This window comes from Streptomyces sp. (genome assembly GCF_035645055.1).
Lineage (GTDB): Bacteria > Actinomycetota > Actinomycetes > Streptomycetales > Streptomycetaceae > Streptomyces.
On sequence record NZ_DASQNH010000100.1, the window covers coordinates 1 to 54,295 of the forward strand.

The 54,295-nt window shown below is 72.4% G+C and carries 37 protein-coding genes, 9 tRNA genes, 2 pseudogenes and 1 riboswitch; of the genes and pseudogenes, 25 read left to right on the top strand and 23 right to left on the bottom strand.

The features are described from left to right. The 5 genes and pseudogenes from VE614_RS32210 to VE614_RS32230 all read left to right on the top strand — a co-directional run. Positions 1–891, top strand: a pseudogene (locus VE614_RS32210) (DNA polymerase III subunit gamma and tau); the annotation flags it as partial. A 109-nt stretch (positions 892–1,000) separates the two neighbouring features. Beyond that, positions 1,001–2,254: a phosphoribosylamine--glycine ligase gene (gene purD / locus VE614_RS32215; protein WP_324945432.1), complete on the top strand. Its 1,254-nt coding sequence runs from the start codon at positions 1,001–1,003 to the stop codon at positions 2,252–2,254. A gap of 303 nt (positions 2,255–2,557) precedes the next feature. Next, a complete protein-coding gene (locus tag VE614_RS32220; protein ID WP_324945435.1) occupies positions 2,558–4,942 on the top strand; it encodes a hypothetical protein in 2,385 nt (794 codons plus the stop codon). Between the two features lie 238 nt (positions 4,943–5,180). Further along, positions 5,181–6,695, top strand: coding sequence for a N,N-dimethylformamidase beta subunit family domain-containing protein (locus tag VE614_RS32225; RefSeq protein ID WP_324945438.1), 1,515 nt, complete (start codon positions 5,181–5,183; stop codon positions 6,693–6,695). Positions 6,696–6,763: 68 nt separating this feature from the next. Continuing rightward, complete coding sequence (locus VE614_RS32230) at positions 6,764–7,663, top strand: phosphoribosylaminoimidazolesuccinocarboxamide synthase (protein WP_324945441.1); 900 nt, start codon at positions 6,764–6,766, stop codon at positions 7,661–7,663. Positions 7,664–7,703: 40 nt separating this feature from the next. Here VE614_RS32230 and VE614_RS32235 read toward each other — a convergent pair. The 8 genes from VE614_RS32235 to VE614_RS32270 all read right to left on the bottom strand — a co-directional run bounded on the left by VE614_RS32235 (position 7,704) and on the right by VE614_RS32270 (position 12,277). Further along, a tRNA-Gly gene (locus tag VE614_RS32235) sits at positions 7,704–7,779 on the bottom strand. A gap of 23 nt (positions 7,780–7,802) precedes the next feature. After that, on the bottom strand, positions 7,803–8,411 hold the full coding sequence (locus VE614_RS32240; protein WP_086170015.1) for a response regulator transcription factor: 609 nt from the start codon (positions 8,409–8,411) through the stop codon (positions 7,803–7,805). Continuing rightward, complete coding sequence (locus VE614_RS32245; RefSeq protein ID WP_324945444.1) at positions 8,408–9,706, bottom strand: histidine kinase; 1,299 nt, start codon at positions 9,704–9,706, stop codon at positions 8,408–8,410. Before VE614_RS32245 ends, VE614_RS32240 begins: the two co-directional genes overlap by 4 nt. 20 nt (positions 9,707–9,726) lie before the next feature. Next, the gene (locus VE614_RS32250) at positions 9,727–10,497 is read right to left on the bottom strand and encodes an ABC transporter permease (protein WP_324945447.1); all 771 of its coding nucleotides are present in this window, start codon (positions 10,495–10,497) and stop codon (positions 9,727–9,729) included. Continuing rightward, positions 10,494–11,456: an ABC transporter ATP-binding protein gene (locus VE614_RS32255; protein ID WP_324945450.1), complete on the bottom strand. Its 963-nt coding sequence runs from the start codon at positions 11,454–11,456 to the stop codon at positions 10,494–10,496. The genes VE614_RS32250 and VE614_RS32255 overlap by 4 nt, the downstream gene beginning before the upstream one ends. A gap of 134 nt (positions 11,457–11,590) precedes the next feature. Beyond that, positions 11,591–11,663: transfer RNA gene (locus VE614_RS32260), tRNA-Gly, on the bottom strand. An 83-nt stretch (positions 11,664–11,746) separates the two neighbouring features. After that, positions 11,747–11,818, bottom strand: a tRNA-Gly gene (locus tag VE614_RS32265). Between the two features lie 141 nt (positions 11,819–11,959). Continuing rightward, positions 11,960–12,277, bottom strand: a complete 318-nt coding sequence (locus tag VE614_RS32270) for an Lsr2 family protein (RefSeq protein ID WP_324945536.1) — start codon at positions 12,275–12,277, stop codon at positions 11,960–11,962. A gap of 311 nt (positions 12,278–12,588) precedes the next feature. Between VE614_RS32270 and purS the strand changes: the two genes are divergently transcribed. The 7 genes from purS (at position 12,589) to purM (ending at position 20,235) form a co-directional block, all read left to right on the top strand. Continuing rightward, positions 12,589–12,852, top strand: coding sequence for a phosphoribosylformylglycinamidine synthase subunit PurS (purS, locus tag VE614_RS32275; RefSeq protein ID WP_030251612.1), 264 nt, complete (start codon positions 12,589–12,591; stop codon positions 12,850–12,852). Beyond that, positions 12,849–13,529, top strand: coding sequence for a phosphoribosylformylglycinamidine synthase subunit PurQ (purQ, locus tag VE614_RS32280; RefSeq protein WP_324945455.1), 681 nt, complete (start codon positions 12,849–12,851; stop codon positions 13,527–13,529). The genes purS and purQ overlap by 4 nt, the downstream gene beginning before the upstream one ends. Then, complete coding sequence (purL, locus tag VE614_RS32285; protein WP_324945458.1) at positions 13,526–15,784, top strand: phosphoribosylformylglycinamidine synthase subunit PurL; 2,259 nt, start codon at positions 13,526–13,528, stop codon at positions 15,782–15,784. The genes purQ and purL overlap by 4 nt, the downstream gene beginning before the upstream one ends. An 81-nt stretch (positions 15,785–15,865) precedes the next feature. Further along, the gene (locus VE614_RS32290) at positions 15,866–16,660 is read left to right on the top strand and encodes a maleylpyruvate isomerase family mycothiol-dependent enzyme (protein ID WP_324945461.1); all 795 of its coding nucleotides are present in this window, start codon (positions 15,866–15,868) and stop codon (positions 16,658–16,660) included. 65 nt (positions 16,661–16,725) lie between these two features. Next, positions 16,726–17,526 (top strand): META domain-containing protein, encoded by an 801-nt coding sequence (locus VE614_RS32295; RefSeq protein ID WP_324945464.1) that lies wholly within the window; start codon positions 16,726–16,728, stop codon positions 17,524–17,526. A 71-nt stretch (positions 17,527–17,597) separates the two neighbouring features. Continuing rightward, positions 17,598–19,124: an amidophosphoribosyltransferase gene (gene purF / locus VE614_RS32300; protein WP_324945468.1), complete on the top strand. Its 1,527-nt coding sequence runs from the start codon at positions 17,598–17,600 to the stop codon at positions 19,122–19,124. 43 nt (positions 19,125–19,167) lie between these two features. Next, positions 19,168–20,235 (top strand): phosphoribosylformylglycinamidine cyclo-ligase, encoded by a 1,068-nt coding sequence (gene purM / locus VE614_RS32305; RefSeq protein WP_324945471.1) that lies wholly within the window; start codon positions 19,168–19,170, stop codon positions 20,233–20,235. Between the two features lie 68 nt (positions 20,236–20,303). Here the strand turns inward: purM and VE614_RS32310 are convergent, their stop codons facing one another. Both VE614_RS32310 and VE614_RS32315 read right to left on the bottom strand, forming a co-directional pair. Continuing rightward, positions 20,304–20,549, bottom strand: a complete 246-nt coding sequence (locus tag VE614_RS32310; RefSeq protein ID WP_166000202.1) for a DUF3073 domain-containing protein — start codon at positions 20,547–20,549, stop codon at positions 20,304–20,306. 315 nt (positions 20,550–20,864) lie between these two features. Then, a complete protein-coding gene (locus tag VE614_RS32315; protein WP_324945477.1) occupies positions 20,865–21,959 on the bottom strand; it encodes a Glu/Leu/Phe/Val dehydrogenase in 1,095 nt (364 codons plus the stop codon). Between the two features lie 223 nt (positions 21,960–22,182). On the opposite strand from VE614_RS32315, the gene VE614_RS32320 reads away from it, so the two are divergent. Both VE614_RS32320 and bldC read left to right on the top strand, forming a co-directional pair. After that, on the top strand, positions 22,183–23,037 hold the full coding sequence (locus VE614_RS32320) for a hypothetical protein (RefSeq protein ID WP_324945480.1): 855 nt from the start codon (positions 22,183–22,185) through the stop codon (positions 23,035–23,037). Positions 23,038–23,569: 532 nt separating this feature from the next. Then, positions 23,570–23,776, top strand: coding sequence for a developmental transcriptional regulator BldC (bldC, locus tag VE614_RS32325; protein ID WP_003949541.1), 207 nt, complete (start codon positions 23,570–23,572; stop codon positions 23,774–23,776). 448 nt (positions 23,777–24,224) lie between these two features. Here the strand turns inward: bldC and VE614_RS32330 are convergent, their stop codons facing one another. The 3 genes from VE614_RS32330 to hrpA form a co-directional block, all read right to left on the bottom strand. Continuing rightward, positions 24,225–24,413, bottom strand: a complete 189-nt coding sequence (locus VE614_RS32330) for a DUF6274 family protein (protein ID WP_324945483.1) — start codon at positions 24,411–24,413, stop codon at positions 24,225–24,227. A 387-nt stretch (positions 24,414–24,800) separates the two neighbouring features. After that, positions 24,801–24,875 (bottom strand) — tRNA-Asp (locus VE614_RS32335). 93 nt (positions 24,876–24,968) lie between these two features. Beyond that, positions 24,969–28,913, bottom strand: coding sequence for an ATP-dependent RNA helicase HrpA (gene hrpA, locus VE614_RS32340; RefSeq protein WP_324945486.1), 3,945 nt, complete (start codon positions 28,911–28,913; stop codon positions 24,969–24,971). 203 nt (positions 28,914–29,116) lie between these two features. Between hrpA and VE614_RS32345 the strand changes: the two genes are divergently transcribed. Next, positions 29,117–30,541, top strand: a complete 1,425-nt coding sequence (locus tag VE614_RS32345; protein ID WP_324945491.1) for a right-handed parallel beta-helix repeat-containing protein — start codon at positions 29,117–29,119, stop codon at positions 30,539–30,541. 57 nt (positions 30,542–30,598) lie between these two features. On the opposite strand, the gene VE614_RS32350 is transcribed toward VE614_RS32345, so the two are convergent. From VE614_RS32350 to VE614_RS32365, 4 genes are all read right to left on the bottom strand, one after another. Beyond that, positions 30,599–30,672, bottom strand: a tRNA-Phe gene (locus VE614_RS32350). A 30-nt stretch (positions 30,673–30,702) separates the two neighbouring features. Beyond that, a tRNA-Asp gene (locus VE614_RS32355) sits at positions 30,703–30,777 on the bottom strand. 53 nt (positions 30,778–30,830) lie between these two features. Continuing rightward, a tRNA-Glu gene (locus tag VE614_RS32360) sits at positions 30,831–30,903 on the bottom strand. 80 nt (positions 30,904–30,983) lie between these two features. Next, positions 30,984–32,528 (bottom strand): metallophosphoesterase, encoded by a 1,545-nt coding sequence (locus VE614_RS32365; protein WP_324945493.1) that lies wholly within the window; start codon positions 32,526–32,528, stop codon positions 30,984–30,986. Between the two features lie 107 nt (positions 32,529–32,635). On the opposite strand from VE614_RS32365, the gene VE614_RS32370 reads away from it, so the two are divergent. The 5 genes from VE614_RS32370 to VE614_RS32390 all read left to right on the top strand — a co-directional run bounded on the left by VE614_RS32370 (position 32,636) and on the right by VE614_RS32390 (position 37,923). Next, on the top strand, positions 32,636–32,986 hold the full coding sequence (locus VE614_RS32370) for a metallopeptidase family protein (RefSeq protein WP_043502155.1): 351 nt from the start codon (positions 32,636–32,638) through the stop codon (positions 32,984–32,986). Positions 32,987–33,062: 76 nt separating this feature from the next. Then, complete coding sequence (locus VE614_RS32375; protein ID WP_324945498.1) at positions 33,063–33,623, top strand: hypothetical protein; 561 nt, start codon at positions 33,063–33,065, stop codon at positions 33,621–33,623. 241 nt (positions 33,624–33,864) lie between these two features. Next, positions 33,865–36,117, top strand: a complete 2,253-nt coding sequence (locus VE614_RS32380; protein ID WP_324945501.1) for a DEAD/DEAH box helicase — start codon at positions 33,865–33,867, stop codon at positions 36,115–36,117. Positions 36,118–36,227: 110 nt separating this feature from the next. After that, entirely contained in the window at positions 36,228–37,739 is a 1,512-nt protein-coding gene (locus VE614_RS32385; RefSeq protein WP_324945504.1) for an amino acid permease, read from the top strand. A 111-nt stretch (positions 37,740–37,850) separates the two neighbouring features. Then, positions 37,851–37,923: transfer RNA gene (locus VE614_RS32390), tRNA-Lys, on the top strand. A gap of 60 nt (positions 37,924–37,983) precedes the next feature. Here the strand turns inward: VE614_RS32390 and VE614_RS32395 are convergent. After that, positions 37,984–39,120 carry a dihydrofolate reductase family protein gene (locus VE614_RS32395; protein WP_324945507.1) on the bottom strand — a complete coding sequence of 379 codons (1,137 nt, stop codon included), beginning with the start codon at positions 39,118–39,120 and terminating at the stop codon, positions 37,984–37,986. A 168-nt stretch (positions 39,121–39,288) separates the two neighbouring features. Here VE614_RS32395 and VE614_RS32400 point away from each other — a divergent pair. From VE614_RS32400 to VE614_RS32410, 3 genes and pseudogenes are all read left to right on the top strand, one after another. Then, positions 39,289–39,362 (top strand) — tRNA-Met (locus tag VE614_RS32400). Between the two features lie 299 nt (positions 39,363–39,661). Continuing rightward, positions 39,662–39,819, top strand: a riboswitch (cyclic di-AMP (ydaO/yuaA leader). An 11-nt stretch (positions 39,820–39,830) separates the two neighbouring features. Next, on the top strand, positions 39,831–40,880 hold the full coding sequence (locus VE614_RS32405; RefSeq protein WP_324945510.1) for a M23 family metallopeptidase: 1,050 nt from the start codon (positions 39,831–39,833) through the stop codon (positions 40,878–40,880). A 155-nt stretch (positions 40,881–41,035) separates the two neighbouring features. Continuing rightward, positions 41,036–41,979, top strand: a pseudogene (locus VE614_RS32410) (aldo/keto reductase). 62 nt (positions 41,980–42,041) lie between these two features. On the opposite strand, the gene VE614_RS32415 reads toward VE614_RS32410, so the two are convergent. The 4 genes from VE614_RS32415 to VE614_RS32430 form a co-directional block, all read right to left on the bottom strand. Beyond that, positions 42,042–43,421 carry a PrsW family intramembrane metalloprotease gene (locus VE614_RS32415; RefSeq protein ID WP_324945512.1) on the bottom strand — a complete coding sequence of 460 codons (1,380 nt, stop codon included), beginning with the start codon at positions 43,419–43,421 and terminating at the stop codon, positions 42,042–42,044. 40 nt (positions 43,422–43,461) lie between these two features. Beyond that, on the bottom strand, positions 43,462–44,274 hold the full coding sequence (trmB, locus tag VE614_RS32420; protein ID WP_324945515.1) for a tRNA (guanosine(46)-N7)-methyltransferase TrmB: 813 nt from the start codon (positions 44,272–44,274) through the stop codon (positions 43,462–43,464). A gap of 188 nt (positions 44,275–44,462) precedes the next feature. Continuing rightward, a complete protein-coding gene (gene lhgO / locus VE614_RS32425) occupies positions 44,463–45,701 on the bottom strand; it encodes an L-2-hydroxyglutarate oxidase (protein WP_324945518.1) in 1,239 nt (412 codons plus the stop codon). A gap of 42 nt (positions 45,702–45,743) precedes the next feature. Further along, on the bottom strand, positions 45,744–47,168 hold the full coding sequence (locus VE614_RS32430) for an MFS transporter (RefSeq protein WP_324945522.1): 1,425 nt from the start codon (positions 47,166–47,168) through the stop codon (positions 45,744–45,746). Between the two features lie 734 nt (positions 47,169–47,902). Here VE614_RS32430 and VE614_RS32435 point away from each other — a divergent pair. After that, positions 47,903–50,002: an asparagine synthase-related protein gene (locus VE614_RS32435; protein WP_324945525.1), complete on the top strand. Its 2,100-nt coding sequence runs from the start codon at positions 47,903–47,905 to the stop codon at positions 50,000–50,002. 390 nt (positions 50,003–50,392) lie between these two features. After that, on the top strand, positions 50,393–53,650 hold the full coding sequence (locus VE614_RS32440; RefSeq protein ID WP_324945528.1) for a BTAD domain-containing putative transcriptional regulator: 3,258 nt from the start codon (positions 50,393–50,395) through the stop codon (positions 53,648–53,650). On the opposite strand, the gene VE614_RS32445 is transcribed toward VE614_RS32440, so the two are convergent. Continuing rightward, on the bottom strand, positions 53,622–54,295 hold a 674-nt coding region (locus tag VE614_RS32445; protein WP_324945533.1), incomplete at its 5' end, for an NPCBM/NEW2 domain-containing protein. The genes VE614_RS32440 and VE614_RS32445 overlap by 29 nt on opposite strands.

Genomic DNA, 54,295 nt, shown 5'->3' on the forward strand with positions numbered 1-54,295 from the left:
GCGTCTCCCGCCGCCCCGGCCCCCGGCGCCTGGCCCACCGCCGCTCCCACCGGAGCGGGCCGCAGGCCCGGCGGCTGGCCCACGGCCGCGGCCCCGGGCAGCGGCCCCGGCCGCCCGCCGGCGGCTCAGGCGCCGAGCGCCCCGAGCGCGCACAGTGCACCGAGTGCTCCCCCGGCGACGGGTCCGTCCACGCCCGCCGCCGCCTCCGCACCCGCCCCGCCGGCCGGCGGGCTCGACCCCCGTGCCCTCTGGCCGAACATCCTGGAGGCGGTGAAGAACCGCCGCCGCTTCACCTGGATCCTGCTCAGCCAGAACGCCCAGGTGACGGGCTTCGACGGCACCACCCTCCAGCTCGGCTTCGTGAACGTCGGCGCCCGCGACAACTTCGCGAGCAGCGGCAGCGAGGACGTGCTGCGACAGGCCCTGTCCGAGCAGTTCAACGTGCAGTGGAAGATCGACGCGATCGTCGACCCGTCCGGCGGCGGCTCCGCCCCCTCGGGCGGCGGCTTCAACGGCGGGGGCTACGGCGGAGGCGGCGCCGCCGGCCCCGCGGGCGCCCCCGGCGGCCACGGCGGCGGCACGGCGGGCGGCTACGGCGCCGCGCCCGCCGGCTCCTACGGCGGTGCCGCCGCGGCCACCTCGCCGCGTCCCGCCCCGTCCCCGTCCGCGGGCCCGGCCACGCCCTCCGGCTCGACGGCCACGGCCGCCCGTGCCACGGCGCCCGCTCCCGCACCGCCCTCCGCCCCGGAACCGGCCCCCGCCCCGGTCGCCCCGGAGGACGACACCCCGGAGGACGACGATCCCGACCTGGACGAGTCGGCCCTCTCCGGCCAGGAGCTGATCGTGCGCGAGCTGGGCGCGACGGTGGTGGAGGAGTTCACCAACGAGTAGCCCGGCCGGATCGGACGCGGCTGAGTCGGAGGAACCCACAATCGCGCCGCCCCCGCCCCTTCGGCCGCCCGCACAAACCGCCCCGCCGCGCGCCGGTTAGGCTGACCCCGTGAAGGTCCTCGTCATCGGTAGCGGCGCCCGCGAACACGCCCTGTGCCGTTCCCTGTCCCTCGACCCCGCCGTCACCGCGCTGCACTGCGCCCCCGGCAACGCCGGCATCGCCGAGGTGGCCGAGCTGCACCAGGTCGACGCCCTCGACGGCGCGGCGGTGACCGCGCTGGCCACGCGGCTCGGCGCGGAGCTGGTCGTCGTAGGCCCGGAGGCTCCGCTGGTCGCGGGTGTCGCCGACGCGGTGCGCGAGGCGGGCATCGCGGTCTTCGGCCCCTCCGAGGAGGCCGCGCAGCTGGAGGGCTCCAAGGCCTTCGCCAAGGACGTCATGGCGGGGGCGGGCGTGCCCACGGCCCGTTCGTACGTCTGCACGACCCCGGAGGAGATCGAGGAAGCCCTCGACGCCTTCGGCGCGCCGTACGTCGTGAAGGACGACGGTCTCGCCGCCGGCAAGGGCGTCGTCGTCACCGGAGACCTCGACCAGGCCCGCGCGCACGCCCTGGCCTGCGAGCGGGTGGTCATCGAGGAGTACCTGGACGGCCCGGAGGTCTCCCTCTTCGCCGTCACGGACGGCGTGACGGTCGTCCCGCTCCAGCCCGCCCAGGACTTCAAGCGCGCCCTGGACGGCGACGAGGGCCCGAACACCGGCGGCATGGGCGCGTACTCCCCGCTGCCCTGGGCCGACCCCAAGCTGGTGGACGAGGTCATGCGGACCGTGCTCCAGCCCACGGTCGACGAGATGCGCCGCCGCGGCACCCCGTTCTCCGGCCTGCTCTACGCCGGTCTGGCGATCACCAGCCGGGGCGTACGGGTCATCGAGTTCAACGCCCGTTTCGGTGACCCCGAGACCCAGGTGGTGCTGGCCCGGCTGAAGACCCCGCTGGCCGGTCTGCTGATGGCCGCCGCCACCGGCAGCCTCGCCGACCTGGAGCCGCTGCGCTGGAGCGACGAGGCCGCGGTGACCGTGGTCGTCGCCTCGCACAACTACCCCGGCACCCCGCGCACCGGTGACCCGATCACCGGCCTGGACGAGGTGGCCGCCCAGGACACCCCGCACGCGTACGTCCTGCACGCCGGTACCAAGCGGGACGGGGACGCCGTGGTCAGCGCGGGTGGCCGGGTGCTGTCCGTCACCGCGACCGGCAAGGACCTCGCGGAGGCCCGCGAGCGCGCCTACCGGGCGGTCGGCCGCATCCGCCTCGACGGCTCCCAGCACCGCACGGACATCGCGGCCAAGGCGGCCACGGGCGCGTAGCCCGAGCTGCGGCCCCCCGCCACCATCCCGCTGCCCACCAGGCACGATCCAGGCCCCGGACTTCCGACGGAATCCGGGGCCTGACCTTTGCCCTGCGTCATCCACCTTTCCCCAAAGCCATTCCATCGAGTGACCGATGCGCTTTCCGGCTGACGGGGGCCGAACCCCCAACTAGGGTGCGGCGCAAGCGTTCCGGCACTTGGCCCATCGGCATTGCGATGTCAGTGGCGGGTGCCACAGTGGGGGAGTGAGCAACGCCAGGACAGCCAGAGCAGCCAGGACGGGAGGGGGTGAGGTCCGGTCGTGACCGGTATCGGTGTGGAGGCGGGAGCGCAGGCCGCGCGGGCCCGGGCACTGGCCGTGCTGCGGATCCGCAGCCGGGTGCTGGCCGTGGCCCTGCTGCCGGCCGCCGTCGCCGTGGTCCTGCTGGCCGGCGGCTCCACCGGCCGGCTGACGGGGCCGGGCTGGGACACCGCCCGCTGGGCCGTCGGCGTGCTCGCCCTGCTCGTGCTGCTCGCCGCGGGCGGCTTCGCGCTGGTCGTCGCCCGCGCGCGGCCCGCCGTGAGTCCCACGGTCCCGATCGCCGAGGAGGCGGCCCCGGATCTGTACCGGCTGGTGCGCGACCTCGCCGACCGGCTCGACGTCCCGGCTCCCTCGGCCATAGCGCTCACCCCGGACTGCGACAGCTGGCTGGAGGACCGCACCCATCCGGCCCACGGCCCGCCCCCGCCCGAGGACCCCGACCTGCCGCCCGGACCCGGCCGCCGCGCCCACCGCCGCCCGCCGGCCGCGCCCGTCCTCGTCATCGGCTCCCCGTTCCTGTGGTGGATGAGGGTGGGCGAGCTGCGGGCCGTCCTGGCCCCGGTCGTCGCCGGTACGGGCCCGTCGGCCCACCCCGACATAGCGGCCGCCCGGCGCTTCGTGCGCGGCCTGGACGCAGCGGTGGCCGTCGCGTCCGCCTCCGGGCGGGGCCCGCTGACCCGGCTGCCGGGCGCCGGTGCCGCCTGGCTGGCCCGGCTGCTGCTGCGCGGCTGCCGGGAGCACGCCGCCGAGATGGAGCGCGGCGTCGCCGCGGCCGCCGCCGAGCGCGCACAGGCTGTGGATTACGGACTGCGGATCGTCGCCCAGGAACAGGTCGGCCTGGCGTACGCGGGCTGGGACCGGCTGCTGACCCGGGTCGCGCTGCCCGCCTGGCGGATGGGCCGCTGGCCCTCCCGGCTGGACGCGGGCGTCGTCGCCGCCCTCACCGAGCTGTCCCGGCGCGACCGGCTGGCCGAGGGCTTCGCCTCCCGGCTCGGCGAGCGCCCGGCCTGCGATCTGCTGGAGGAGCCCGGCGCGGTGGACGAGGCCGCCTCGCTGCTCGCCGCCCGCCTCTTCCACGGCGGCCCCGCCGAGCCCGGCCCCGACTGGTCCCCGGTGGACTGGCAGGAGTATCCGGAGGAGGTCGTCGACCGCAAATGGCGTACGGACGCGGCCCGCCTCCACCGCGTCCTGGACACCCTCGGCGTCCGCCGCACCGCCCCCGGCGCCCACGGCCCCACCCTGGCCCGCGTCCTCGACCACCTGACGGACGAGACGCCCCACCGCGAGGCCCCTGGACGCACGGAGGAGTCCCCGACAGGTGTGGGGGAGGCCCTTGGACGCGCGGGCGAGTCCCCGGCGGGCGTGGGGGAGGCCCTTGGACGCGCGGGCGAGTCCTCGGCGGGCGTGGGGGAGGCCCTTGGACGCGCGGGCGAGTCCCCGGCGTCTCCCGGACAGGCCCAGGGCCCCGATGAGTCCCTGGCACGCACGGGAGAGCCCCATCGGCCCGCGGACGAGTCCCCGGCACGCACGGGAGACCTCCCCGCATCCGCCGGAGAATCCCCGGCATACGCCGCAGACTCCCCGGCCGTCGCCGCGGAACGCCGGACGTATGCCGCCGAGTCTCCGGCGCCCGCCGCCGAGCCCCCGGCGCCCGTGGCACCGGCCGACGCCGCTCAGGCGCAGGCGGCCGCCACCCCCGCCGCCGAGCCCTTGACGCCCGCCGACCCGCCTCAGGCGCACACCGCCACCCCCCAGCCCCGCGCCCCCCAGGCCCTCACCACCGAGTCGCCCCCGCCGCACACGGACGAGTCCCCCATACCCACCGACGGCCCCTACGGCCCCGCCGACGACCCCACCGACCCCACAGATCCAGGCGCTCCCGAGCCCCTCGGCGATCCCGACACCGCCGAAACCCCGGACCCCGTAGACCCCCTCGGCGCTTTCGGCACTCTCGGCACCTTCGACGACCACCCCGCCCCCAGCCCCCGCTGCACCGCCCTCGCCGCCGGTCTCAGCGAGGAACTGACCCGCGAGGAGGAAACGGCCGCTCCGGCCGCCGCCCCGGCCCCGTCGGTCACCACGCCCGACACCCCCCTCTGGGACGACGGCAGCCTCCCCCTGTTCCCGCTCCAGCCGCCGCGCACCCCGCGCGAGGTGCTCGCCGACCACATCACGGCGATGGTCTGCTGCGCCGCGATGGACACCGCGGGCGCCACCCCCGGCCTGGACTGGCTGGACGGTCCTTCACTCCTGGTCAAGGGCGAGCGCGCGGCCGACCTCGGCCCGAAGGTCCTCAGCCTCATCGAGTACGGCGACCCGGCGCCCCTGCGCGCCTGGCTGACCGAGATCGGCATACGCCCGGAGAAGCCGGTTCGTCTCGTCTGACACCACAGCCCCTTCCGGAGTTCGCTGTTCCGCTTTCGGTCAATTCGAAACGAACGGTGACGGAGTCCGTGCGGAATGTGATGTGCTGGGACCGAACACGCACATGGCAAGGGCGCGCGACATACGACAAGCCCATAACCGCACCACCGCACCGCCAGACCACCGCACCGCCAGACCACCGCACCGCCGCACACGGACAACGACACACACGGGGGCCCAAGGGAGGGGAGCACGGACCATGGGTTCGGATCGCATCCGCCGCTGGGAGTCGGGAGCACTGGCGCACGCCGTGACGGATCCCTTCGGCCAGGGCCCGCTCCCCTGGCTGCGCGGCAGTGAGACCTACTTCGACGACACCGGCCAGGTCGTCCCCTGGTACGTGGACCCGGCCGCCACCCCGGACCACGAGGCCCCCGCCCGCCGGCCGGGCGGCCGTGTGCCGGCCCCTCGCAGCGGCTCCGGCGGCCCCATCCGGTCGGCCGACGACGTGCGTCTCCAGATCAAGGGCTTCGCCTCCACCGGAGCGGTCGCCCCCGGCGAGGCCGTCGACTTCCACATCACCGTCGACCCGCCCCAGGAATTCAGCGTCGACGTCTACCGCATCGGCCACTACGCCGGCGACGGCGCCGCCAAGATCACCACCAGTCCGCGCCTGTCCGGCATCGTCCAGCCCGCGCCGCTCGCCGCCGACCGCACGGTCTCCTGCCACCACTGGTGGCTGTCCTGGCGCCTGCAGATCCCCGCCCACTGGAAGGTCGGCGCCTACGTGGCCGTCCTCACCACCGTCGACGGCTACCGCTCCCACGTGCCCTTCACCGTCCGCGACGACCGTCCGGCCGACCTGCTGCTGGTGCTGCCGGACGTCACCTGGCAGGCGTACAACCTCTACCCGGAGGACGGCCGCACCGGCGCGAGCCTCTACCACGCCTGGGACGAGGACGGCCGGCTGCTCGGCGAGCGCGACGCCGCGACCACCGTCTCCTTCGACCGCCCGTACGCCGGCGCGGGCCTCCCGCTGCACGTCGGCCACGCCTACGACGTCATCCGCTGGGCCGAGCGCTACGGCTACGACCTCGCGTACGCCGACGCCCGCGACCTGCACGCCGGCCGCGTCGACCCCACCCACTACCGCGGCCTGGTCTTCCCCGGCCACGACGAGTACTGGACGCCGCAGATGCGCCGCGCCGCCGAGCAGGCCCGCGACCACGGCACCTCGCTGGTGTTCCTGTCCTCCAACTCGGTGTACTGGCAGGTGGAGCTGGGCCCGTCGCCCTCCGGCAGCCCGGACCGCCTCCTCACCTGCCGCAAGCGCCAGGGCCCCGGCAAGCCCGTGCTGTGGCGGGAGATCGACCGTCCCGAACAGGAGCTGCTCGGCATCCAGTACGCGGGCCACGTCCCCGAACCCCGCCCGCTGATCGTCCGCAACGCCGGTCACTGGCTGTGGGAGGCCACCGGCGCGCACGAGGGCGAACCGATCGAGGGCCTGGTCGCGGGCGAGGCCGACCGCTACTTCCCGCGCGCCCCGCTCCCCGACCACGACGAGCGTGTCCTGCTCGCCCACTCCCCGTATCCGGACGCGGACGGCGTCACCCGCCACCAGGAGACGTCCCTCTACCGCGCCCGCTCCGGCGCCTGGGTCTTCGCGTCCGGAACCTTCGCCTGGTCCCCGGCGCTGGACCGCCCGGGCCACGTCGACCCGCGTATCCAGCGCGCCACCGCCAACCTCCTGGACCGCATCTGCAAACGTGACTGACCCGCTGTCCTGGATCCCGCCGCCGTACGGGAGAATCGAGCCATTGGACAGAACCACGGGGAGGAACCGTGTCCGGATTCGTCGAAAAGCCCGAGCCGATCCAGGTTCCGGGTCTGGTGCATCTGCACACCGGCAAGGTGCGCGATCTGTACCAGAACGAGGCGGGCGACCTCGTGATGGTCGCCAGCGACCGTATGTCGGCCTACGACTGGGTGCTGCCCACCGAGATCCCCGACAAGGGCCGGGTCCTCACCCAGCTCTCCCTGTGGTGGTTCGACCAGCTCGCCGACCTGGCCCCCAACCACGTCCTGAGCACCGAGCTGCCCGCCGGCGCCCCCGCCGACTGGGCTGGCCGCACCCTGGTCTGCAAGTCGCTGCGGATGGTCCCGGTGGAGTGCGTGGCCCGCGGCTACCTCACCGGCTCCGGCCTGGCCGAGTACAACGAGTCCCGCACGGTCTGCGGCCTCGCCCTTCCCGAGGGCCTCACCGACGGCTCCGAGCTGCCCGGCCCGATCTTCACCCCGGCCACCAAGGCCGCCGTCGGCGAGCACGACGAGAACGTGTCCTACGAGGAGGTCGCCCGCCAGGTCGGCGTCGAGACCGCCGCCCAGCTGCGCCAGGCCACCCTCGCCGTGTACACCCGGGCCCGGAACATCGCCCGCGACCGGGGGATCATCCTGGCGGACACCAAGTTCGAGTTCGGCTTCGAGGGGGACACGCTCGTCCTCGCCGACGAAGTGCTGACCCCGGACTCCTCCCGCTTCTGGCCGGCCGACCAGTGGCAGCCGGGCCGCGCCCAGCCGTCGTACGACAAGCAGTTCGTGCGCGACTGGCTGACCTCCGCCGAGTCCGGCTGGGACCGCGCGAGCGAGCAGCCGCCGCCCCCGCTGCCGCAGCACGTGGTGGAGGCGACGCGGGCGAAGTACGTGGAGGCGTACGAGCGCCTGACGGGCGGCACCTGGAGCTGACACGCCGAAGGCCCCGGTCGATGACCGGGGCCTTGGTGACTGGAGCGGACGACGAGGCTCGAACTCGCGACCTCAACCTTGGCAAGGTTGCGCTCTACCAACTGAGCTACGTCCGCGTTGCGCCGTGGCGCGAGAGCAACTATACCCAACCTCGCTCGCGCGCGAGACGCACCGCCGCATGACGGTTCTCCACACCCAGCTTCGACACGGCCGACGACAGATAGTTCCGCACCGTCCCCTGGGACAACGCGGCCCGCTCGGCGATCTCCGCGACCGGCGCCCCGTCGGCCGCCAGCTCCAGCACCTCGGCCTCCCGCGCGGTCAGCGGCGAGTCCCCGGCGGAAATCGCGTCCGCGGCCAACTCGGGATCGACGTAACGGTTTCCGGCGTGCACGGTGCGGATGATCTCGGCGAGCCGCTGGGCGCTCACCGTCTTCGGGACGAACCCCCGCACCCCGGCAGCGAGCGCCCGCTTGAGATGCCCCGGCCGGCCGTGACTGGTCACGATCAGCACCCGGCAGCCCGGCAGCTCCGTCCGCAGTGATGTGGCGACTTTCACACCGTCCGCGCCCGGCATCTGGAGATCGAGCACCGCGACATCGGGCGCGTGGGCCCGCGCCATCGCCAGTGCCTCCGGCCCGCTCGCCGCCTCGGCGACGACGAGGAGATCGTCCTCCAGGGAGAGCAGCGCGGCGAGCGCACCCCGGATCAGGTGCTCGTCGTCCGCGAGCAGCACCCGCACGCTCACGCGGCGGCCTCCCGCTCCGCGGTCACGGGCTCCGCGGCGGCCGGCCCGTCCTCGGCCGGGATGCCCGGAGCCACCGGCTCCCCGGCCACCGGCACCCTCGCCACCACCCGGAACGTCCCCTTGCCGGCCGGACCGGCCTCCAGCGTGCCGTCGACCGCACGCAACCGCTCCCGCAGCCCGGCGAGCCCGCTGCCGCCGCCGCCGGTACTGCCACCGCCGCCTCCGGCGACCGTCTCCGCCCCGTCGTTCTCCACCGTCAGCACCACAGTCCCCTCGGACATCTCCAGTCCCACCGAACACCGCGCGGCGTCCCCGTGCCGCAGCACGTTCGTGGTCGCCTCCCGCACCACCCAGCCGAGCGCCGACTGCACCTCGGCGGGCAGCCCGGCCGCCTCCCCGGTGACCTCGCAGTCGATCCCGGCGGCCTTCAGCACGCCCTGCGCGCCCAGGAGTTCGACGCCGAGATCGGCCTCCCGGTAACCCCGTACGACGTCCCGCACCTCCCGCTGCGACTCCATCGCGATCCGCTGCACCTCCAGCATCTGCTCCACGGCCTCCTCGCGGCCCCTTCGTGCCAGCTGCACTGCCAGCTCGCTCTTCAGGGCGACGACCGCGAGGTTGCGGCCGATGACGTCGTGCAGGTCGCGCCCGAACCGCAGCCGCTCCTCCGCGACGGCGAGCCGGGCCCGGGTCTCGCGGGCCTCGTCGAGTTCGTAGACGGCGTTGAGCAGCCAGACGGAGAACACCGAGGTCATGGCGAAGAAGCCGGTGCCGAACAGGGCCGCCAGCGACGCGACCAGCGCGGCCATGCCGGCCCCCAGCGCCAGGGCGAGCAGGCCCACGCCTGCCGAGAAGCCGAGCACGAGCCCCAGCACCCGGCGCCTGCTGCGGACGCCGAGCGTGATCATGCCGACGCCGAAGAAGAGCAGACCGGCGGTCATCGTGCCCAGCGCGGTCGCGGTGTCCTCACCGCCGAGGTCCCGGTCGGCGAGCCAGAGCACGATGCCCGCGAACAGCGCGCTGGTCGCCCCGAACGCCGACATCAGCGGCAGCGGCTGCGCCCGCCGGCCGCGCGTCCAGTCCAGCGCCCGGCTGGCCACCACCGCGCCGAACGCCGCGTGCACGCACGTCAGCAGGCACAGCCAGACCGCGTACGGCAGCGGTACCTGGCCGAGGACGGGAAGGGCGAACACCGTCACCTCGGCCGCGGCGAAGGAGTGGAACGACCACCGCGTGTACGTCTCGACCTTCGCCGGCGTGCTCTTGCGCCGCCACCACTTCCCCGGCCCGGACACCTGACCGCCACCCCCATCCGTCAGCGCCGCGGCTCCCAGCGGAACCACCGCCGTACAGCAAACACCGCGATCACGGTCCAGGCCAGCGCGGTGGCGACGGCGCCCAGCGCGTGGTAGCCGGACAGGTCCCCGGTCCAGCCGCCCCGCACCAGGGTGATCACCGGGGTCAGCGGCAGCAGTTCGCAGAAGGACGCCAGCCGGTCGGGCAGCATCTCCAGCGGGACGGTGATCCCCGAGCCCAGCATGGAGACGAACATGAACGGCAGCCCGGTCACCTGCGCGCTCTCCGCGGTCCGGGTGAACCCGGCAGTGAAGGCGGCGAGCGCACCGCACAGCACCAGCCCCAACAGCAGGCCCAGCAGGACGAGATGGGGTGCCGAGGGAGCCTCGAGGTCCAGCAGCGCCAGGCACCCGGCGGCGAGCAGCACGCACTGCGCGAGGCCGATGCCGGCGGCCGGCAGCGCGGCCCCGACCAGGATCTCCCGGTCCCGCAGCTCCCCGGTGCGCAGCCGCTTGAGGACCAGTTCCTCGCGGCGGGTGACATAGGCGGTGGTGAGGGCGGCGTAGACGGCGAAGAGGAGGGAGAAGCCGACGGCGGCGGGCAGGAGGAGGGTGCCGACGGACAGGCCGGCCTCCTTCAGGTCCGCCTCGTCGACCGCGGACCGCACGCTGAACGGCAGGAACAGCGGCACGATCACCGCGGCCACGATGGTGGCCCGGCTGCGCCCCAGCAGGGTCAGTTCGGCCCGCGCCAGCGCGCCCATCCGCCCCGCGACAGTCGTCGTGCTCATGCTCCGACCTCCTCCTCGCGTGCCGCGAGGGCCGACGCCCGCCCGGCGATCCCCAGGAACGCCTCCTCCAGCGAGGCCGGCCGCACGTCCAGCCGCCGCAGCTCGACCCCGGCGTCCCGGGCCCACACCAACAGTCCGGTGGCCGCCCGCTGCAACTCGTGCGTGCGCAGCCGTACGGTCCTGCCGTCCACCTCGTGTCCGACGACGCCCAGTTCGCCGAGCGCGGGCAGGTCGCCGAGGAAGTAGCCCTCGGGCAGTTCGAAGGAGATCCGGGACGGCTGGGCGGAGGTCACCTCGTCCGGGGTGCCGCCGGCCGCGATGCGTCCCTCGTGCAGGATCGCCAGCCGGTCGGCCAGTTCCTCGGCCTCCTCCAGGTAGTGCGTGGTCAGCAGCACCGTCGTACCGCCGTCGCGCAGCGCGCGCACCAAGTCCCAGGTCTCGCGCCGCCCTTCGGCGTCCAGGCCGGTCGTCGGCTCGTCCAGGAACAGCACCTCGGGGCCGCCGAGCAGGGCCAGCGCCAGGTCCAGCCGCCGCCGCTCACCGCCGGACAGCTGCTTGACCCGGACCCCGGCCCGCTTGCCGAGCCCGACGGTCTCCAGCGCCTCCCCGACGGGCCGCGCCCCGCTGGTGCATCCGGCCCACATGCGCACGGTCTCGGCGACGGTCAGCTCCGCCGGGAATCCGCCTTCCTGCAGCATCACCCCGGTGCGGGGCCGTACGGCCTCCCGCTCCCCGTAGGGGTCGTGTCCGAGCACCCGTACCCGGCCCTCGCTCGGCGGGGCGAGCCCTTCCAGCAGTTCGACCGTGGACGTCTTGCCGGCGCCGTTGGTGCCCAGCAGTGCGAAGACCTCGCCGCGGGCCACGCTGAACGTGATGCCGCGCACAGCTTCGAACCCGCCCCCGTAGACACGTCTGAGGTCGGTGACCTCGATCACGTGCTCGTGTCCGTTTGTGTTCATGACGTCAGCGTCGCGGTGGCGGACGCCGTCCGGCAGTGCGCCGTGTCATTCGCGAACATGACAAATGTCAGGGCCACCGGAAGGGGGGCACACGCCGAAGGCCCCGGTCGGTGACCGGGGCCTTCGGTTCAGAGAGCGGACGACGAGGCTCGAACTCGCGACCTCAACCTTGGCAAGGTTGCGCTCTACCAACTGAGCTACGTCCGCATTGCTCCCGACCAGCTTTCACTGACCGGTGCGAGCACCAGCCTACCTGATCCACAAGAGTGGTCCGTACGGTGGCGGTGCGGAGCGGGTGACAGGAATTGCACACTGCGCCTTCCCCCTGGAAGGGGGATGTTCTACTACTGAACTACACCCGCGTGTCCGTGAGCCGGGCCTTTCGGCCTCGCCCCTCGGCGTGCTCCAGACTCTAGCTGATCAGCGGGGGTGCTGCGCAAGTCGGTTGCCGCGAGGGGCGGCTGAGCGGGCATCGGCCCGGCCGGCGGGGGCCGCGGGGCGGCTCACTGCGCGGCGGCGAACGCCTCGTAGACCTTCTTCGGGATACGGCCCCGCGCGGGCACCTCCATCCGGTTGGCCTGCGCCCAGGCGCGCACCGCCGCCGGGTCGGGGGCGACCTCGGTCTGCTTGTACGCCTTGCCCGACCTCGACCGCTTGCGGCCGGCCTCCACGTAGGGCGCGAGCGCCTTGCGCAGTTTCCTGGCATTGGCTTCATTCAGGTCGATCTCGTACGACTTGCCGTCGAGTCCGAAGGCGATCGTTTCCGCCGCTTCCGAGCCGTCGATGTCGTCAAAGAGGGTGACCACGACCTTTTGCGCCACGAATATCGGTCCCTTCATGCGGCACCTCAATGCAGCTCATCTGCGATGACGTGCCGAGTATCGGCTATTGCCAATTCCTTTGTACAGTGCCCGGCAAAGCAATGTGAAGCCCGACTAAATCTCTCCGCGTGTCCCCGGCGCAATAGCTGTCCCGGGGCGATCGGGGATCTTTCCCTGAACTTTTCGTGAAGGGGTCGCCCCGATGCCGGATCGTGATGCCGCTTCCGTAGGTTCCTACAACTCTACTCGCGTAGAAATTTTGTGCGGGTAGTCTGAAGGGACCTGCTCAGCACCACACACCGGGAGTGCCAGTGGCACGCGTCGTAGTCGACGTCATGCTCAAGCCGGAGATCCTCGACCCCCAGGGCCAGGCGGTGCAGCGCGCACTGCCGCGGCTGGGTTTCGACGGGATCTCGGACGTCCGCCAGGGAAAGCGATTCGAACTGGAAGTTGACGGGCCGGTCGACGAGGCCGCGCTCGCCCGCATCCACGATCTCGCCGAATCCTTCCTCGCCAACACCGTGATCGAGGACTTCACCGTCCGCGTCGAGGAAGTCGCGGAGGCCGTGAAGTGACCGCTCGTATTGGCGTCGTCACTTTCCCGGGTTCTCTCGACGACCGGGACAGCCGGCGTGCGATCCGCCTCGCGGGCGCGGAACCCGTCGCCCTGTGGCACAAGGACAAGGACCTCAAGCAGGTCGACGCCGTGGTGCTGTGCGGTGGTTTCTCCTACGGCGACTATCTGCGCGCCGGTGCCATCGCCCGCTTCTCGCCGGTGATGGACACGATCATCGACCAGGCGAAGGCCGGGATGCCGGTCCTCGGCATCTGCAACGGCTTCCAGATCCTCACCGAGGCCCACCTGCTGCCCGGCGCGATGCTCGGCAACGACCACCTGCACTTCATCTGCCGCGACCAGAAGCTGCGGGTGGAGAACGCGGACACCGCCTGGACGACCGACTACACGGCCGGCCAGGAGATCCACATCCCGCTGAAGAACATGGACGGGCGGTACGTCGCCGACGACTACACGCTCGACAAGCTGGAGGGCGAGGGGCGGGTCGCCTTCCGCTACGTGGACTTCAACCCCAACGGCTCGCTCCGCGACATCGCCGGCATCACCAACGAGGCGGGCAACGTCGTCGGCCTGATGCCGCACCCGGAGCACGCCGTGGAGCCGCTGATCGGCACCGGCCGCACCGACGGCCTCCCCTTCTTCACCTCGATCCTCAAGAAGCTGGTCAACGCATGAGCCGGACGCCTCTGGACACGGTCGAGCACGCGGCCGCGACCCCCGACGTCGAGCTGCCCTGGGCCGAACTCGGCCTGAAGAAGGACGAGTACGAGCGCGTGGTCGAGATCCTCGGCCGCCGCCCCACCGGCGCCGAGCTGGCCATGTACTCGGTCATGTGGTCCGAGCACTGCTCGTACAAGTCCTCCAAGGTCCACCTCCGCCAGTTCGGCGAGAAGGCCCCCGAGAACGACGCCCTGCTCGTCGGCATCGGCGAGAACGCCGGTGTGGTCGACGTCGGCCAGGGCTACGCGGTCACCTTCAAGGTCGAGTCGCACAACCACCCGTCGTACGTCGAGCCCTACCAGGGCGCGGCCACCGGCGTCGGCGGCATCGTCCGCGACATCATCGCGATGGGCGCCCGCCCGGTCGCCGTCGTGGACCCGCTGCGCTTCGGCGCCGCCGACCACCCCGACACCAAGCGCGTCCTGCCGGGCGTCGTCGCGGGCATCGGCGGCTACGGCAACTGCCTGGGGCTGCCCAACATCGGCGGCGAGGTCGTCTTCGACGCCGTCTACCAGGGCAACCCGCTGGTCAACGCCGGCTGCATCGGTGTGATGCGGCACGAGGACATCCACCTCGCCAAGGCGTCCGGCGCGGGCAACAAGGTCATCCTCTACGGCGCCCGCACCGGCGGCGACGGCATCGGCGGCGCGTCGATCCTGGCCTCCGAGACCTTCGACGACGCCAAGCCCTCCAAGCGGCCGGCCGTCCAGGTCGGCGACCCGTTCCAGGAGAAGCTGCTCATCGAGTGCACCCTGGAGGCGTTCGCCGAGAAGCTCGTCGTCGGCATCCAGGACCTCGGCGCGGCGGGCCTGTCCTGTGCCACGTCCGAGCTGGCGTCCAACGGCTCCGGCGGCATGCGCGTCACCCTGGACGACGTCCCCCTGCGCGACTCCACCCTCTCGCCCGAGGAAATCCTCATGAGCGAGTCCCAGGAGCGCATGTGCGCGGTCGTCGAGCCGGAGAAGGTCGGCCGTTTCCTGGAGATCTGCGAGAAGTGGGACGTCATCGCCACCGTCATCGGTGAGGTGACCGACGGCGACCGGCTGGAGATCTTCTGGCACGGCGAGAAGATCGTCGACGTCGACCCGCGCACGGTCGCCCACGAGGGCCCGACCTACGAGCGCCCGTACGCCCGCCCGGCCTGGCAGGACGAACTCCAGGCGGACGACGCGAACAAGCTGCCGCGCCCGCGGACGTCGGACGAGCTGAAGGACCAGGTCCTGAAGCTGGTCGCGTCCCCCAACCAGGCCTCCAAGAAGTGGATCACGTCCCAGTACGACCACTTCGTGCAGGGCAACACCGTCCTCGCCCAGCCCGAGGACTCCGGCATGATCCGCATCGACGAGGAGACCGGCCTCGGCGTCGCCATCGCCACGGACGGCAACGGCCGCTACGCCAAGCTCGACCCGTACACGGGCGCGCAGCTGGCCCTGGCCGAGGCCTACCGCAACGTGGCCACGACCGGCGCCAGGCCCCTCGCCGTCTCGGACTGCCTGAACTTCGGCTCCCCCGAGGACCCGGCGGTGATGTGGCAGTTCGCGGAGGCCGTGCGCGGTCTGGCCGACGCCTGCCAGCAGCTCGGCACCCCGGTCACGGGCGGCAACGTCTCGCTCTACAACCAGACGGGCGAGGCCGCGATCCACCCGACCCCGGTCGTGGCCGTGCTGGGCGTCATCGACGACGTCGCCCGCCGCACCCCGGTCGCCTTCCGCGAGGAGGGCCAGCTGATCTACCTCCTCGGCGACACCCGTGAGGAGTTCGGCGGCTCGGCCTGGTCCCAGGTGATCCACGACCACCTCGGCGGCCTGCCCCCGCAGGTGGACCTGGAGCGCGAGCGCCTGCTCGCCGAGATCCTGATCTCCGCCTCCCGCGACGGCATGATCGACGCCGCGCACGACCTGTCCGACGGTGGTCTGATCCAGGCGGTCGTCGAGTCGGCACTGCTCGGCGGCAAGGGTGCCCGCCTGGTCGTCCCCGACGGCCTGGACGCCTTCACCTTCCTCTTCTCCGAGTCCGCGGGCCGCGCGATCGTCGCCGTCCCGCGCTCCGAGGAGCTGCGCTTCACCGACATGTGCGGCGCCCGCGGCCTGCCGGCCACCCGCATCGGCGTCGTCGACGGCGACACGGTGGAGGTGCAGGGCGAGTTCGGCCTCTCCCTGGAGGAGCTGCGCACGGCCCACGAGAGCACCATCCCGGCGCTGCTCGCGTAACCAGCGGTCCGCACGGCCCCGCCCCGGCTCCCCTTGCCGGGGCGGGGCCTCACGCGCGTGTCCCGGCATAGGCTCGGCCCCATGCCGGCCAAGAAGCGCACTCGCACCTATGACCCCGCCAAGATCCGTGCCGCGGTGTTCGCCCAGTTCGGGCAGGTACGCCGGGCCGTGAGCACCCTGACGCCCGGACAACTCGCGCTGCCGACGCGGCTGGGCGACTGGACCGTGCGGGAGCTGGCCGCCCACCTCTCCATGACCGTCGCCGCGGTCAGCCGTGCCCTGGAGCGCGCCGAGCCGGAGAAGGCGGACCTCGCGCTGCTGGACTACCCGTCCGCGACCGCCCCGTTCGCCGAGGCCATCGCCGACGGCACCCGGCAGCTGGCCGCCGCCCATCCGGACCTCGACGCGCTGTACGCGCGCACCGAGGAGGAGCTGACCGAGCGCCTCGCCACCGCCCCCGGGTCCCGCCTGCTCGACATGCGGGCCGGCGCCATGACCCTCACCGACTTCCTGGTCACCCGCACCGTCGAACTCGTCGTCCACACCGACGACCTGAACGCCGCCGTGCCCGGCCTGGAGATCCCGTACGACCGCCAGGCCCTCGCCGCGTGTACGCGGCTGCTGGCGGACGCGCTGGCCGCGAAGGCGCCCGGCGGGTCGACGGAGGTGCGGATCCCGCCGTACGCCGTCGTGCAGTGCGTGGAGGGGCCCCGGCACACCCGGGGCACCCCGCCGAACGTGGTCGAGACCGACCCGCTGACCTGGATCCGGCTGGCGGCCGGGCGGCTGGCGTGGACGGAGGCCCTGGAGCGGGCGAAGGTCAGTGCCAGCGGCGAGCGGGCCGATCTGGCAGGGCTGCTGCCGCTCCTGTCGTAGCCCGGACGCAGACAGGTTCGCGGCCGGGGTGGAACCGATCACCGGGGTCGCCCCGTCGAAACGGCATGTACAGGCAGACGCATCGCATCACCCTCACCGCGGCCGCCCTCGCCCTGCTGCCCCTCGCGGCGGCCTGCGGCACCGAGAAGGCCGGCACGCAGCCCGCCGGAGCCGACGTCGGCGGTGTCACCGGCGTGCACTGGGCCGTGGACGGTGTCACCGTCGGCGGGACCGCGCACGACGCCCCGGCCGGCGCGTACGTCACGATCGACGACAGCGGCAAGGCGCAGGGCAACTACGGCTGCAACCACTTCAGCGCCCGGGCCTCCTTCGACGGTGACCGGATCCGGCTCGGCGACACCTCGGTGACCGAGATGGGCTGCGAGGAGAAGCCGATGAAGTTCGAGGAGACCCTGGCCCGCACCCTCGCCGACGGCCCGCTGACGACGCGGGTCAGCGGCGACCGGCTGACCCTGACCACGGACGGAGGTGACAGCGTGCGGCTCAGCAAGGCCCAGGACGCGTCCCTGCTCGGCACCCGCTGGAACGTCACGGCACTCGGCGCGAACGGCGTCGCCCAGTCCCTCCCGGAGGGCGCGGAGGCGCACCTCACCTTCGAGCGGGACGGCAGGGTCACCGGCCGCCTCGGCTGCAACAAGGTGAACTCCACCGCGACGGTACGCGACGGCAATATCACCCTCGGCACGGCGTCCACCACCCGAATGATGTGCGACGCCTCACTCATGGGCATCGAAAAGCGGCTCCTGCGGCTGTTCGACGGGACCGTCGAGTATCGCCTCGATCATCGCACCCTCACGCTGACCAGCGAAAACGGCGAAAGCGTGACCGCGGTCGCGGCCGAGTGATCCATGACGGCCGCGCTGATCAGGCATTCCCCAATTCGGACCAGTGGTCGACCTCGCCTACACTCGGAGGCGTGCCACGTGGTGACGGACGACTCAACCACGACCTGCTCCCCGGTGAGAAAGGCCCCCAGGACGCGTGTGGCGTCTTCGGTGTCTGGGCTCCGGGTGAAGAGGTCGCCAAGCTCACGTACTTCGGGCTCTACGCCCTCCAGCATCGGGGCCAGGAATCCGCGGGAATCGCGGTCAGCAACGGCTCCCAGATCCTCGTCTTCAAGGACATGGGCCTGGTCTCCCAGGTCTTCGACGAGACCTCTCTCGGTTCGCTCCAGGGTCACATCGCGGTCGGACACGCCCGCTACTCGACCACCGGCGCCTCCGTCTGGGAGAACGCCCAGCCGACGTTCCGCGCCACCGCGCACGGTTCCATCGCGCTCGGTCACAACGGCAACCTGGTCAACACGGCGCAGCTCGCCGAGATGGTCGCCGAGCTGCCCAAGGACAACGGCCGGTCCACCCGGGTCGCGGCGACCAACGACACCGACCTGCTCACCGCGCTGCTCGCGGCGCAGGTCGACGAGGACGGCAAGCCGCTGACCATCGAGGAAGCCGCCCACACGGTCCTGCCGAAGGTCCGTGGCGCTTTCTCCCTCGTCTTCATGGACGAGCACACCCTGTACGCGGCCCGCGACCCGCAGGGCATCCGCCCGCTGGTCCTCGGCCGCCTGGAGCGCGGCTGGGTGGTCGCCTCCGAGTCCGCCGCCCTCGACATCTGTGGCGCCTCCTACGTCCGCGAGATCGAGCCGGGCGAGTTCGTCGCCATCGACGAGAACGGCCTGCGCACCTCGCGATTCGCGGAAGCGAAGCCCAAGGGCTGTGTCTTCGAGTACGTCTACCTGGCCCGCCCGGACACCGACATCGCCGGCCGGAACGTGTACCTCTCCCGCGTGGAGATGGGCCGCCGCCTGGCGAAGGAGGCCCCGGTCGAGGCCGACCTGGTCATAGCGACCCCGGAGTCCGGCACCCCGGCCGCCATCGGCTACGCGGAGGCCTCCGGCATCCCGTTCGGCGCCGGCCTGGTCAAGAACGCGTACGTCGGACGTACGTTCATCCAGCCCTCGCAGACCATCCGCCAGCTGGGCATCCGCCTGAAGCTGAACCCGCTGAAGGAAGTCATCAAGGGCAAGCGCCTGGTCGTCGTCGACGACTCGATCGTGCGCGGCAACACCCAGCGGGCCCTGGTCCGCATGCTGCGCGAGGCGGGCGCCGCCGAGGTCCACATCCGGATCTCCTCGCCGCCGGTGAAGTGGCCCTGCTTCTTCGGCATCGACTTCGCCACCCGTGCCGAGCTGATCGCCAACGGCATGACGATCGAGGAGATCGGCACCAGCCTGGGCGCCGACTCCCTCGCCTACATCTCCCTCGACGGCATGATCGAGGCGACCACGATCGCCAAGCCGAACCTGTGCCGCGCCTGCTTCGACGGCGAGTACCCGATGGAGCTTCCCGACCCCGAGCTGCTGGGCAAGCAGCTGCTGGAGACCGAGCTCGCCGCCGGTCCCGCCGCCACGGCCGCCGCCGACGCCATCCGTCGCCCGTAGCCGTCCGCGTTACCTGCCGTACGACACGAAGGTTCTCATAGCCATGTCTGAGACAACTGGTGCCAGCTACGCAGCCGCGGGCGTCGACATCGAAGCGGGAGACCGCGCGGTCGAGCTGATGAAGGAGTGGGTGAAGAAGACCCGGCGCCCTGAGGTCCTCGGCGGCCTCGGCGGTTTCGCCGGCCTCTTCGACGCCTCCGCCCTCAAGCGCTACGAGCGCCCGCTGCTCGCCTCCGCCACCGACGGCGTGGGCACGAAGGTCGACATCGCCCGCCGGCTGGGCGTGTACGACACGATCGGCCACGACCTGGTCGCGATGGTCATGGACGACATCGTGGTCTGCGGCGCCGAGCCGCTGTTCATGACCGACTACATCTGCGTCGGCAAGGTCCACCCCGAGCGGGTGGCGGCCATCGTGAAGGGCATCGCGGAGGGCTGTGTACTGGCCGGCTGCGCCCTGGTGGGCGGCGAGACGGCCGAGCACCCGGGTCTGCTGGGCGAGGACGACTTCGACGTCGCCGGCGCCGGTACGGGCGTCGTGGAGGCCGACCGGCTGCTCGGCGCGGATCGTATCCGTACGGGTGACGCGGTGATCGCCATGGCGGCATCCGGTCTTCACTCGAACGGGTACTCCCTGGTCCGCCACGTGCTGCTGAACCAGGCCGGGCTGTCCCTGGACACGCGGATCGACGAGCTGGGCCGCACCCTCGGCGAGGAGCTGCTGGAGCCCACGAAGATCTACTCGCTGGACTGCCTGGCCCTCACCCGCACCACCGAGGTGCACGCCTTCAGCCACATCACCGGCGGCGGCCTGGCCGCCAACCTGGCCCGGGTCATCCCGGACGGGCTGCACGCAGTCGTCGACCGCTCCACCTGGACCCCGGCGCCGATCTTCGACCTGGTCGGCAAGACCGGTCAGGTGGAGCGGCTGGAGCTGGAGAAGACCCTCAACATGGGCGTGGGCATGATCGCCATCGTCCCCGAGGAGTCCACCGACGTGGCCCTGGCGACGCTGGCCGACCGCGGGGTCGACGCCTGGATCGCGGGTGAGATCACCGACCGCGGCGAGCACGAGACGGGCGCCGCCCTCGTAGGCGACTACGCCGGCTGAGCCCCTGCGGGCAGCACAGAACCCGGTCGGTGACCGAGGTCACCGACCGGGTTGAAGCTAGTGCAAGGTCAAGCGCCGCGACGGTGGCGTGAGGAGTCGTCGTCCTCGTCCTCGTCGTCCTCGTAGAGGTCGGCGTACTTTGCGTACAGGTCGTCGTCGTGCTCATCGTCCTCGAAGCGGTCACCGTTCGGTGACTGGTTCGACGTTGATGCGCCCAGCTCCTCGGCCAGGCGTGCGAGGTCAGTCCCACCGCTGTTGTACTTCAGCTGGCGGGCGACCTTCGTCTGCTTGGCCTTGGCCCGGCCGCGCCCCATGGCTCGACCCCCTCAACGACGGGGCTCGACGGCCCCAGAGTCTTGACACGCGTTCATGGTCCGGAACGGACTCTCCATGGAGAGGCCGGTCCGTAGGGCTTCCACGGTACCTGAGCCCGCGCCCATACGGTACGTCGCCCGCATGACGTGCCCGCGCCCAGGACCTTCGAGGCGCCCCGTCCTCGCTGGTCAGTGGCGATTTTAACCACTTATCGGCGGACGACCCGCCGGTGGACGTGAGAGTTCTCTCTAACTGCCCACCGGCAGGTACCGCTCAAACCCGCGCCACGACCCCGCGGGACACCACCCGGAACATCACCATCCGCGTGCCGCGGCGGCCTCGGCCATCCGCTGCTCGGCGATCCGGTCGGCCGCGGCGGCCGGCGGAATCCCGTCCGTCTTCGCACGTGCGAATATGGCGAGAGTGGTGTCGTAGATCTTCGCCGCCTTGGCCTTGCACCGCTCGAAGTCGAAGCCGTGCAGTTCGTCGGCGACTTGGATGACTCCGCCGGCGTTCACCACGTAGTCCGGCGCGTAGAGGATCCCGCGGTCGGCGAGGTCCTTCTCCACGCCTGGGTGGGCGAGCTGGTTGTTGGCCGCGCCGCACACCACCTGGGCGGTCAGCACGGGCACGGTGTCGTCGTTCAGCGCGCCGCCGAGCGCGCAGGGCGCGTAGATGTCCAGACCCTCGACCCGGATCAGCGCCTCGGTGTCGGCGACCGCGGTGACGCCCTGGGGGTGCCGGTCCAGGATCCGCCGCACGGCGTCCTCGCGGACGTCGGTGATCACGACCTCGGCGCCCTCGTCGCGCAGGTGCTCGACCAGGTGGTGGCCGACCTTGCCGACGCCCGCGATGCCGACCTTGCGGCCGCGCAGCGTGGGGTCGCCCCACAGGTGCTGGGCGCTGGCCCGCATGCCCTGGTAGACGCCGAAGGCGGTGAGCACGGAGGAGTCGCCCGCGCCGCCGTTCTCGGGGGACCGCCCGGTCGTCCAGCGGCACTCGCGCGCCACCACGTCCATGTCGGCGACATACGTGCCGACGTCGCAGGCGGTGACGTAACGGCCACCCAGGGAGGCGACGAAACGGCCGTAGGCGAGCAGCAGCCGCTCGGTCTTGATCTTCTCGGGGTCACCGATGATCACGGCCTTGCCGCCGCCGTGGTCCAGCCCGGCCATGGCGTTCTTGTACGACATCCCGCGCGCGAGGTTCAGCGCGTCGGCGACGGCGTCTTCCTCGGTCGCGTACGGGTAGAAGCGGGTACCGCCGAGGGCGGGGCCCAGTGCGGTGGAGTGGATGGCGATGACGGCCTTGAGGCCGCTGGCGCGGTCCTGACAGAGCACTACTTGCTCATGACCCCCCTGGTCCGACTGGAACAGGGTGTGCAGGACGCCGTCGGTTACGTCGGTCACGGTGGTGACTCCTGAGGTGAAGAACGGCGGGTGGGACCAGCATCCCGTAAGGGTGGCGGGCGCTGTGAGCACGAGAGTAGAGCCTGGGAGCGCCGCCGGACGGACAGTGTTCAGGATCACCTCCCCACGGAGTACCGCCGTGCGACGATTTGCATAATTTTCCCGCGGCCTTGCCGTCGGGTTCCCCAGGTTTCCCCGGCATCCGGCGGGGGAGGGAGCAGGCGTGCCCAAGGTGTCCTCGGTGATCGTTCCGTACGCGGCCTACCTGCGTGTGTACGAACCGCTGGCCGCCTTCGCGGAGCCGGAGCGCGGCCACTGGGAGCGGTACGCCCGCCGCCCGGACCGTCCCTCGTACCAGGAGGAACTCCGCCGCTCCCTGGCCGACTTGGTGCCCACCCCGCCCGTCGTGGTCCCGGTGCACGAGAGCGGTGACGCGTTCGTGCTGGAGGCCGACGGGGTGGTGCACGTCTGCCCGTGGCGCACCCGGCTGCGCGGCTGGCAGGCCCTGGGCGATCTCGCCGAGGAGCTGCCCGCGCCGGTCCTGGACGCCGTGCTGCCCCCGGTCGTGCGCCACCAGGCCACCCAGGACTACGAACGCTGGCTGACCGAGAACCCCGACGCCCGCCCCTGGATCCGCACCGCGACCTGGCAGGTCCCGCTGAACTGGTTCGTGCTGGTGGCCGACGAGGAACGGGAGTACGCCAAGGGTTCCGGGGGCGCGTCGGAGGACACCGCGCCGGTGCTGCGCTACCGCACGCCCATGGTGCAGGCCCGCCGCCGGGTCGCCCGGGCCCTGCGCACCCTCCGGGAGGCCATGGACGAGGGACCGCTCATCGACGGCCTGGTGGACGTGGGGCGTTGGCTGGAGGAGTTCCACCCGCGCTCGCTGGTCGAGCTGGACTACGGCGGGCTGGTGCACGCCCTGCCGGCCGGTGACCTGGAGGACGACCACTCGGCGGCCGATGTGGCCGCGGGCATCGAGGCGTTGCGCAACGGTGACGGGGCGGCCGCGGGCGAGGCGTACGGCCGGCTGGTGGAGCGGTGGCGTTCGGTGCGGGACCGTCGGTCGGCGAACTGAAGCACCGCGTCGACACCACCGCACGAGTGACGTGGATCACACCGTTCACCTCACGAGCCGTCAACTCAAAGCACAGGCCCCGATCCGGGCGTATGTGGCGACGGTGTGTCAAGGGTGACGGACCGCACGTAGCGCCACCCTTGCGTCCCTTGCCCCTCCTCGTGCCAAAATAGGACAAGGAGTCCGGGGAGGACTCCGTCCGCCCCGCTGTGCTCCAGTGTGGGTGGAATCTCAGCATTGCACGCTTTGGGGGGTCTGGTGACTCCTGATCGCCCTGTGACTGATCGTCACAGTGGCGTGACTGTCCGCTATGGCATGGTCCATCGGCTTCCGTCGCTGATGAACACCTGGGAGGGCAATTCCATCGGTTTGGCCGACGCGGCTGGACAGATGGTGTAGTTGTAGTGCCGAGGACAAGCCGTTCGTCCTATAACCGACTCGACTCGCGTCCGCCATTTCGGGCAACGCGGGTCAAGGTGCAGAATTTAGAGGAAAGAACCGAGAAGGTTCGGTTCTCCCGAGGAGGCCGCTCATGACCGCTCGCACCCCTGATGCCGAGCCGCTGCTGACCCCGGCTGAGGTCGCCACGATGTTCCGCGTCGACCCGAAGACGGTCACGCGGTGGGCGAAGGCCGGCAAGCTCACGTCGATCCGCACGCTCGGCGGGCACCGCCGCTACCGCGAGGCCGAGGTCCGCGCTCTGCTCGCGGGCATCCCGCAGCAGCGCAGCGAGGCCTGAACAACTGCATAACCGGGCATTCCGGCAGGTCCCCCAACCCGCCGGGCAGCCCGAAACCCTAGCTCCACACGACGCGGGTCCTGCCCCAACAGGCCCCTCGCCCACAGTCTTGAGATGCCACAGGGTGCGTCGTCGATCGCGCTGGACTCCGCCGGGTCCAGCGCGATCTTTTTTGTGCGCGCGCCCCGGAAGCCCGGTGTCGCTGTGAGCGGGCTTGTCGGAGTCTGGGGCCGGGTGTCGGAACGGCTGTGGGGCACCCCTCGACGGCAGTGCAATTGCACATATTAAATTGACCAGTTGTAGGAGCGGGGTAAGTACCGCGGTTTCAAAAACTCATGCGGTGACACCCGTCACATGCCGACGTGCTTGTTGGCGTCGGCGTACGTGCGCTAGTGGAGCCTCGGATTCCAGCGCCCCCTGCCCGTAAGGGTGTTGGGGCCGCCGCCGGTCATGCCGGGGAGGGGCTCTCGTCCTCGACCCGCTCGGCGGGTTCCTCCTGGCCGGCCGGCGACTGCATGGCGAGTCGCAGCAGCTGATGGCAGACCGGACAGTGCCGGGTCAGGTGGCGGTACGACAACGCGGCCGACAGATGCGCGCGGAGCAGCGCCCGCGTTTCGTGCCTCACCGATGCCGCCATACGCCACCTCCGGGGGCCGTGCGGGAAACGCTGCCCTGACTCCTGGGGTACCGACCGAATGTGACGCCGTCAAGGGCGCGAGCGCCGCCAGGAGGGCCGTATACGACCCGGCGGCGGATTTGGGACGCCTGACGGGTTCGGAGGGGCGTGAGGGGGCGTCAGAGAGCTTCCGCCGCGCACCGGGAGGGGGCAACGCGGGAGGGCCCGCCCCCTTCCGGGGCGGGCCCTCTTGTCGCCATGCGGTCGTGACGGGATCTGCTGTACCCGATCGCGGCTGCGCCACGGGCGCGGCCTGCGCCTTGACCGCCTTGACAGGGTGGCGAGAGCTGTTGGGCCGGGCCATGCCGAAGGCCCGCTCCCTTTCGGGGGCGGGCCTTCGTCTTTATGCGGTCCTGACGGGATTTGAACCCGCGGCCTCCACCTTGACAGGGTGGCGAGCACTCCAAACTGCTCCACAGGACCAGGTTTCGCTGCGCTATTGCTGCGTTGCGCTGCGAGAAGAGACTTTACAGGAGCCGGGCGTCCTGGTCGAACTCACCCTGTGTGCAGGCTTGGTCACGGCACGGCCGCGTCGATCGCCTTCACGATCCGCTTGTCGGAGACGGGGTACGCCGTGCCCAGCGCGTGGGCGAAGTAGCTGACCCGCAGCTCCTCGATCATCCAGCGGATGTCCAGGACGGACGCCGGGACCGGCCGGCCCTGGGGCATCTGCTCCAGGAGCCAGGCGTACTCGTCCTGCATCTCGTGGACCTTCTCCATGCGGGTGGTGTCCCGCTGGACGTTCGTCGGCATCTGCTGGAGCCGCCGGTCGGCGGCGACGAGATAGCGCATCAGGTCCGGCAGCCGCCGCAGCCCGGCCTCCGTCACGAAGCCCGGCTTCACGAGCGCGTCCAGCTGCCTCCGTACGTCCTGGAGGTTCGGCAGCAGCGCGGGGCTGCGGACGGCCTTCAGACGGCGCTCGCAGGCCTGCCACGCGGCCAGCACCTGCTGTACCTGGGCGACCGTGCGCACCGTCGTGTCGACGATCTCCGCGCGGACCTTGTCGTACAGCTTCCGGTAGGACTCCTCGTCCCACGCGGGCCCGCCGAAGTCCCCGATCAGCCGGTCCGCCGCCGCCATCGCGCAGTCGTCGAACAGCGCCTGGATGGAGCCGTGCGGATTCGCCGAGAGGGCGAGCTTCTGGGCGTTCGTCAGCTTCTCGGAGGCGAACTTCGCGGGGTTCACCGGGATGTTGCGGAGGATGAGGCGGCGGGTGCCCTGCCACATGGCCTCGGCCTGCTCGGCCTCCGTGTCGAAGAGGCGGACCGAGACCGTGTCGCCGTCGTCCACCAGCGCCGGGTACGCCTTGACCGGCTGGCCTGCCCGGCGGGTCTCGAAGACCCGGGTGAGGGCGCCGATCGTCCAGTCGGTGAGGCCCTTGCGCTCCAGGGACTCACCGCCCTGGCGTACCGCGGTCGCCGCCGCGGCCTGGGAGAGGGCCTTGCGCGCCTTCGGCTTCAGCCGGAGCTTCAGCGCCTCCAGGTCCTTGTCCTCGGCGACCTTGCGGCGCCGCTCGTCGACGATCCGGAAGGTGACGCGCAGATGGTCCGGCACCTTCGCCCAGTCGAAGTCGTCCGCCTCGAACGGCACGCCGACCATCCGCTTCAGCTCGCGGGCCATCGTCACGGTCAGCGGCTCCTGGAGGGGCTCCGCCGTCTCCAGGAACGCCTTGGCGTAGTTCGGCGCGGGCACGTAGTTGCGGCGGATCGGCTTGGGGAGGGAGCGGATCAGCTCCGTCACCAACTCCTCCCTGAGGCCGGGGATCTGCCAGTCGAAGCCCTCGTCGGTGACCTGGTTGAGCACCTGGAGCGGGATGTGCACGGTCACGCCGTCCGCGTCCGCGCCCGGCTCGAACTGGTAGGTGACCCGGAACTTCAGCTGCCCCTGCCGCCAGGTGTCGGGGTAGTCGGCCTTGGTGACCGCCTCCGCCGACTCCCGGATCAGCATCTCCCGTTCGAAATCCAGGAAGTCGGGCTGCTCGTGCCGCTTGTGCTTCCACCAGGAGTCGAAATGCGCGCCGGAGACGACGTGTTCGGGGATCCGCTGGTCGTAGAAGTCGAACAGGGTCTCGTCGTCGACGACGATGTCCCGGCGCCGGGCGCGGTGCTCCAGCTCCTCGACCTCGCTGAGCAGCTTGCGGTTGTCCGCGAAGAACTTGTGGTGGGTCCGCCAGTCGCCCTCGACCAGCGCGTTCCGGATGAACAGCTCGCGGCTGGCCTCCGGGTCGATCCGGCCGTAGTTCACCTTGCGCTGGGCGACGATCGGGACGCCGTACAGCGTGACCTTCTCGTACGCCATCACCGCCGTCTGGTCCTTCTCCCAGTGCGGTTCGGAGTAGGTGCGCTTGATGAGGTGGCCCGCGAGCGGTTCGACCCACTCGGGTTCGATCCTGGCGTTGACGCGGGCCCAGAGACGAGAGGTCTCCACCAGCTCGGCGGACATCACGAAGCGCGGCTGCTTCTTGAACAGCGCCGAGCCGGGGAAGATCGCGAACTTGGCGCTCCGCGCCCCCAGGTACTCGTTCTTGTTGCCGTCCTTCACGTCCTTCATCCCGATGTGGGAGAGCAGGCCGGCGAGGAGGGAGACGTGGATGCGGTCGGCGGGGGCGTCGTCCTCGTTGAGGTGGATGCCCATCTGCTTGGCGACCGTGCGCAGCTGCGTGTAGATGTCCTGCCATTCGCGGATGCGCAGGAAGTTCAGGTACTCCTGCTTGCACATCCGGCGGAAGGAGCTGGATCCGCGCTCCTTCTGCTGCTCGCGGACGTACCGCCACAGGTTGAGATACGCGAGGAAGTCGCTCGTCTCGTCCTTGAAGCGGGCGTGCTGCTGGTCGGCCTGGGTCTGCTTGTCGGCCGGGCGCTCGCGCGGGTCCTGGATGGACAGCGCCGCCGCTATGACCATGACCTCGCGGGCACAGCCGTTCCTGTCCGCCTCCAGGACCATGCGGGCCAGGCGCGGGTCGACGGGCAGCTGGGCCAGCTTGCGGCCCAGCTCGGTGAGCCGCTTGCGCGGGTCCTTCTGCCCCGGGTCCAGCGCGCCCAGCTCCTGCAGGAGCTGCACGCCGTCACGGATGTTGCGGTGGTCCGGCGGGTCGATGAAGGGGAACTTCTCGATGTCGCCGAGGCCGGCCGCGGTCATCTGGAGGATGACGCTCGCCAGGTTCGTCCGCAGAATCTCCGCGTCGGTGAACTCCGGGCGGGCGAGGAAGTCCTCCTCGCTGTACAGCCGGATGCAGATGCCGTCGGACGTCCGGCCGCAGCGGCCCTTGCGCTGGTTGGCGCTGGCCTGCGAGACCGGCTCGATGGGCAGCCGCTGGACCTTGGTGCGGTGGCTGTAGCGGGAGATCCGGGCGAAGCCGGGGTCGACGACGTACTTGATGCCCGGGACGGTCAGGGACGTCTCGGCCACGTTGGTGGCGAGGACGATCCGGCGGCCCGTGTGCGGCTGGAAGACGCGGTGCTGCTCGGCGTGCGACAGCCGGGCGTACAGCGGCAGGATCTCGGTGAACCGGTACTGCTTCTTCGTCAGCGCGTCCGCCGTGTCGCGGATCTCCCGCTCACCGGAGAGGAAGACCAGGATGTCGCCCTGGCCCTCGGCCATCAGCTCCTCGACCGCGTCCGTGATCGCGGTGATCTGGTCGCGGTCGGCGTCCTCGGAGTCCTCCTCCAGAAGCGGGCGGTAGCGCACCTCCACCGGGTACGTCCGGCCGCTGACCTCGATGATCGGCGCGTCGCCGAAGTGCCGGGAGAAACGCTCCGGGTCGATGGTCGCCGATGTGATGACGACCTTCAGGTCCGGCCGCTTCGGCAGCAGCTGGGCCAGATAACCGAGCAGGAAGTCGATGTTGAGGGACCGCTCGTGGGCCTCGTCGATGATGATCGTGTCGTAGGCGCGCAGCTCGCGGTCGGTCTGGATCTCGGCGAGCAGGATGCCGTCCGTCATCAGCTTGATGAAGGTGGCGTCCGGGTTCACCTGGTCGGTGAAGCGGACCTTCCAGCCGACGGCCTCGCCGAGCGGGGTGTCCAGCTCGTCGGCGACCCGCTCGGCGACGGTGCGGGCGGCGATCCGGCGGGGCTGGGTGTGCCCGATCATGCCGCGCACGCCCCGGCCCAGCTCCAGGCAGATCTTCGGGATCTGCGTGGTCTTGCCGGAGCCGGTCTCACCGGCCACGATCACGACCTGGTGATCGCGGATGGCGGCCGCGATGTCGTCCTTCTTCTGACTGACCGGCAGCTGCTCGGGGTACGTGATCGCGGGCACACGGGAGCGGCGACCGGCCATCCGCTCCTCGGCCTTGGCGACCTCCGCCTCGATCTCGGCGAGGACGGCGGCCCGGGCCTCCGGCTTGCGGATCTTGCGTGCGCCTTCGAGCCTGCGCCCGAGCCGGTGCGCGTCGCGCAGGGACAGCTCGGTCAGGCGGGGGGCGAGAGCGCCGAGGGCGGGGGCGGGATGCGTAGACATACGCGATCCAGGATCTCATCCTCGGGAAATTCGTGGCTAACGCTTTTGGCGCGGAGCGGCGCGCGGCGCACTGCCGGACGGGAGCGCGCGGCACCGTACGGTCGCGGTTTCCCGCATTGCGCTGCTCTCGTCACACCCAAGGTGTCAGAATTCACGCACTGTGACGGGAGGGGGATGCCGTGTCGGTGAAGCCTGCGGCGTTCATGAGCTATGTCCGATTCGACGATCAGCATGACGACGGCCAGCTCTCGGAGTTCCGGGAACGGCTCGCCGCGGAGGTCCGGGCGCAGACCGGGGAGGACTTCGCGATCTTCCAGGACCGCAACGACATCGCCTGGGGCCAGAACTGGCAGCAGCGCATCGACGAGACGCTGGACGCGGTGACGCTGCTGCTGGTCGTCATCACCCCGAGTCTGTTCCGCAGCCCGGCGTGCCGGGACGAGGTGACCCGCTTCCTGGAGCGGGAACGGAAGCTGGGCCGGCAGGACCTGATCCTGCCGGTGCACTACATCGACACCCGCGAGATGAACGATCCCGCGCTGCGCGAGGCCGACGAGCTGGCCAAGGTCCTGCACAGCCGCCAGTACGCCGACTGGCGCGAGCTGCGCTTCGAGCCGTTCAGCTCGCCCGTGGTGCGCAAGGCGATCGCCCAGCTGGCGACGCGGATGAGGGACACGTTCTGGCGGATGCCCGCCCCGGTACCGGTGACTCCCGCGGCGACCCCGCCGGCGCGGCGGTCGGAGCCGAGGGACCTGGCGACGCGGCAGACCGGGGACACCGGCGCCGCGGCCGGGACGTCGGCCAAGTCCCCGTCGCCGACCCATGTGGTCGACCCCTACCACCGGGGTGACTTCCCGACGATCAGCGAGGCGATCAAGGCCGCCAGTCCCGGTGACCTGATCCTCGTCCGGCCCGGCCTCTACGAGGAGAGCCTGATCGTGGACAAGCCGCTGGAGATCATCGGTGACGGGCCCCGTGCCGATATCGAGATCCGGGCCCATGACGCCAGTGCCCTGGTGTTCAAGGCCAGCATCGGGCGGGTGTCGAACCTGACCCTGCGGCGGACCGGGGGAACGGGACGATCGCACGGTGTCACGATCTTCCAGGGGCGGCTGGAGCTGGAGAAGTGCGACATCAGCAGCGACAGCCTGGCCTGCGTCGCCATCCGTGACGGTGCCGACCCGCGGCTGCGCGGCAACAAGATCCACGGCGGCAGGCAGAGCGGCGTCTTCATCTTCAACAACGGCCTGGGCACGCTGGAGGACAACGAGATCTTCGGCAACCAGTTCTCCGGTGTGGAGATCAAGACCGGCTCGGACCCCACGCTGCGCCGCAACCAGATCTACGACAACAAGGTCAACGGCGTCTACGCCTACGAGGGGGGCCTCGGCAAGCTGGAGGACAACGCCATCACCGGCAACGGAGGGGTCGGCGTACGGATCGACGAGGGCAGCTCCACCGTCCTGCGCCACAACAGCATCAACCGCAACCGCTACGAGGGGGTGTGGATCGACGGGGGCAGCAGCGGCGTCATCGAGGACAACGACCTGACCGGCAATGTCGGCGGCCCCTGGGACATCGCCCCGGACTGCGAGCCGAACGTCACCCGCGCCCGCAACAAGGAGTGACCGACCGGGGCCAGGGCCCACAAAAATGCCCCCTCCGGAATCCGGAGGGGGCGATTGTGGCTGGGGCCGGGGTCGAACCGGCGACCTTCCGCTTTTCAGGCGGACGCTCGTACCAACTGAGCTACCCAGCCACGAGGTTTCACGTGAAACGAAAACCTCAGCGGTCCTGACGGGATTTGAACCCGCGGCCTCCACCTTGACAGGGTGGCGAGCACTCCAAACTGCTCCACAGGACCAAGCGTGGCTTGCGTGCGAACCAACGTAGGTAAGTGTCGCACACGGTACTGCGTGCCCCCAACGGGATTCGAACCCGTGCTACCGCCTTGAAAGGGCGGCGTCCTAGGCCGCTAGACGATGAGGGCTATCGGCCCGCCTGGGCGCTTCTCAGCGCGTCGGGGACGTGAGAAGCATATGGGATGGCGGGAGGGATCGCCAAAACGGTTTACGGAGAGGGGCTGGGCGAGTCGGCCGGAGAGGGGGACGTGCCCGGCTTGTTCTCCTCCACCAAGTGGCGGCTGACCTCCGCCGTCGTCTGGCCCAGACCCCCCAGCCGGATCGCGTCCCAGGCCTGGAGGCGGCGGGTGTCGCGGTCGAAATAGAGGATCGACGCCTCGATCGGATCGGGGTTCCGCCCCTCGACCGCGCGCAGTCCGCTGCCGCCCGTGGAGCCCTCGATGCGCAGCCGGGTGCCGTACTTCATGACCTCCGTCTTCTGGTGGTGGACATGCCCGGCCAGCACCAGCGGCACCTCGCCGTCCGTCTGACGGGCCGCCGCCGGCTCGTGGGCGATGGCGACGTCCACCGGCGTCCCGGCGGCCCGCTCGTCGCGCAGCGCCGAGGCCAGGCGGGCGCCCGCCAGCTCCTGGGACTGCTCGGCGCCCGGCTTGTCGGTGCGGTCGGGGGTGAACTGGGGATCCCCGATGCCCGCGAAGCGCAGCCCCGCGATCGTCCTGGCGCGGCCGTCGTCCAGGACGGTGACGTTCTTCAGGCCCTCCAGGTAGCGCTGGGTGACCCGGGAGTCGTGGTTGCCCCGGACCCAGACGTACGGGGCACCCAGGTCCTCGATGGGGTCCAGGAAGCCGTTCTCCGCCGCCGTGCCGTGGTCCATGGTGTCGCCGGAGTCGACGATCACGTTCACCTCGTACTGCTCCACCAGCGAGGAGATGATCGTCCAGCTCGCCGGGTTGAGGTGGATGTCGGAGACGTGCAGGACGCGGATGGTGGTGGGGTCGGGGGCGTACGCGGGGAGGGTGGAGGTGGCGTCGTACAGCTTCGTCACGTTCGTCACCAGGCGCGCCAACTCCTTCTGGTAGACGTCGAATTCGGTGACGATGCTGCGCGCGTCGCCGACCACGGAGGGCGCGGAGGAGAGCAGGCCGGAGAAGCGCGGTTCCAGGACCGACTTCGGGTTCCAGGTCGCGTACGCCGTCGCGCCGGAGGCCGCGAGCAGAGCGAGGGCGAGGCCGCCGGCCGTCAGGGCACGGCCCGGGCGGCGGTAGACGGCGAGGCCGAGCGCGGTGGCCCCGGCGACCACGGCGACGCAGGAGCGGACGGCCAGGTCGAGCGTGCCGTGGCCGACGTCGCGGGTCACCTCGTCCTGGAGGCCGGAGAGGCGTTCGGGGTGGTCGACCAGGGCCTGGGAGCGGACCGGGTCGAGCTGGTCGACGTTGACGTCCAGGCGGACCGGGGCGATATGGCTGTCCAGGTGCAGCGCGCCCAGCGGCGAGACATTGATCTTCGTGCCGCCGGTGAAGGACGGGCGCAGGGTCATCGTCGTGTCCATCGGGCCGACCGGGACCCGGACCTGCCCGACGGCCAGCAGCCCCAGCCAGCCGCCGAGCAGGACGACCGCGACCAGGCCGAGGGCGCGGGTCCAGGGGCGGGAGCGTGGGGCCGGTTCGAGCGGGGGCCGGTGGGTGCGGGACGTACTGCGCATGCGGATCGGGTGGGTCAGGGCGTTCAGGACTGCGGTGGTGACGCGGGCCATTGGGGCCTTGTGCCCCGGCGCGCCGGTGGCTATGCCCGGGGTGGTCCGGGCGGGGAACGGCCGTCGTGAGCCTCTCGTACGGCGGCGTCGTACCCGACAATGGGCCTGTGCTGGAGATGACGCGCGAGGAGTTCGAGGAACTGGTCGCCGAGGCGCTGGACCGGATCCCGCCGGAGCTGACGCGGCTGATGGACAACGTCGCGGTGTTCGTCGAGGACGAACCGCCCGCCGACGATCCCGAGCTGCTCGGGCTCTACGAGGGGACTCCGCTGACGGAGCGCGGCGAGTGGTACGCCGGGGTGCTGCCGGACCGGATCACCATCTACCGGGGGCCCACCCTGCGGATGTGCGAGAGCCGGGAGGACGTGGTCGCGGAGACCGAGATCACCGTGGTGCACGAGATCGCCCATCACTTCGGGATCGACGACGCCCGGCTGCACGCGCTCGGGTACGGATGAGCGTGGCGCGTGTCCTCTTGCGGGCGGCGGGAGTTGGGCACGTTGACTCTTCACCGGCCCCCGGAGGTGGCTGCTCGTGCGCCCCTTGTACGTACCCGTCCGCCTGGCCGCCACCGTGGTGGCCGTCGCCGCTGCCGCCGGCTGTATGAGCGTGGGTGACGACGGCGGCCGGGCCAAGCCGTCGCACTCGGCCGGGCCGGAGGGCGGTGAGGCACCCGACGGGTTCCCGGCGGTGACCGGCGGCGGCGGGTACCAGGGCGTGGCGGCCGGGGAGGCCGACCGCGCGGACGGGAAGGGCAAGGGCAAGGGCGACGGGAAGGGCAAGGGGGAGCGGGACGGCGGGGCGGGGGCGTCCTCGGCGCCGTCGGCCTCCGCGCCGGCCGGGGGCGGCGTGACCGCCTCGGCGCCGGGCGGGCCCGGGCGGACCACGAAACCGGGCGGCGGGGGACCCAGGCCCACGCCGGCCCAGCCGACGCCCACCCGGACCACCCAGGCCCCCGAGCCGCCCCCGCCGTCGCCGGAGCCGCCGCCGTCCCCGGAGCCGACGGTCGCGGAACCCTCGTCGTCCGCGCATCCGGACCCGGGCCCTCAGCTGGCAGAACGAGAGCCGGCACCGCAGGCGGGGTTGCCGGCTTAGGCAGCTGCCGCTGAGGGGCGTCAGCAGAGCGGCAGGCCCTCTGAGCTGGCGATTTGCCTTTCGGGGTGGGGGGTGCGTATCTTGGTAGATCGTTTGATCCCATTTGCCCGGCGCCGACGTAGAGCGCGCCGTGTGGCGCGTACTCTCCTTTGCCGTGGCTGACCGCATCGAGGCGGTCGTATTGCGAATCACGGAGTTGACGGGCGCGTGCCGATGAGACTCCGGAAGGTTTCGCATACGTATGTCCATCATCACCCCTGACCATGCCGTCATGCCCGAGAACGAGGCCGTGACCGAGGCTGTGACCGAGGCCGAGAACGAGGCCCTGACCGAGGCCGAGACCGAGGTCACCGCCGAGTCCGTCGAGGACACCACCCCCGAGCTCACCTTCGCGGACCTCGGTCTCCCCGAGGGCGTCGTGCGCAAGCTCGCGCAGAACGGCGTGACCACCCCCTTCCCGATCCAGGCCGCGACCATCCCGGACGCCCTGGCCGGCAAGGACATCCTCGGCCGCGGCCGCACCGGCTCCGGCAAGACCCTCTCCTTCGGTCTGCCGACCCTGGCCCAGCTGGCCGGCGGCCGCACCGAGAAGAAGCGGCCCCGCGCGGTCATCCTCACCCCGACCCGCGAGCTGGCCATGCAGGTCGCCGACGCCCTCCAGCCGTACGGCGACGTCCTCGGCCTGAAGATGAAGGTCGTCTGCGGCGGTACGTCCATGGGCAACCAGATCTACGCCCTGGAGCGCGGCGTCGACGTCCTCGTCGCCACCCCGGGCCGCCTGCGCGACATCATCAACCGCGGCGCCTGCTCCCTGGAGGACGTGCAGATCTCCGTCCTCGACGAGGCCGACCAGATGTCCGACCTGGGCTTCCTGCCCGAGGTCACCGAGCTGCTCGACCAGGTCCCGGCGGGCGGCCAGCGCATGCTCTTCTCCGCCACGATGGAGAACGAGATCAAGACCCTCGTCGACCGCTACCTGAACGAGCCCGTCCTGCACGAGGTGGACGCGGCGCAGGGCGCGGTGACGACCATGTCGCACCACATCCTGATCGTGAAGCCCAAGGACAAGGCGCCGGTCACCGCCGCGATCGCCTCCCGCAAGGGCCGCACCATCATCTTCGTCCGCACCCAGCTGGGCGCCGACCGCGTCGCCGAGCAGCTGCGCGACGCCGGGGCCAAGGCCGAGGCGCTGCACGGCGGTATGACCCAGGGCGCCCGGACCCGCACCCTCGCGGACTTCAAGGACGGGTACGTCAACGTGCTCGTCGCGACCGACGTCGCCGCGCGCGGCATCCACGTCGACGGCATCGACCTGGTGCTGAACGTCGACCCCGCGGGCGACCACAAGGACTACCTGCACCGGGCCGGCCGTACCGCCCGCGCGGGCCGCACCGGCACGGTCGTCTCCCTGTCCCTGCCGCACCAGCGGCGCCAGATCTTCCGCCTGATGGAGGACGCGGGCGTCGACGCCTCGCGCCACATCATCCAGGGCGGCGGCGCCTTCGACCCCGAGGTCGCCGAGATCACCGGCGCCCGGTCGATGACCGAGGTCCAGGCGGAGTCCGCCGGACACGCCGCCCAGCAGGCCGAGCGCGAGGTCGCCCAGCTCACCAAGCAGCTGGAGCGCGCCCAGCGCCGGGCCGCCGAGCTGCGCGAGGAGGCGGACCGCCTGGTCGCCCGCATGGCGCGCGAGCGCGGCGAGGACCCGGAGGCGGCGGTGGCCGAGGCCAACGAGCCGGCCCAGGCCCCCGCGGCCGAGGTGGCCGAGGCCCGGGTGGACGCCGTGGCGGTTCCGGAGCAGCCGGCCGCGCAGGACGTGGACCGCGCGGAGCGCGCCGAGCGCCGTGACGGTGACCGTGGCGGCTTCCGCCGGGACGACCGCCGCGACGACCGCCGTTCCTTCGACCGTGACCGTGACCGCAGCCGTGACGGCCGTGACAGCCGTGGTGGCTTCGAGCGCCGTGACGACCGTGGTGGCCGTTCCTTCGACCGTCGTGACGGTGACCGTGGCGGCTTCCGCCGGGACGACCGTCGCGACGACCGCCGCCCGTTCGACCGCGACCGTGACCGCGACCGTGGTGGCCGTTCGTTCGAGCGCCGTGACGGCGAGCGTGGCGGCTTCCGCCGGGACGACCGCCGCGACGACCGCCGTCCGTTCGACCGCGACCGTGACCGGGACCGTGGCTTCGACCGTGACCGCGACCGCAGCCGTGACAGCCGTGACAGCCGTGACAACCGTGGCGGCTTCGAGCGCCGTGACGACCGTGGCGGCCGTTCGTTCGAGCGCCGTGACGGCGAGCGCGGCGGCTTCCGCCGGGATGACCGCACCGGTCACCGCGGCAGCGACCGCCCGTTCAACCGCGACCGCCAGGGCGACCGCCCGGGCTTCCGCACCGGCGGCCACGAGCGCCCCTACGGCCGCCGTGACGACCACCGCAGCGGCGGCTCCTTCGGCCGCCGTGAGGACAAGCCGCGCTGGAAGCGCAACGGCTGATACCCGGCGCGCCGCAGCTGAGCAACTGAGGGCCCGTACGACTCCGGTCGTACGGGCCTTCGGGTCTTTGTGACGTGTGTCACGGCCCCGGCAGGGGAATTGCTGGGGGCATGACAGATGACGGCAAGGCGGGTGGGCTGTCGGACGAAGAGCGGCTGGCCCAGCTCGGTTACACGCAGGTTCTCGCTCGCCGTATGTCGGCGTTCTCCAACTACGCGGTCTCCTTCACGATCATCTCGGTCCTGTCGGGGTGCCTGACGCTCTACCTGTTCGGGATGAACACCGGCGGGCCCGCGGTGATCACCTGGGGCTGGCTGGCCGTGGGGCTGATGACGCTGTTCGTCGGGCTGGCGATGGCGGAGATCTGTTCCGCGTATCCCACCTCGGCGGGGCTGTACTTCTGGGCGCACCGGCTGGCACCGGAGCGCAGCGCGGCGGCCTGGGCCTGGTTCACGGGGTGGTTCAACGTGCTCGGCCAGGTCGCGGTGACGGCCGGGATCGACTTCGGGGCGGCGTCGTTCCTCGGGGCGTATCTGAACCTGGAGTTCGGCTGGGAGGTCACCCCGGGGCGGACGATCCTGCTGTTCGCGGCGATCCTCCTGCTCCACGGCCTGCTGAACACCTTCGGCGTACGGGTCGTCGCGCTGCTGAACAGCGTGAGCGTGTGGTGGCATGTGCTGGGCGTGGCGGTGATCGTCGGCGCCCTGGCCCTCGTACCGGACCGCCATCAGTCCGCGTCCTTCGTCTTCGGCGAGTTCGTGAACAACACCGGGTGGGGCAGCGGGGTGTACGTGGTGCTGCTGGGGCTGCTGATGGCGCAGTACACCTTCACCGGCTACGACGCCTCGGCCCATATGACCGAGGAGACGCACGACGCGTCGACGGCCGGGCCGAAGGGGATCGTCCGCTCGATCTGGACCTCCTGGATCGCCGGATTCGTGCTCCTGCTCGGTTTCACCTTCGCCATCCAGTCCTACGAGGGCGCCCTCACCTCCCCGACCGGCGCCCCGCCCGCGCAGATCCTGCTCGACGCGCTGGGCGTGACGGCGGGGAAGCTGCTGCTGCTGGTGGTGATCGGGGCGCAGCTGTTCTGCGGGATGGCGTCGGTCACCGCGAACAGCCGCATGATCTACGCCTTCTCCCGCGACGGCGCGCTGCCCTTCTCCCGCGTGTGGCACACGGTCAGCCCGCGCACCCGCACGCCCGTGGCGGCGGTCTGGCTGGCGGCGGGCGGGGCCCTGGCGCTGGGACTGCCGTACCTGATCAATGTCACGGCGTACGCGGCGGTGACCTCGATCGCCGTCATCGGGCTCTACATCGCCTACGTCATCCCCACCCTGCTCCGGCTGCGCAAGGGCGACGCCTTCGAACGCGGGCCCTGGCACCTGGGACGCTGGTCCCGGGCCATCGGTGTGGTGGCGGTCGGCTGGGTCGGTGTGATCACCGTCCTGTTCATGCTGCCGCAGGTGTCGCCGGTCACCCGGGAGACCTTCAACTACGCACCGGTCGCCGTACTGGTGGTGCTGGGCTTCGCCGCGAGCTGGTGGCTGGCCTCGGCCCGGCACTGGTTCCTGCGGGCGGAGCGGGAGCGGGCGGTGGTGTTGGAAACCGCCGATTCGTAGAATCCGCGCCGATTCGGCCCCCGTCCCGCACCGCCCGGCCGCGCCGTGTCCTCGATACCCGATCGGAGACACGGCCCGATCCGGCTATGCTCGGGGTGGCGAACAACGCCTGGGCCCTTAGCTCAATTGGCAGAGCAGTGGACTTTTAATCCATTGGTTGTGGGTTCGAGTCCCACAGGGCCTACCGGAACGCCCCCGGCTCAGACCTCAGTTGAGCCGGGGGCGTGCGCGTTCCGCGCCCCCTTCAGGGCAGCAGGTGGCGGTTCGGGGCCTGCGCCGTCCCCTCGTGTTCCGGGAGGACCACCACGGCCGCTCCCGCCGCCCTCAGGGCCCCCGCTCCGTCCGCCCCGGCCACGAACGTGTCCGGTTCCCGCCAGGCCGTCACCACCCTGCGGACGCCCGCGTCCAGGATCAGGCGGGCGCAGGGGCGGGGGCGGGAGGCGCGGTGGGTGCAGGGTTCCAGGCTGGAGTAGACGGTCGCGCCGGGCAGGCGCGGGTCCGCGGGGTCGATCTTCGCCAGGGCCGCCTCCTCCGCGTGGACGACGGGGTCGCCGGCCTCCCGGGAGTGACCGCGGGCCAGTTCCGCGCCGTCGGCGGCGACCACGACCGCGCCGACGCTGAAGGCGGAGGAGGACGGGGGGCACCGCGCCGCCAGGGCGCAGGCCAGGGCAAGCCAGTGGTGATCGGCCGCGGTCGGGACGGCGCCCGTGCCGGGGGCCGTCGGCTCGTAGCGCATCAGGACCACGTCACCCACCGGGCGGGTCTCCACCAGGCGGAGGCGGCCCGGCTGGTAGCGGCCGGGGCCGAAGAGGCGGGGGGCGTCCGGGGCGCCGACGAAGAGGGGGGCCAGGGCGAGCTGGAGTTCGTCGGCCAGGCCCTGCTGGAGGAGCTGGGTGTGGACCTGGCCGCCGCCCTCGACCATCAGCCGCCGTACGCCCCGTACGTCGTGCAGGTCCGTCAGGACCGCGCGCCAGTCCCAGTCGCCGGGCAGCGGGACGACCTCCGCCGTGTCCGCGATGCCCGCCGCGCGCAGGCGCCCGGCGCCTCCCGGGGTGGTGTAGACGATCTTCTCCCCGCCCGTGTGCCAGAACTGGGCGCCCGGGTCCAGGTCGCCGGTTCCGCTGACCGTGACCTTCAGGGGGTACTCCGGCTTCCCGGCCGCCGTGCGGGCCGCGCGGCGCTCGGGGGAGTTCACGAGGAGCCGGGGGTTGTCGGTGCGGATCGTGCCGGCGCCGACGAGGATCGCGTCGACGGACGCCCGGACCTCGTCGACCCGGTCGAAGTCGGCGGGGCCGGAGAGGAGGAGACGTTCGGGGCCGGTGTCGTCCAGATATCCGTCGAGGGAGACGGCGGCGGAGAGCAGGACGTACGGGTAGGGCATCGGCGCACCCATCTGGAGGACGGCGGGGACACGGCGGGTTTCTGGTTCGGCTGCGGGGTCGGTTCGACTCGTGAGCCGTCACCCTTATTACTTCATCCGGCGCCGGCCGGCCGGAGGGAAACCCTGGCGCGGAGCACCTCCGAACATGGCGTACACTTGAGTCAACGACGCGGGGTGGAGCAGCTCGGTAGCTCGCTGGGCTCATAACCCAGAGGTCGCAGGTTCAAATCCTGTCCCCGCTACTGAAGGCTCAGGGCCGGAATCCATGAAGATGGGTTCCGGCCCTGAGTGTTTTCCGAACCGTCACGGCCAGTGAGTGGCCGAACCCACTCCGCATAACAACTGAGTCACCATCAAAAACCGGGACGCTGCTGAAGTGGTCCTGAGTGGGGGTCAACTCGCCCGGTTTTCGCCGTCCGTGGGCCGTACGTCCACCCGTCGAAACGTAATGATCAAGCTGAACGGCTTGGAAATCACCCCTCGGTTCTATTAACGTCCGATAACGCAGCGCGGTCGTCACAGCCGTCACAAGAGGCGGCTCCGTGCGCACGCGCCGAATCCCGTGAGGGAACCGGGGAACCACCACCTTGGGGTGAATCGGGCGTAAGGAGTCGTGTCCGCACGGCTGGTTTACGCGCGTAGGAGACCTTCCTGCTCCGAACCCGTCAGCTAACCCGGTAGGCGAGAAGGAAGGAAAGGAGTACGCCCACGTGGCGTCCAACCGGCCTGCCCCCGAGGCCCCGTTCGTGCCCGGCCAGCGCCCCGCAGACCCCGCCGACACCTTCGTCTACGGCGGTGAGCGCACCGACGAGGGCCCGTGGGAGGAGTGGAATCCCACCGCGGAATCCATTCGCCCCGTACGCGGCCGGCACCGCGTCGCCAAGCAGCGCGGCGGACTGGCCCGCAGCTCCACCGTGCTCGGCGTCGGAGTCATAGCCGCCGTCGGCGCGGGCGGCATGGCCACCGCGCAGACCGGCAAGCCGCCGGTCTCCATCTCCATGCCCGACCTGCCGAACGTCGGCTCGCTCATCTCCGACGACACCGACACCGAGGCTGAGGCCACCGGGATCGCCGCCGCCCCGCTGAGCGGCATCGGCGTCACCGCCGTGGAGACCGAGCAGGGCACCGCCGACGCCGGCGAGGCGCTGCGCGCCCGCATCATGGCGCAGGCCGAGCAGCAGCAGGACCAGGCCGAGTCCAAGGCCGCCGCCGAAGCGCTGGCCGCCGCCGAGAAGGAGGCCGCGGAGGCCGCCGTCAAGGCGGAGAAGGAGGCCGAGGCCAAGGCCGCCGCCGAGAAGAAGAAGGCGGAGGAGGAGGCCCGCAAGAAGGCCGAGGCCGAGCGGCTGGCCGAGCTGGCCAAGCAGTACACGCTGCCGACCTCCTCGTACACCCTCACCTCCCAGTTCGGCCAGGCCGGCTCCATGTGGTCCTCCGGCTACCACACCGGCCTGGACTTCGCCGCGCCCACCGGCACCCTCATCAAGGCGGTGCACTCCGGCACCATCACCGAGGCCGGCTGGGGCGGCGCGTACGGCTACAAGACCGTCCTCACCCTGGACGACGGCACCGAGATCCTCTACGCCCACCAGTCGTCGATCAACGTCAGCGTGGGCCAGAAGGTCAGCACCGGGGACGTCATCGGGCGCGTCGGCGCGACCGGCAACGTGACCGGGCCGCACCTCCACCTGGAGGTCAAGACGCCCGGGGGCGGCGGCGTCGACCCGCTGGCCTGGCTGCGCGACAAGGGCCTCAGCGTCTGAGCCCCGGTCTTTTGTGAGCCCCGGTCTTTTGTGAGCCCGGCCTCTTCCGAGCCCCGGCTTCGTTCCGAGCCCCGGCGGTCCTGACGGCAAACCCCCCGACGTCAGGGCTGCCGGTCACGGAATACCCGGTTCCCCATGCCGTGTTGACACCGGGCATGACTTCTCTGCGCAAGCTCGGCTCCTCCGCCCTCGAGGTCTTCCCGCTCTCCCTCGGCGGCAATGTCTTCGGCTGGACCGCCGACCAGGACCAGTCGTTCGCCGTCCTCGACGCCTACGCCGCCGCGGGCGGCAACTTCGTCGACACCGCCGACTCCTACTCCGCCTGGGCCGACGGCAACTCCGGCGGTGAGTCCGAGACCATCATCGGCGCCTGGATGAAAGCCCGCGGCAACCGGGACGACGTGGTCGTCGCCACCAAGGTCAGCCAGCACCCCGAGTACCCGGGACTGAGCGCCGCGAACATCAAGGCCGCCGCCGACGCCTCCCTGCGCCGCCTCGGCACCGACCGCATCGACCTCTACTACACCCATTTCGACAAGCCCGAGGTGCCGGTCGAGGAGATCATCGGCGCGCTCGACGAGCGGTGAAGGCGGGCAAGGTGCGCCACATCGCCGCCTCCAACATCTCGCCCGAACGGCTGCGGGCCTCCCTGGAGTTCTCCGACCGGGAGGGGCTGGCGCGGTACGTCGCCCTCCAGCCGCACTACAACCTGGTCTCCCGGGACACGTACGAGGGCGAACTCCAGGACGTCGCCGTGCGGGCCGGTCTCGCCGCGGTGCCGTACTTCGCGCTGGCCTCCGGCTTCCTGACCGGCAAGTACCGCCCGGGTACGGCCGTGGACAGCGCGCGGGCGGCCGGGGCCGGCAAGCACCTCGGCAGTGAGCGGGGGCGGCGGGTGCTCGACGCGCTCGACACCGTCGCCGCCGCGCACGGCGTGCCCGTCGCCACCGTCGCCCTGGCCTGGCTCGCCGCGCAGCCGACGGTGGCCGCGCCGATCGCCTCCGCGCGCACGCCGGACCAGCTGCCGGCACTGCTGGGCGTCGCCGAACTGCGGCTGACGCAGGAGGAGCTGGCCCGGCTGGGGGAGGCCTCGGCCTGACGCCGCCCAGGGCCCGGCGGGGGCGGCCCGGGGGCAGGGCCGTACGCGGGCTGCGCGGGGTGTCAGGTCCGGTACGGGTTGTAGGCGGGGTACGGCGCCGGGTGCGCGGCGAACGGCGCCGGGTGCGCGGGGTACGGCATCCCGTGCGCGGGGTGCGGCGACCGGTGCGCGGGGTGCGGCACCGCCGGGCCGTGCGCCGGCCACGGCATCATCACCGGCATCGGAGGCGCCGTCATCCGGGCGGCGTACTCCAGGGCCGGGCGGGCCACCTCCCGGCGGCGCCACAGCTCGTGCAGCAGCTCCCGTTCCCGTTCGAGGAAGTCCCCGCCCGCCCGGCCGAGCCGCCCCCGGTGCCGGAGGAACGCCAGCGACGTCGCGTACGCCTCGTACTCGGCGACCGCGCGGGAGGCCGGTTTGCCGAGGTGGTGCCCGGCGTACTCGCGGGCCAGCCGGCGGGCCCGCATCGAGCCGAGCGCGAAGGGCTCCGCCGGGCCCAGCCAGCCCGCGACCACATACGGGGGCAGCTCCTCGCGGACGGTGCGCAGCTCCCGCTGCCGGGTCCAGATCACCAGCCAGGTCAGGATCCCGAACGCGGGCACCATGAAAGCGCCGTAGACCGCGAAGAACCCGTACTCGCCGAAGGTCGCCGAGCCGTTCCAGAAGGCGTGCATGCCCATCGCGAGCAGCAGACCCGCCAGCGGCAGCAGCGCCCGGCGCAGCCGCCGGCGGTCCCCGGACAGGGCGGCGATGCCGAAACCGAGACCGGTGAAGACGGTGAACAGGGGGTGCGCGAACGGGGACATCACGACGCGCACGAAGAAGGTGGCGGCGGTGACGGAGGCGATGCCGTCGTCGCCGTGCATCTGGTCGGTGCCGAAGGCGGTGCCGAGGTAGAGGATGTTCTCGGTGAACGCGAAGCCGGTCGCGGTCACCCCGGCTATCACCACGCCGTCGAGGATGCCGGTGAAGTCCTTCCTGCGGAACAGGAAGAGCAGCAGGATCGCGGCGGCCTTGGCGGACTCCTCCACGACCGGCGCTATCACGGTCGCGCCGAGGGTGTCCGCGCTCGCCGGGTCGGCGGTGGCCGTCGCTATCCAGCGCGTCGCGAAGCTGTTGGCGACGATCGCGATCAGCGCCGCCGCGCAGGCGCCCCAGGCGAACGCGAACAGCAGGTTCCGCCAAGGGCCCGGCTCCACCCGGTCCAGCCAGCGGAACGCGGCCATGAGCAGCGGGACGGGCAGGATCGCGAGCCCCAGACCGACCAGGAAGCCCTCGGTGCCGGTCTCCTCGCGCACCAGCGCGAGGATGACGAGCCCGGAGAGGGCGAGCAGGGTGATGAGCGCGCCGTAGCGCACCCAGGGGTGTCGCCACCAGTGTGCGGGCCGGGCCGCCCCGGGGGCGGGGAAGCCGGGAGGCGCGGGATACGGGGGACTGCTGGCCACGGCATGGACCCTAACGAGGGACGGAGCCGCCCGCGGTGGATCAGGCGTCGGCGGGGGGCTGAGCTGACGTTACGTGTGGTACGCGGCGAAAGAGCAGGTCGTTCACGACATGACCCTTGTCCAGTCCCTGGCCCTCGAAACGGGTCAGCGGACGGAACCCGGGGCGGGGCGCGAAACCACCGTCGGCCTGGGTGTTCTCGAAGTCCGGGTGCGCGGTGAGGACCTCGAGCATCTGCTCCGCGTACGGCTCCCAGTCGGTGGCGCAGTGCAGGATCGCGCCGGGCCTCAGCCGGGTCGCGGCGAGGCTCAGGAACTCCGGCTGGATGAGCCGCCGCTTGTGGTGGCGCTTCTTCGGCCAGGGGTCCGGGAAGTAGACGCGGAGGCCGTTCAGCGCGTCCGGGGCCAGCATCTCGCGGAGCAGGATGATGGCGTCGCCGTTGCCCACGCGGACGTTGGTCAGGCCGCCTCGGTCGGCGAGGTTCAGCAGATTGCCCTGACCGGGGGTGTGCACGTCGACCGCGAGGATGTTGGTGCCGGGATCGGCGGCGGCCATCTGGGCGGTGGCCTCACCCATGCCGAAGCCGATCTCCAGGACGACGGGGTTGTCGTTCCCGAACAGCTCGCCGAGGTCGATCACCCGGCCGCCGTCGATGTCGAACCCCCACTTCGGCCACAGCCGCTGCAGCGCGTCGGCCTGCCCCGCGGTCACCCGGCTCCGCCGCGGCTGGAAACTCCGGATCCGCCGCTCGAAGTGCGACCCGGCGGGATCGGCCTGCGGCCCGTCGGGAAACCGGGGCACGCCCTGGGGGCGACCGGGGTGGCGGGCTGCGGAGGAGTTCAGGGAGTCAGACACAGTGATTCCGAGTTTACGGGCTGCGCAAGCACGCAGCCGCGGGCACTCGTGCCGCTTGGGGCGGCGCGGGTGGGCGCTGGAGGTCCCCCCTGCCCGAAGAACTCGGGGGAGGCACCCCGTACCACCGGGTCGCGTCCCCCGCCCGGCCCCGGCGCCGGCCACGTCGACACACCGCTCACCACAACGCCTCACCCACCCGCCAGAACCCCCAGCACCCTGCGCGCCACCTCCCGCCCGATGGGCAGCGACGCCGTCGCCGCCGGAGACGGCGCGTTCAGCACATGCACCGCCCGCGCCCCCTCCCGGATCAGGAAGTCGTCCACCAGCGTCCCGTCCCGCAGCACCGCCTGCGCCCGCACCCCGGCGGCCGCCGGTCCGAGATCCGCCTCGGTCACCGCGGGCAGCAGTCTTCGTACGGCCTCGGTGAACGCCCCCTTGGACATCGACCGCCGCAGCTCCCCCGCCCCGTACCGCCAGTGCCTCCGTGCCAGCTGCCAGGCGCCGGGCCAGGCCAGGGTGCGGCCCAGCTCGCCGGGCCGGACGACGCCCCAGCCGTACCCTTCGCGGGCCAGGGCGGGCACCGCGTTCGGCCCGATGTGGACGCTGCCGTCGATGCCCCGGGTGAGATGGACGCCGAGGAAGGGGAAGGCCGGGTCGGGCACGGGATAGACCAGCCCGTTGACCAGCCCGGGCCGCCGCAGGTCGTAGTACTCCCCGCGGAAGGGGACGATCCGCATGCCGGGGTCGTCGCCGGTCAGCCGCGCGACCTCGTCGCAGTACAGCCCCGCGCAGTTCACCAGGACCCGGGCCCGCACCACCGCCCCGCCGGCCGTCTCCACGGCCACGCCCAGCTCCGGGCGGCGGTCCACTCGTACGACCTGCGCCCCGTACCGGATCTCCGCGCCCGAGGCGGCGGCCAGACGGCGGGCGACGCCCACGTAGTCGCAGATGCCGGTCGTGCCGACGTGTATGGCGGCCAGGCCCCGCACCTGCGGCTCGTACTCCGCGATCTGGGCCGCGCCCAGTTCGCGCACCGGAATGCCGTTCTCCCGGCCGCGCTGCACCAGGGCGTGCAGGCGGGGCAGCTCGGCGCGGTCGGTGGCGACGATCAGCTTGCCGGTGACGGCGTGCGCGATGTCGTACTCGGCGCAGAACTTGACCAGCTCGGCGGCGCCGCGGACCGCGTACCGCGCCTTGAGGGAGCCGGGGCGGTAGTAGATGCCGCTGTGGATGACACCGCTGTTGCGGCCGGTCTGGTGCCGGGCCGGGCCCGGTTCCTTCTCCAGCACCATGACGTGTGTGCCCGGCGCCCTGCGCGTGATCGCGTACGCCGTCGACAGGCCGACGATGCCGCCGCCGATCACCAGCACGTCACAGTCGTAGGCGATCTTCCGCACCTGCTCCACCTCCCGGTACCGATAGTGCACTGCGCCACTGACAATGCCCTCAAACCCGGGAGGCGGCCGTGGTCACGCCGGGGCCATGAGCAGCGGGCGGGCGCGCTCGCGCAGCTCCACGACGCGCGGCTCGTCGCCGTACGGCTCCAGGCGGTGCAGCAGATCCCTCACGTACTCCGTGGTCCGCGCGGACGATATCCGGCCGGCGACCTCCACCGCGCGGACGCCCTGCGCGCACGCCGCGTCCAGGTTGCCGGACTCCAGTTCGGCGACCGCGCCGACGAGCAGCCGCAGTCCGTGGGAGCGGACGAACTCCTCGGTGGGCTGCGACAGAGCCTGCTCGGTGAAGCGGCGGACCTGGCGGGGGGCCTTCAGATCGCGGTAGCACTCGGCCGCGTCGGCGGCGAAGCGGTCGTAGGAGTAGAAGGCGAGCCAGGACGGGTCGTGGTCGCCGGGTCGGGCGCGCTCCAGCCAGCTCTCGGCCGCCTTCAGGGCCGCGCCGGCCGCCTGGGCGTCTCCCGCGCGCGCGTGGGCCCGTGCCTCCACCAGGCGGAAGAAGCTCATGGTGCGGGCCGTGGCCAGGCCCCGGTTGCGTTCCAGGGCGGCCTGGGCGAGGTCCACGCCCTCGTCGCCGAAGCCCCGGTAGGTGGCCTGCAGCGACATCGACGCGAGGACATAGCCGCCCAGGGGGACGTCCGCCGCCGCGCGGGCCAGGCGCAGGGCCTGGATGTAGTAGCGCTGCGCGGCCTCCTGCTGGCCGGTGTCGAAGGCCATCCAGCCCGCGAGGCGGGTGAGTTCGGCGCTGGCCCCGAACAGGGCGCGGCCGACCTCGTCGGAGTAGGAGCCCAGGAGGAGCGGGGCGGCCTCCACGCGGAGGCACTCGGGGACCATGGAGGAACGCCAGTCGCCGCCTCCGTACTTGGAGTCCCAGCGCCGGGCGTCCTCGGCGGCCTCGCGCAGCTTCTGCACATCGCTGTGGCCGACTTTGATCGGTGCGCCGGAGCCCTCAGCGGGGCCCGCCTCGCGCGCCACCGAACTGTCGGCCGGGGTTATCAGCCACCGTGAGGCGGGTGTCGCGTAGGCGCTCACCGCGAACGATCCGGCGAGGGACTGCCAGATGCCGCCGGAGCCGGCGCGGCGCCCGGCGAGGTCGAGGCGGTACAGCTCGGTCGCCGACTTCACCGCCTGGCCGACGTCCCGGGGGAAGGCGAGGCCGACTTCGGGCGCGGGGTCGGCGTCGGCCAGGCCGATCTCGTGCAGCGGCACCGGGCGGCCGAGCTTCTGGCCGATGGCGGCCGCGATGAGGTGCGGCGCGGCACCCTGCGGGACCATGCCCTTGGACACCCAGCGGGCCACCGAGGTCTTGTCGTACCGAAGCGTCAACCCGCGCTGCGCGCCGAGGTCGTTGACGCGTCGTGCGAGTCCCGCGTTGCTGATTCCCGCGAGGGCGAGAACGGTGCCGAGCTTTTCGTTCGGCCCGCGTTGCTCCCTGGACATGCGCCACCCCTCGACACAGACGGCTGCCGCACTGGCATAACCACGCGGCATTCGTAAACCCAGCGTAGTTCGCCGCATCCCAAGCGTTAAGGGGCATTGTTCCGGATGGCGGGATTGTGGTCCGTACGGGAGTACGGCCCCTTTACGCACCGTTGCGGCGTGCTCCCGGTGTGTGGCCGTGCGCCCGTCCGTGCGCTCTTCTCCGGCCATGTCGGGAGCGGTTCCATGGCTTCTGCGTGGGTCGGCCCGCTGTACTGACCAGTGGGCTGGGGGACACCGCCGCCTCACATCCCCGCGGGCGGCGGTCCGGCCCGGGGGGCGAACTCCGTTTCCCGGGCCGTGCGCCCGTTCGGCGGTGCGCAGAGCCTGTACGGAGCGTGCACGGCGCCGACGCCGAGAGCGGCTCGTGGTCTTGGAATGGCTGAAAGTCGCCCCCGTGGTCGAACGGTGATTGCCCCGGCGACCATGTGGTTTGAGGGCGCGTTGGGGGTTTTCGGGGGGCGTACCGGGGGCGCATTCGTGTCGTCGGGGTTTCGCAATCCCCGTGCCCAGAGCGGGCGTTGGCGTCAGCTCGGCGTCAGTGGCGCCTTTGCCCGGGGCGCATGCCAGGGCGCGTGGGGCGCATTCGAGGGATCGTCAGCGGCTCCGCCGACGCTCCCCGGCGCGTCCTTCGTGGCAGCATGGTGAACCGGTTCCTGCGGTGCACTGGTTGTCCACAGCCTGTGGAGGCGTCGATGCGGTGGTTGGTGGGGTGGAGCAGCACCGCCGCGGGCGCCGTCGGCATCGGCTCGGCGGGCGCCACCGGATACGACGGCGAGACCCTGCACCCGGTCGGTTCCCAGCTCCTGTGGGGCGACCCCGACCCGCTGTGGGCGGTCGGCGACTGGCGCCCCGACGAGGTGCGCGTGGTCACCGCCGACCCGCAGACCCGGATCGCCGTCCTCGGCACCTGCGGCGCCAGCGACGAACAACTGCGGGTCGGGCTCTTCGCGGCGCGCGGCGGCGCACTGCGGCATCTGACCGCCTGGCCGGGCAGCTACACGGCGGTCGTCCAGGTCGGGCGCCGCATCACCGTCTGCGGCGACCTCGCGGGCGCCCGCCCCGTCTTCCACGCCCCCTGGGCCGGCGGCACCGCCTACGCCACCGCCGCGCTGCCGCTCGCCGACCTCATCGAGGCCAACCTCGACTTCGGCCACCTCGCCGCGCTGCTCGCCGCCCCGGACGTACCGGCCGCGGTGCAGGAGTCCACCCCGTACGACGGAGTACGGCGCATTCCCCCGGGGCATGCGCTCATCCTGCGCGGCGGGGCGCGTGAGATCGCCGGCTACGAGCAGGTGTCCTCCCTCGCGGTGGCCGCGCCCCCCGCCGACCCCGACCGCGCGGTGGACGCCGTACGCGACGCCCTGGTGGAAGCGGTGCGGGCCCGGCTCTCCGCACCCCGGCACGTCCCCGGCTCCGGCATCGACCCCGGGCCCGTCCCCGGCATGGGTCCCGCGGAACGCCGTGCCGCGCGCGGGATGCCGGTCCCGGGCATCGGCGCCGACCTCTCCGGCGGCCCCGCCTCGGCCACCCTCGCCCTGCTCGCCGCGGGCCTGCCCGGCATGCCGGGCACCGTCCTCGGGCACGGCACCGGCGCCGGGGAACGGCTGCTCGCCGTCACCTTCAACGACCTGGCCGTCGGCGGCCGGGAGGCCGAACTGGAACGGGCCGGCGCGCTCGCCGCCGGGCCCCGGCTGCACCACGTCGTGGTCACCGGCGGCGAGGAGACCCTGCCGTACGCCGAACTGGACGGCCCGCTGACCGACGAGCCCGGCCCCTGCCTGGTGACCGCCGCCCGGCACCGCGCCCGGCTCGCCGCGGGCAGCGCCGACCACCTCACCGGCTACGGCGCCCGCCAGGTCCTCGACGCCCATCCCGCGCGGCTCGCCGACCTCCTGATGGACCGGCGGCGCCGGCACCTGGTGCGCCCGGTGGCCGCGCTGGCGAAGGCGGACGGCTCGGTACTGGTCCCCGCGCGCGTGTACGCCGCCGCCCGCCGCCTCGTCCGAACGCCCTACCGCGCGGGCGTCGAAGGCCTCGCCGAACAGCTCCTCCAGCGGTCCTTCGACGAACCCGGGGGCGCCACGGGGGCTTCCCTCGCGGCACTCACCTGGGCCAGACCCGGCCCGGCGGCGCGCTGGCTGACCGGGGAGGCGCTCGCTGAAGTATCGGTTCGGCTCCAGACCGCGATCCAGCGGGCCGCCGTCGGTCCCGACCGCCGCCCCGGCGACTTCCGCGCCCGCGCGGCCCTCGCCCGCACCGCCGCCGACGTCCGCGTCCTCGAACAGGCCGCCGAGATCCGCTTCCAGCGCCTGCACACGCCCTTCCTGGACAACCAGGTCGTCCGCGCCTGCCGCGAGCTGCCCGAGGCGCTGCGCGTGCAGCCCGGGGCACGCGCCGCGATCCTGCGCACCGTGCTGACCGGCGCCGGGGTCGCCGACCTGCCGCCCGGCTGGGGCGCCACCTCCCAGGCCCCGGCGGCGGCCGCCGCCCGCACCGGGCTGCGCGTCGCGACCGACTCCCTGATGGCCCTCTTCGACACCCCGCTGCTGGCGCAGGCGGGCCTGGTCGAGGCCCGTGTGGTCCGCAAGGCCGTGCGCCGCGCCGCCGAGGGCGAGCCCCTGCCCCTCGACGGCCTCGCCGACCTGGTCTCGCTGGAACTCTGGCTCCGCCGCCTCCTCGCCCGCCGGGGAACCTGCTGGACCGGCACCCCCGGCCGCGCCCGCGCCGTCCCGGCGGGCATCGTCCCGCAGCGCGGGGCACTGGGGGCGGGGGCCACGGTACGACGGGCCTAGCCGGCCCAGGGCACACCCTTGGGCGAGGATCCGCTGCAAGGGCTTCGTTCCCGGGAGCCCGCCAGCACGCGGGGTTGGGGTCCTGGGGTCCGCTCCCGCGGGGCCGGTTTCCTGGGTGCCCGCATGGGCGGGGTTCGGTTCCCGGGGTCCGTTCCGGTGGGGTTCCGTTCCTGGAAGCCCCCTCCCACGCGGTACGCCCCTGCTGCGGGCCACCGCTCCCGCGGGGCACCCCCGCCCGGCGGGCACTCGCTCCCGCGCGGCGTCCCTTTCCCGCGCGGCACCCCCGCCACGGAGGACACCCGCGCCCGCGCGGCGCCCCTCCCCCTGCCGCCCCCTCCCGCTCAGCCACCCGTGCGCCGCCGCGCCCCTCCCCCCGGCGACAATGAGCCGGTGCGGTACAGGATCCTGGGGGTCAGCCAGGCGGAGGACGGTCACGGCGGAGTCGTATCCGTCGGAGGCCCACGCGTGCGTGCCCTGCTTGCCGCGCTCGCCGTGCGGGCCGGGCGGGTCACCGCACCCGCGACGCTGATCGACGAGGTCTGGGCGGACGACCCGCCGCGGGACGCCCCGGCCGCGCTCCAGGCTCTGGTCGGGCGGCTGCGCCGGGCCGTGGGCAGGGACGCGGTGGTCTCCGAGCCCGGCGGCTACCGGCTCGCCGCCGAACGGGACGACATCGACCTGTTCGTGTTCGAACGGCTCGTCCGACAGGGCACGGCCGCCCTGGACCGAGGCGAGCCGGCCGCCGCCGCCCGCGACCTGGCCGACGCCCTCGCACTGTGGCGCGGCCCGGCCCTCGCCGACCTCCCGGACCGCACCGCCGCCGCCCGCCCGGAGGCGCTGCGGCTCACCGCGATCCGCGCCCGCATCGACGCGGACCTGCGCCTGGGGCGCGCCGAGGACGTCGTACCGGAGCTGACCGAGCTGGCGAAGGCCCACCCGTACGACGAGCCCCTGCACGCCCTCCTGCTGCGCGCCCTGCGCGACTCGGGCCGCGGGGCCGACGCCCTCGCCGCCTACGAGACCGCGCGGCGGGCGCTGGCCGAGGGATTGGGCACCGGCCCGGGACCGGAGCTGCGGGCCCTGCACCAGGAGTTGCTCAGGCCGGATGAGCAGCCGTCCGGGCCGGAGGCCGCGGGGACCGTGCCCCTCAGCCCGCCCCGCCCCGAGCCCACCGGCAATCTGCGGCCCCGGCTGACGACGTTCGTCGGCCGGGAACTCGAAGTCGACGCGCTGCGTTCGGAATTGCACAGGGCCCGCCTGGTCACCCTCACCGGTCCGGGCGGCTCCGGAAAGACCCGTCTCGCCGAGGAGGCCGCCGCCGGGCTCCCGCAGGCGTGGCTGGTCGAGCTGGCCTCGCTCGACCGGCCGGAGGCGGTGCCGGGCGCGGTGGTCAACGCGCTGGGTCTGCGGGAGACCGTGTTGATGACCCATGACCTGGCGGCCCCGCAGGACGACCCGCTCGCCCTGCTCGTAGAGCACTGCGCCACGCGCAGCCGGCTCCTGATCCTCGACAACTGCGAACATGTCATCGACGCGGCAGCCGACCTCGCCGAGACCCTGCTGACCCGCTGCCCCGGCCTCAGGATCCTCGCGACCAGCCGGGAACCCCTGGGTGTCCCCGGCGAGTCGGTGCGCCCGGTCGACCCGCTCTCCCCCGACCAGGCGCGGCGCCTCTTCGCGGACCGCGCGGCGGCCGTCCGTCCCGGCGCCGACGCGCTGCTGCGCGACGAGAAGGCCGTCGCGGAGATCTGCCGCCGCCTCGACGGGCTGCCGCTCGCGATCGAGCTGGCCGCGGCCCGGCTGCGGCTGCTCACGCCCCGGCAGATCGCCGACCGCCTCGACGACCGCTTCCGCCTGCTGACCGCCGGCAGCCGTACGGTCCTGCCCCGCCAGCAGACCCTGCGCGCGGTCGTCGACTGGTCGTGGGACCTGCTCGACGAGCGGGAGCGGACGGTGCTGCGCGAGCTGTCCGTCTTCACGGGCGGCTGGGACCTCGCCGCGGCGGAGGCCGTGTGCGGCGGCCCGGTGGCCGACCTCCTGGGCGCGCTCGTCGACAAGTCCCTGGTGGTGGCGGCCCCGTGCGAGCGGGAGGGCGCGGCGGGCATGCGGTATCGCCTGCTGGAGACCATCCACGAGTACGCCGCCGAACGCGCCGCCGAGGCCCCGGGCCGGCGTGCCGCTGCCGAGCGGCGCCACCGCGCGTGGGTGCGCGCGCTCGTCGAGGAGGCGGAGCCGCAGTTGCGCTCCGCCGGGCAGCTGCCGTGGATCGCCCGTCTGGAGGCCGAGCTGGACAACATCCGCGCGGCCCTGCACCGCGCCACGGCCGCCGGGGACGAGGCGGAGGCCGCCGCGATCACCCTCGCCATGGGCTGGTTCTGGTGGTTGCGCAACTACCGCCAGGAGGGCGTGCACTGGGTGGACCGTGTGCTGCGCCTGAGCGCCGCGGCCGGCTCACCCGGCACACCGGCTCCCGACCCGGTCGACGCCTTCCTCGCGGCCCCGCCGGACGCGGAGCGGCACCCGCTGCGCCCCCTCCGCATGGACCTGCGGATGCTCCACCTTTTCCTCACCTCGGAGGACGGCCCGGGGGACCGGGCGGACGACCCCCGGTACGCGCGCTATGTCGCCCGCGTGCGTGCCGCCTACGAGCGGGGCGGACCGGAAGCCGCGCGGATGCCCGGCATCGTCTGGCCGCTGACCGTCTTCCAGCAGCGGGGCGCGGGCCTGCGCCGGCTCCTGGACACGGCGGTCGCCAACTGCCGGGAGTACGGCGGCGACTGGGAGCTGGGCGTCGCCCTGATGCTGCGGACCCATATGGTCGTCGATTCGGCCGGCGGGCTGCGCGGGGTGGACGAGGACCTGGCCGAGCTGCGTGACCTCAGCCGGCGGGTCGGGGACCGCTGGATGCGGGCGCAGGTGTGCAGCGCGGCGGGTGAGGCGGCCATGGCGCGCGGCCGTTTCGCGGAGGCCCGCGAGGAGTACGGCGAGGCGCTGCGGCTCGCCCACGAGGTGGGGGCGTACACGGAGACGCCGTTCCTGCTCGCCCGGCTCGGGGAGATCGCCTTCCGCTCGGGCGACCGCCGCGCGGCGGAGGCTGCCCTGGACGAGGCGAGCGAGGCCGCCGACCGGCACTGGGTGACGGATGCCCGGGCGTTCGTCTCGCTGCTGCGGGCCTATATGGCACTGGACGAGGGGGACCCCGTCCGCGCCCGCGAGCTGTGCCGGACGATCCGCGCGGAGATCGCCCACGGCTCACCGCCGCCCCAGTTCATCGCGGCGGTGGATCTGATCGAGGCACTGGTCACGGCCGTCGAGGAGGGCCCGGAGCGGGCCCTGCCGATGCTGGCCCGCGCGCTGCGCCGGGCGGTGGCGGAGCACTGCGCGGAGACGGTCACGGCGGGGATCGTGGACGAGGCGGCCAATCTGCTGGGGCGGCTGGGTGACTTTCCCCGCACGGCCCGGCTGCTCGCGGCCGGTGAGCGGCTGCGCGGCGGCCTTCCGCGCGCGCTGCCGGAGCGGACGGAGACCGAGCGGACCGAGGCCGCGGCCCGCACCGCCCTGGGCTTGGATCGCTACGCGACCGAGTGCGCCCGGGGCGCCGCCCTCACCATGGACGAGATCATCGGCGAACTCGCTGCGTGCAGGTGAACGTCGACTCCGCCCAGTCCGCGACCGCCACGTCGTCGAGGTGGTTGTGCGGTTCGACCACCAGCCGTACGGCCTTCCGGCCGGTCAGGTCCACCTGGACCGGCACGGCCGCGTCCCCGCCCTTGACGAGCGCGGACTTCCACAGCGGCACGCCGTCGGCGTGGACCGAGAAGTACACCTTGCCGAGCTTCAGCGTCATGTCGTCGACGCCGGCCAGCGCCTGGTACGCGGTGCACTCACGGTTGAGGTCGATGGTGACGGAGGACCGGCCCCGCACGGTGACACCGCGCGCGTAGGAGGTCCCGCCGATCGACAGTCCCCGCCGCTGCCACACCCAGCCGCTCTCGCCGATCCGCATCTCGGGCTTGCCGCCGTCGCCGCTGATGTCGTACGCCAGCTCGCTCCACTGGTAGACGACCGGCGCGGGCGGGGGAGCGGGCTTCGGGGTCGGCGTCGGGGTGGGCGTCGGGGTCGGCGTCGGGGTGGGCGTGGGGGTGCGGGTCGGCGGAGGAGCCGGTGTGGGGCGGGGCTCAGGGGCGGGCGTGGGCGCCGCGGCGATCACCGGGGGCCGTGGCGCGGGCCGCTGCGTCGGCGGGGCCGGGGACGGCGGCTCCGGTTCGGGCGCCGGCGCGGACACGGGCGGCT

What these genes read in the sequence shown, in the direction of transcription:
- VE614_RS32225 (WP_324945438.1), top strand. Translation starts at nt 5,181, where the DNA reads ATGGGTTCGGATCGCATCCGCCGCTGGGAGTCGGGAGCACTGGCGCAC.
- bldC (WP_003949541.1), top strand. Translation starts at nt 23,570, where the DNA reads ATGACCGCTCGCACCCCTGATGCCGAGCCGCTGCTGACCCCGGCTGAG.
- hrpA (WP_324945486.1), bottom strand. Translation starts at nt 28,913, where the DNA reads ATGTCTACGCATCCCGCCCCCGCCCTCGGCGCTCTCGCCCCCCGCCTG.
- VE614_RS32430 (WP_324945522.1), bottom strand. Translation starts at nt 47,168, where the DNA reads ATGTCCAGGGAGCAACGCGGGCCGAACGAAAAGCTCGGCACCGTTCTC.
- VE614_RS32310 (WP_166000202.1), bottom strand. Translation starts at nt 20,549, where the DNA reads ATGGGGCGCGGCCGGGCCAAGGCCAAGCAGACGAAGGTCGCCCGCCAG.
- VE614_RS32290 (WP_324945461.1), top strand. Translation starts at nt 15,866, where the DNA reads ATGCCGGCCAAGAAGCGCACTCGCACCTATGACCCCGCCAAGATCCGT.
- VE614_RS32435 (WP_324945525.1), top strand. Translation starts at nt 47,903, where the DNA reads ATGCGGTGGTTGGTGGGGTGGAGCAGCACCGCCGCGGGCGCCGTCGGC.
- VE614_RS32385 (WP_324945504.1), top strand. Translation starts at nt 36,228, where the DNA reads ATGACAGATGACGGCAAGGCGGGTGGGCTGTCGGACGAAGAGCGGCTG.
- VE614_RS32295 (WP_324945464.1), top strand. Translation starts at nt 16,726, where the DNA reads ATGTACAGGCAGACGCATCGCATCACCCTCACCGCGGCCGCCCTCGCC.
- VE614_RS32395 (WP_324945507.1), bottom strand. Translation starts at nt 39,120, where the DNA reads ATGCCCTACCCGTACGTCCTGCTCTCCGCCGCCGTCTCCCTCGACGGA.
- VE614_RS32380 (WP_324945501.1), top strand. Translation starts at nt 33,865, where the DNA reads ATGTCCATCATCACCCCTGACCATGCCGTCATGCCCGAGAACGAGGCC.
- VE614_RS32365 (WP_324945493.1), bottom strand. Translation starts at nt 32,528, where the DNA reads ATGGCCCGCGTCACCACCGCAGTCCTGAACGCCCTGACCCACCCGATC.
- VE614_RS32250 (WP_324945447.1), bottom strand. Translation starts at nt 10,497, where the DNA reads ATGAGCACGACGACTGTCGCGGGGCGGATGGGCGCGCTGGCGCGGGCC.
- purM (WP_324945471.1), top strand. Translation starts at nt 19,168, where the DNA reads ATGTCTGAGACAACTGGTGCCAGCTACGCAGCCGCGGGCGTCGACATC.
- VE614_RS32345 (WP_324945491.1), top strand. Translation starts at nt 29,117, where the DNA reads ATGAGCTATGTCCGATTCGACGATCAGCATGACGACGGCCAGCTCTCG.
- purL (WP_324945458.1), top strand. Translation starts at nt 13,526, where the DNA reads ATGAGCCGGACGCCTCTGGACACGGTCGAGCACGCGGCCGCGACCCCC.
- VE614_RS32330 (WP_324945483.1), bottom strand. Translation starts at nt 24,413, where the DNA reads ATGGCGGCATCGGTGAGGCACGAAACGCGGGCGCTGCTCCGCGCGCAT.
- VE614_RS32255 (WP_324945450.1), bottom strand. Translation starts at nt 11,456, where the DNA reads ATGAACACAAACGGACACGAGCACGTGATCGAGGTCACCGACCTCAGA.